Here is a 56,792-nt window from a genome sequence, read left to right as displayed (position 1 = left end):
CGGCGGTCAGGTCTTCGTAGTAATCCTTGCCGATCTGGGCCATCGGCGCGTTGGTGCAGGATCCGAGGCACTCGACCTCTTCCCAGCTGAACTTGCCGTCGGCCGACACCACATGGGGCTTGTCGGCGATCTTTTCGCGGCAGACCGCGATCAGGTCTTCGGCGCCGCAGATCATGCAGGAGGTTGTGCCGCAGATCTGGATATGAGCCACAGAACCAACCGGTTGCAGCTGGAACATGAAATAGAACGAGGCCACCTCGAACACGCGGATATTGGCCATGCCCAGCATGTCCGCCACATATTCGATCGCGGGCCTGGTCAGCCAGCCTTCCTGCTCCTGGGCGCGCCACAGAAGCGGAATGACCGCAGAGGCCTGTCGGCCTTCCGGATACTTGGTGATCTGTGCTTCGGCCCAGGCCTGGTTGGCGGGCGTGAAAGCGAAGCTTTCGGGCTGTTCGTGGTGCAGGCGGCGCAGCATCAGACTGTCTCGACCTCTTCTCTTACCAAAGTCGGGCGCGCCCGGGGCGGGCGGCCAAGGTTTCGTAAGCGCCTGCGCCGAAGCGGAGGGCCCGGCTTGTCCGGGCCTCCCGTTTCGCGCAGTTCGGAGACTGCCTTTGGAGCTTTCGCCCCGCTATGCTGCCCCCACGGCGCATGTTTATTCGCAGGCCTCGTTCACCAGGCGAATGCCTTCGCCGGCTTCGATACCAGTGACCTGACCCTGTTCGATCAGATAGCCCACGATGATTTCCAGTTTCTCTTCGTCAAAGCCGGTGGCGGTTTCGATGGTGTCCCCGTCGGCATCCGTGGCCACCAGGCAGCTGTTGTCAAGCATGGCCTGAATGAAGCTGTCCACGTCATCCTGGGTTACGCCCGAAGGCAGTTCCACGGCCTGCGCCATACCGGCGCCAAACACGAAAAGGGCGATTGCGGTCTTCAGGGTCTTCATATTCATCTGTCGATCTCTCCAAACACGATGTCCATGGTTCCAATGATCGCCGCGACGTCCGCCAGTTGATGGCCGCCGGCGACGTGATCCATGGCCTGGAGATGAAGATACCCGGGCGCACGGATCTTCGCGCGGTAGGGCTTGTTCGAGCCGTCCGCGACCAGATAGACACCGAATTCTCCTTTCGGCGCCTCAACGGCCGCGTAGACCTCGCCCGCGCGCACGTGGAACCCTTCAGAATACAGTTTGAAGTGGTGAATAAGGCTTTCCATGGACATTTTCATGGCATCGCGCTTTGGCGGAGACAGTTTGCCCCGCGCCAGAACGTCGCCCTGCCCCTCGGGGGCACGCAGTTTTTCGATCGCCTGAAGGATGATTTTGGTCGACTCGCGCATCTCGGCCATGCGCACGAGGTAGCGGTCGTAGCAGTCGCCGTTCTTGCCGATGGCGATCTGGAAATCGAACTCGTCATAGCACTCGTAGGGCTGGCTGCGACGCAGGTCCCAGGCCAGGCCCGAGCCGCGCACCATCACGCCCGAGAAGCCCCAGTTCAGGATGTCTTCCTCGGTCACGATGCCGATATCCGCGTTGCGCTGCTTGAAAATCCGGTTTTCCGTCAGCAGGTCGTCGATATCGTCCAGAGCGGCCGGGAACTTGTGCGCCCAGGCCTCGATGTCGTCGATCAGATCGGGCGGCAGGTCCTGATGCACGCCACCGGGACGGAAATAGTTGGCGTGCAGGCGCGCGCCACAGGCCCGTTCGTAGAAGATCATCAGGTCTTCACGCTGTTCGAACCCCCAGAGCGGCGGGGTCAGCGCGCCGACGTCCATCGCCTGGGTGGTGACGTTCAGAAGGTGGTTCAGGATGCGTCCGATTTCCGAATAGAGCACACGGATCAGCTGCCCGCGACGCGGTACTTCGGTGCCGGTCAGCTTTTCGATCGCCAGACACCAGGCATGTTCCTGGTTCATCGGCGCCACATAGTCGAGACGGTCGAAATAGGGGATGTTCTGCAGGTAGGTGCGGCTTTCCATCAGCTTTTCGGTGCCACGGTGCAGCAGGCCGATATGCGGGTCGGCGCGCTCCACGATCTCGCCATCCAGCTCCAGCACCATGCGCAGCACACCGTGTGCCGCCGGGTGCTGAGGCCCGAAGTTGATGTTGAAATTGCGGATCTTCTGTTCGCCGCTCAGCGTGTCGTCGAAGTTGCCGTCCATCATGCATTCACCATCTTCTGGGTCCATTCCGCCGGCAGCTCACCCATGTAGCGTTCGACGAAATTGTATTGCGGTTTCATCACCTGCATGAGCTGCGCGCGACGCTCACGGGGCAGGTCGGCGCGCAGGCCACCATGCACCACGCGCGAGAAATCGGCCTGCGTCGGGGTGATCCCCAGGAAGGCCGAAAGCCGCGCGATCGCGTCGGGCGAGAACAGGCGTTCATAATATTCGATATGCAGCGCGTCCTTCGCAATGACCGAAGTCAAGCGGTTCAGCGTGCGTCGGTAGTTCGAGCGGTCAAGGATGTTCCGGGCGGTGCCGGCCAGCACGCCATCGACCTTGCGGTCGAGTTCCTTCGGGTCATCGGACCCGACCACCATGCGGATATTCGACCACAGCCGTTCGACCGGGTCACGCAGCAGGTAGACGAAACGCACCCGCTCCATCAGCCCGGCCATGGTCGCCAGCGTCTTTTCCTTCAGAAGCCCGTAGGACGGCGTGAAGTCACCGATCACCCGGACCCCGTCCCGGCCGCGGCCAAGGAAGTCCAGGTAGCCGTCATGGTTCGCCGTCCTGCCGTCAAAGACATTCAGCCACTCGGACAGCTCTCCGGCCAGTTTGGCCTGCCAGGGTTTCGGCTTGTGCTCGGTCGCCGTGGCCAGCCGTCCCTGCGCGTCCGAAAGCTGTGCTTCGAACTGCTTGCGCTGCCAGCCGCCGTTGCCGGCCTCCAGCGCGTCGAAATAGTGCAGCTCCTTCACCGCCGGAAGGTGAACCTCCCGATGGCCGTGCAGATGGTCGAAAAGCCAGCTCGTGCCGGCCTTCGTCGCACCCACGCAGAAGAGAAGAGTTTGCTGCCCCATCGTCGCTTCAGCCGTTGGCCCCGTCGGGCTTGTCTGCGGCCTTGTCATCGCCGGGCAGGATATATTCGGCCCCTTCCCAGGGCGACATGAAGTCGAACTGGCGATAATCCTGGGTCAGCGACACCGGTTCATAGACGATGCGTTTTTCGACCTCGTCGTAACGCACCTCGGTATAGCCCGTGGTCGGGAAATCCTTGCGCAGCGGGTGGCCGCGGAATCCGTAGTCGGTCAGGATCCGGCGCAGGTCCGGGTGGCCGGTGAACAGGATGCCGAACATGTCGAACACCTCGCGTTCGAACCAGTTGGCCGAGGGGTGCACGTCGATGATCGAGGGCACCATGTCCTCTTCCTGCGTTGCGACCTTCACACGGATGCGGTGGTTCTGGTACATCGACAGGAAGTGATAGACCACGTCGAACCGCGCCTCGCGCTCCGGGTAGTCGACCGCCGTGATGTCGACAAGGGTCGAGAAACGGCAGCTCTTGTCGGTCTTCAGGAACTCGATGAAACCGGGCAGCGCGGCCAGCGGCGCGGTCACGGTCAGCTCGTCAAAGGCAACCTCCCACGAAAGCACGCAGTCGGGGCGTTTCGCTTCGATCAGCGCGCCAAGTTCTTGTAGGGCTTCGCTCATGGTCGCTTACCTCACGATCGTGCCGGTGCGGCGGATTTTGCGTTGCAGCTGCAGGATGCCGTAGCACAGCGCCTCGGCGGAAGGCGGGCAGCCAGGCACGTAGATGTCCACGGGCACGACACGGTCGCAACCGCGCACGACGCTGTAGGAATAGTGGTAGTAACCGCCGCCATTGGCGCAGCTTCCCATCGAGATCACGTAGCGCGGCTCGGGCATCTGGTCATAGACCTTGCGCAGGGCCGGGGCCATCTTGTTGGTCAGCGTGCCCGCGACGATCATCACGTCCGACTGGCGCGGAGAGGCGCGCGGCGCGATGCCGTAGCGTTCCAGATCATAGCGCGGCATCGAGGCATGCATCATCTCGACCGCGCAACAGGCCAGGCCGAAGGTCATCCAGTGCAGCGACCCGGTGCGCGCCCAGTTGATCAGGTCGTCCGAGGTGGTCAGCAGGAAGCCCTTGTCGGCCAACTGGTCGTTCAGCACCCGCGTGGCGTGTTCGCGATCACCGCCGGCGGTGTTGGCTCCGGTTTGGAGTCCTTCTGCCATCACTCCCATTCCAGGGCCCCTTTCTTCCATTCATAAGCGAACCCGATGGTCAGGACCGCAAGGAACACCATCATCGACCAGAAGCCGATCACGCCCACGTCCTTGAAGGCCACGGCCCAGGGGAACAGGAAGGCGATTTCCAGGTCGAAGATGATGAACAGGATCGACACAAGGTAGAAGCGGACGTCGAACTTCATGCGCGCATCATCGAAAGCGTTGAAACCGCATTCATAGGCGCTGAGCTTTTCGGGGTCCGGGTTGCGCACGGCCAGAAGGGCGGCGGCGATGATGAAGACGAGGCCAATCAGGATGGCCAGTCCCATGAAAACGATGATGGGGAGGTATTCCCGAAGAAGTTCTTCCACGTGTGGCTCCTTTGATGCGGGTGGGCCGCATGTCGCTAGCTCTGGCCGGTTTACTCCCGCAGGCCCGTAGGGTCAACCGAATGGAGCAAGCATTCCAATATTAAAATAACTATGCGACACAATGACTTGTTTGGCGTCGTATACCATTGTTTACAATTGCGTTTATGGCGGCCCGCAGGGCTGCAACCCGCCCGTCGCAAGCATCTATTTTTCGCAGAAAAATCGTCCCTGACCACGGATTTCCTCAACGCCCCTTGAAATCCGCAGGAGACTCACCAAGGCGCGGCTTCACACCGGCGCAGGTCACAGCCTGCCACAGGTCATGGCCGCCCGGCGAGGGCCACCCTGTCCAGCCCCCCGGTGTCGTGACACGGCCTGCCGGCCATTTTGTCTGTCCCGTTTCACCCGGCAAAACGCAAAGACCCCGCCGAAGCGGGGCCTCAAATCGCCTCGTCCGAAGCCGGGCGCTCAGCCCACCCAGCCGGGTTTGCGCTTGTCGAAGAAGGCGCCGATTCCCTCCTGCGCCTCGTCGCTTTCCCAGCGTTCGACAAGGCCGCGAATGGTCTGGTCGATCACCTCTTCGCTGATCGGCATGCCCAACCAGCGGGTGAATCGCTTGGCCTCGGCCACCGCGCCCGGGGCGCAGGTCAGATAGGGTTTGACCTCGGCCTCCACCGCGTCGTCCAGCGCCTCGGCGGGCACGGCTTTCGCCAGCAGCCCCAGGGTCACGGCCTCTTCGGCACCGAAGATGCGCGCGGACATGAAGACGCGCCGCGCCATTGCCTCGCCCAGGCGGGCCAGTACATAGGGGCCTATGGTGGCCGGGATCAGGCCCAACCGGGTCTCGGTCAGGCCGAACTTGGCGCTGTCCACGCCGATCGCCACATCACAGACCGAGGCCATGCCGACGCCGCCGCCAAAGGCCTGACCCTGCACCCGGCCGATCAAAGGTTTCGGCATTTCATTCAGTGCATTCAGCATCATGGCCAGTTTCTTGGCCTCGACGAACCGGGTGTCCGCATCCGCCGCCATCTGGTCCTGCATCCAGCGCAGGTCGCCCCCTGCACAGAAGCTCTTGCCCGCCCCGGTCAGGATAACCACCCGCACCGCCGGGTCCGCGCCCAGCTTTTCGGCGGCCTCGGTCAGCTCGGCGATCATCTGCGCCGACAGGGCGTTGTGCTTGTCCTCGCGGTCCAGCGTGAGCGTGGCGACGCCCCGGTCATCAATCCTGATCTCTATCGTTTCATACATGGTCTTGTCCTTCCTGCCGCATCCGGCGTGCCATCGCGGCGGCCTGTTCCAGAACGGCACGATCCAGCCCGGTGTCATAGCCCAGCGCGGTGACGCGGTCGTGCACCGCCTCGGTCGCGACATTGCCCGCAGCGCCCGGCGCATAAGGGCAGCCTCCCAGGCCGCCGACGGCAGCGTCAAAGACGCGAAGGCCCTTTTCCAGCGAGACCTCGATATTCGCCAGCGCCCTGCCGCTGGTGTCATGGTAATGCCCCGCGAACATCCCGGGCTCCGCCACGCCCAGCACCGCGTCCAGCATGGCGCCGATGCTGTCAGGTGTGGCCTGTCCGATCGTGTCGCCCAGGCTGACCTCATAGCAGCCCATCGCGATCAGCTTTTCGGCCACCCAGGCAACCTGTTCCGGCGGGGTGGCCCCGTCATAGGGGCAATCGGTCACGCAGGAGACATAGCCGCGGATCGGCAGGCCCGCCGCCTTGGCGGCCTCGGCCACCGGGGCGAAGCGTTCGAGGCTTTCGGCAATCGTCGCGTTGATATTGGCCTTGGAGAACCCTTCGGACGCCGAGCCGAAGATGGCGATCTCGTCGGCCTTGGCGGCCACCGCGCCTTCGAACCCGCGCAGATTCGGCGTCAGGGCCGCGTAGGAGATGCCGTCGCGCCGGGTGATCCCGGCCAGTACGTCAGCCGAGTCCGCCATCTGCGGCACCCACTTGGGGCTTACGAAGCTCGCGATCTCGATCCGTTTGAAGCCCGCAGCGGACAGGGTGTCGACCAGGGCGACCTTCTCTGCCGTCGGGATCTGGCGTTTTTCATTCTGCAACCCGTCACGCGGGCCGACTTCGAAGATTTCGACATATTCCGCCATCTTATTCCTCCGGTACGGGGTAGAAGTCCTGTGCATAGAACCGCTGTTCACCCTCGCGCGCCACCGTGCGCTGGTGCGAGGGCATCGCCTGGATGCGCGCCACATAGCGCAGGATGTTCGGGAACTCGTCCAGCTTCACATAGTAAGGTGCGGCAAACAGGTTGAACCCCATCATGATATCGGCCGCCGTGAACCCACGGTCCAGCAGCCAGTCGCGCCCCTCCAGCCGTGCCTCCAGACCGGCCAGCGTCGCGCGCAACCGCGCCACGTTCAGCTTGATCACGATCGGGCTGGGTTTTGCGGGCGGACGCAGGAAGACCATCTGCAGGTTCAACTGCTCGATCAGGCTGGCCATGGTTTCCGAATAGTGGATCCATTGCAGGTAATCGGTGCGTTCGGCTCCGCCCACCGCCACGCCCAGTTCGGGCGCATAGGTTTCCACCAGGTATTCGACGATGGCCGGGCTTTCGCTCATCGCCATGTCGCCGATTTCAATCGCCGGGATGCGTGCGGCGGGCGAGACCCTGGGCAGCCCACCTTCACGCATCTCGGGCGTGCCGATCTGGTATTCAATGACCTCGAGCGGGCCAATCTTCTGTTCCAGACCGGCCTCCTCGATCAGCCAGAGCACCCGGACCGAGCGCCCGTATTGCACATGGTGCAGCTTGAACTCACTCATCTTCGTCCTCCAGACGGATCAGGGGGGCGCCGGCCTCGACCTGATCGCCATCCGAACAGAGCACCTCGGCCACAACGCCATCGCGCGCCGCTTCCAGCGAGTGCTCCATCTTCATCGCTTCCAGGATCGCCAGCCGGTCGCCCTGCTTGACCTCCTGTCCGGCCCCGGCAAAGACCGCCTTGACCAAGCCCGGCATCGGCGCCTTGATCACGCCCGCCCCGGCCCCGACCCCTGCGTCGCGGTCCAGCGGGTCGGCCACGTGGAACTCCAGCCCCGAGCCGGTGAACACAGTCACCACGTTTCCGGCCCGGGCAACCCGCGGACCGCGGTCGCCGCCCAGCTTCCACTGGCCGTCAATCGCAATCGCCTCAATCTGGTTGTCGCCGACCGTGATCACGTGGTGATCGGCCCCGTACGAAGTGACCACCACGTCGAACTGTTCCTCGCCATGGGTCAGGGTGACGAAATGGTTCAGCCCGCCCCACAGGGTAAATCCCGACCCCTTCGGCTTCAGCAGGTTCAAGGCGGAGAGGGCGGCCGCGCCGATGTCGCTGATCGTCGCACCATCCTCGGCGATCAGGGCATCGAGGTCGCGTTCGATCAGCCCGGTGTCCACATCGCCCGCCGAAAAGCCCTCGTGCCGGGCCAGGGCGCCGAGGAAGCCCAGGTTGGTGACAGACCCGGCGACCTCGCAATGTTCCAGTGCCGCCGTCAGCCGTTGCAGCGCTGCGGCCCGCGTCGCGCCATGCACGGTCAGCTTGGCGATCATCGGGTCATAGAAGGGGCTGATCGTGTCCCCTGCCCGCACGCCGCTGTCGGCGCGAGCACCCTCGGGAAACCGCAGGTGGGTCAGGGTGCCGGTGGCGGGCAGGAAACCCTTCGGCACGTCTTCGGCATAGAGCCGGGCTTCGAAGGCATGGCCGTTGATCGACAGGTCCTCCTGCCGCGCCGGCAGCCCTTCGCCCGAGGCAACGCGCAGCTGCCATTCAACCAAGTCGACCCCGGTGATCTCTTCCGTGACCGGGTGTTCCACCTGCAGACGGGTGTTCATCTCCATGAACCAGAACCCGTCGGGGCGCAGGCCGTTCGCGCCATCCACGATGAATTCGACCGTGCCCGCGCCCTTGTAGCCGATCGCCTCGGCGGCGCGCACACCGGCGCTGCCCATGGCCTCGCGCACCTCGCGGGTCATGCCCGGCGCGGGGGCTTCCTCGATCACCTTCTGGTGACGACGTTGCAGCGAACAGTCGCGTTCGAACAGGTGCACCGCATGGGTGCCGTCGCCAAAGACCTGCACCTCGATGTGGCGGGGGCTGAGGATATATTTCTCGATCAGGACGTCCGGGTTGCCGAAAGCAGTCTGTGCCTCGCCCTGCGCGCTGGCCAGAGCGTCGGCGAAGTCGGCGGGATCATCGACGCGGCGCATCCCCTTGCCGCCGCCGCCCGCGACCGCCTTGATCAGCACCGGATAGCCCATCTTGTCGGCCTCGGCGGCCAGGAAGGCAGGGTCCTGGTTGTCACCGTGATAGCCGGGCACAACGGGCACGCCCGCCTCGACCATCAGCTTCTTGGCGGCGTCCTTCAGGCCCATGGCGCGGATCGCGCTGGCCGAGGGGCCGATGAAGGTCAGGCCCGCAGCCTCGACCGCGTCCACGAAATCGGGGTTTTCCGACAGGAAGCCGTATCCCGGGTGAATGCCCTGCGCCCCGGTGGCAAGGGCAGCGGCGATGATCGCATCGCCCCGCAGGTAGCTTTCGGCAGGTTGCGGCGGGCCGATGTGTATGGCCTCATCCGCCATCATCACGTGTTTCGCCCGCGCATCGGCGTCCGAATAGACCGCCACGGTCGCCACGCCCAACTTGCGGGCGGTTTCCATGACCCGGCAGGCAATCTCGCCCCGGTTTGCAATCAGGATCTTGTTGAACATTCAGTCCTCCTCCCCTCGGGGGGTTGTCATGTCGTCAGGCCAGGTGGCCCCGCCCAGCACGGCGCGATGCGCGGCCGCCGAGGCTTGAGAAAAACAGCACAGGATGATGCGGGCGGGCGTGGGGTTTTCCTTCGCCCAGCCCAGCACGGTGCAGGTGGCGATGCGCGCGGCCTCGTCCACCGGGTAGCCGTAGACGCCGGTCGAGATGGCCGGGAAGGCGATGCTGTCAGCCCCCGCCTCGACGGCCAGACGCAGGCTGTTCACATAGCAGCCCGCCAGAAGCGCCGCCTCGTTCGCGTTGCCGCCCTTCCAGACCGGCCCTACGGTGTGGATCACATGCTTGGCCGGCAGGTTATAGCCACCGGAGACCTTGGCCTGTCCGGTATCGCAGCCGCCCAGCGTGCGGCATTCGGCCAGAAGCTCTGGCCCCGCCGCGCGGTGTATCGCCCCATCCACGCCGCCCCCGCCCAGCAGCGAGCTGTTGGCAGCGTTGACGATCACGTCCACGTTCAGCGTGGTGATGTCGCCGGTGATGATCTCTATCCGGGGCATTGAGCATGCCTTTCGAAGAAGCTCCGCGGGGCGGCGCCCGACCCTGGGTGGGCGCTTGTAAACAGGTGAGCGTTGCAATCCGCGCGCAAAACACGAACCGGCAGTTCGGAGTGAAACGTCGCATTGCGCCCTCCCGTGGGGCGGGTCGGGCGCCGCCCCGCTGCGCGGTGCGTGGCAGGCGTCTTCGCTGACGCTTGGTGAGTGTTGCGTAGGTACACGCCGCCTATGACCACTTGCCTCTGCATCACATGCGGAACACGCCGAACTTCGTCGGCTCGATCGGCGCATTCAGCGCGGCGGACAGGGACAGGAACAGCACGTCGCGGGTCTTGCGCGGGTCGATAACACCGTCGTCCCACAGCCGCGCGGAGGCGTAGAGCGGGTGCGACTGTTCCTCGAACATGTCGATGGTGGGCTGTTTGAAGGCGGCCTCTTCCTCGGCCGACCATTCGCCGCCCGACCGTTCGATCGCGTCGCGTTTCACCGTCGCCAGCACGCCGGCCGCCTGTTCGCCGCCCATCACGGAGATGCGTGAATTCGGCCAGGACCACATGAACCGCGGCTGATAGGCGCGCCCCGCCATGCCGTAGTTGCCCGCGCCGTAGGATCCGCCCACGACCATGGTCACTTTGGGCACGTTGGTGGTGGCCACCGCTGTCACCATCTTGGCGCCGTGACGGGCGATGCCTTCGTTCTCGTATTTGCGGCCAACCATGAAACCGGTGATGTTCTGCAGGAAAATCAGCGGTATATTGCGCTGGCTGCACAGTTCCACGAAATGCGCACCCTTCTGGGCGGCCTCCGAGAAGATCACGCCGTTGTTGGCGATGATGCCGACCGGACAGCCTTTCAGATGGGCGAAACCGGTCACTATGGTTTCGCCAAAGCGCGGTTTGAACTCGTCGAAGCGCGAGCCATCCACCACGCGCATGATCACCTCGCGGATGTCATAGGGCGTGCGCAGGTCGGCGGGCACGACGCCCAGCAGCTCCTCGGGATCATAAAGCGGCTCTTCGGGCTCCTGCCATTTGACCGTAGAGGGCTTCTCGCGGTTCAGGCTTTCAACCGCCCGGCGCGCCAGCGCCAGCGCGTGGCCGTCATCCTCGGCCAGGTAGTCGGCCACACCGGACAGGCGCGTATGCACGTCGCCGCCGCCCAGGTCTTCGGCGGACACGACCTCGCCGGTCGCGGCCTTTACCAGAGGGGGGCCGGCCAGGAAGATCGTGCCCTGTTCCTTCACGATGATGGTCACGTCCGACATGGCGGGCACATAGGCACCCCCGGCGGTGCACGATCCCATCACCACGGCAATCTGCGGGATGCCCTTCGCCGACATGCGCGCCTGATTGTAGAAGATGCGCCCGAAATGGTCGCGGTCGGGGAAGACCTCGTCCTGGTTCGGCAGGTTCGCCCCGCCACTGTCGACCAGATAGATGCAGGGAAGGTTGTTTTCCTCGGCAATCTCTTGTGCGCGCAGGTGTTTCTTGACCGTCATCGGGTAATAGGTGCCACCCTTCACGGTGGCATCGTTGCAGACAACCATGACCTCTTGGCCATGCACCTGCCCGATGCCCGCGATCACACCCGCGCAGGGGGCGGCATCGTCATACATGCCATGGGCGGCGGTGGCGCCGACCTCAAGGAACGGGCTGCCCGGGTCCAGCAGGTTCGCGACCCGGTCACGTGGCAGCATCTTGCCGCGCGAGAGGTGACGTTCACGGGACCGTTCGCCCCCGCCAGCGGCCGCCTTGGCCGCCGCCGCGCGAATGGTGTCCAGTGCGTCCAGATGCCCCGCGCGATTCGCCTTCCAGGCGTCCGATCCGGGCATGGCTTGGGATTGCAGTTTCATTTCATCGCCCCCATCAGTTCCCGGCCGATCAGCATGCGGCGGATTTCGGACGTGCCCGCGCCGATCTCCATCAGCTTGGCGTCGCGGAAGATGCGGCTCACGGGGGTTTCGTTCATGAAGCCCATGCCGCCCATCGCCTGCACCGCCTGGTGGGCGCATTTCATTGCTTCCTCGGACGCGTACAGAACACAGGCCGCCGCATCCTGGCGGGTCACTTCGCCCCGGTCACAGGCCTTGGCAACCTCGTAGACATAGGCCCGCGCCGAGTTCATCGCGGTGTACATGTCCGCCACCTTGGCCTGCATCAACTGGAAATCCCCGATCGGTTTGCCGAACTGCTTGCGCTGCGCGAGATAGGGCATGATCTCGTCCAGGCAGGCGGCCATGATGCCGGTGCCGATGCCCGACAGAACCACCCGTTCATAGTCGAGGCCCGACATCAGCACGGCAACCCCCCTGCCTTCCTGGCCCAGCACGTTTTCGAAGGGAACTTCGACGTCTTCGAAGATCAGCTCGGCAGTGTTCGACCCGCGCATGCCCAGCTTGTCGAAATGCGGCGAGGTCGAGAAGCCGACCATTTCCTTTTCGATGATGAAGGTGGTGATCCCCTTGGGACCGGCCTCCGGGTCGGTCTTGGCATAGACCACCAGCACGTCGGCGTCCGGGCCGTTGGTGATCCAGAACTTGGTGCCGTTCAGCACGTAGTAGCCGTTGCGCTTTTCCGCCTTCAGCTTCATCGACACGACGTCGGAGCCCGCGCCAGCTTCGGACATCGCCAGCGCGCCGATCTTTTCGCCCGAACACAGGCCCGGCAGGTATTTCGCCGCCTGTTCCGGGGTCGCGTTGCGGCGGATCTGGTTCACGCAGAGGTTCGAATGCGCGCCGTAGGACAGCGAGACCGAGGCCGAGGCGCGGGCGATCTCTTCAACAGCCACCACATGGGCCAGATAGGACATGTCCGAGCCGCCATATTCCTCGGGCGTGGTGACGCCCAAGAGGCCCAGGTCGCCGAATTCCTTCCACAGCTCGTTGGGAAATTCGTTCTTTTCATCCACCTCGGCGGCGATGGGTTTGATGCGGTCCTGGGCGAAGCGGTGCACCATCTCACGCAGGGCGTTGACGTCTTCACCAAGGTCGAAATTCATCGTGTGATTGAACATGGGCCTCTCCTCCGGGCGGTATTGCAGTCAGCCGAGGTGTTTCCGGCATTATTGAACGTTTGTTCATTTATTAGGATGCACGCACGATTCGGGTCAATACGCACGCAGCGTCACGAACCCGGCGCGCCCGGGGAGAAAAGCGGATTTTCAGCAGAAACTGTGCTAAACTGAGCCCGTTCATTTGACGGTACGAGTTCCCGGAACCCCATCGAGCGGTCGAGGCACCCACGAGGGAGTTTTTCACATGATGATCGCACGCTGGCAGTTTACCGCGAAGTTCGGCTACAAGCAGAAGGCCATCGACCTGATCAAGAAATGGAACGAAGAAATCGGTTCACAGACCGATATCGACGTCACAAGGGAACGCATCATTACCGGATCGGTCGGTGTCAGCGAAGGCCTGGTCGAAACCGAATTCGAAATCGAAGGCCTGGATGAGCTGCAAAAATTCTTCGACAAGATCGCCACGGTCAAAATGCACGATGACTGGGGGCGCGACATGGGCGAAGTGATCGTTTCAGGTTCAACCCGGTGGGAGGTTTTCCGGGTCGTCTGACCGGGGGCCGCAGAACGGCGTCACCCCGAAGCCTGGTTGTGGACCGACCGGACCTCGGCCCGGATGATCCGTGCAATCAGTGCGCAATCCTCAAGCGAGAAGGTCAGCGGCAAGCGCAGGTCAAGGATGCCTTTCAACACCCGGTCGGTCGCGGGCATCCGCTCGCTCGGCGCATAGCGCCAGCTGTCATAGCGCGAGGTGAACCCGGCAGGCTCGGCCCCGCCGAACCATTTCAGTTCGACGCCACGATCCGCACAGCGCTGCACGACCTGGTTCACCGCCTCCTCCGACCAGTCGAGCAGCAGGAACTGAAAGGAGGACATGACATAGTCCTCTGCTTCGGGCCGTTCGATCACCGTCAGACCGGGTGTGCCCGCAAGCCCCTCTTCGACCACGCGGTAGCGCGCATTCCAGGCGGCGCATTGGTCCCGGAGCCTCGCCAGCTGCGGGCGCAGCACCGCCGCGCGCAGATTGTCCATCCGGCCCGAGATATTCGGGGTCACATATTTCACCCGCTCGAACACCTCCGGCCCCGGCGCGGCCAGGTGGCGTTCATAAAGCATGTAGCTGCCCGAGAGCATTACCGCGCGGGCCATCAGCTCCGCGTCATCCGAGATCAGCAAGCCCCCCTCGCCGGAATTCGCGTGTTTGTAGGTCTGGGTCGAATAGGCGGCCATGACACCATGGCGCCCGGACGGCACCCCGTTCCAGCGCGCGCCCATCGTGTGGGCGCAATCCTCGATAACCTTGACCCCGGCCCCGTCGCAGAGCGCCATCAGCGCGCCCATGTCGCAGATATGTCCACGCATATGCGACAGCAGCAGTACGTCAGCCTGATCCAGCTTCGCGGCCAGATCGTCCAGATCAATCACCAGCGCCTCGGTCACGCCGACGAAAACCGGCTGCGCCCCGACCGAGGCAATCGCCCCCGGCACCGGTGCCAGGGTGAAGGCATTGGTCAGCACCCTGTCGCCCGGCCTAACCCCGACCGCGCGCAGGGCGGTGGCAATGGCATAGCCGCCCGAGGCCACCGCGAGCGCATATGTCGAGCCCATCAGCGCGGCGAACTCCTGCTCCAGCAGCGCGGCCTCGGACAGCTCGTCGCCCAGCGTATTGTACCGGTGCAGCCGCCCGCTCCGCATGACGCGGAGGGCCGCTTCGATTCCCTCGTCGGGGATCGGCTCCTGCTGGGTGAAAGACCCTGTGAATCGCTCGTTCATGGGGCGGAGATTGGGCGGGCCGGGCGGGAAGGTCAAAGAAAAAGCCGGGATCGTGTCGCAAACAGGCAATCCGCGCTTACGCTGACAGCCGAGGCTGGAGCCATGGATACACTGGATTTCATTCACGACCTGCAATGGTCGGACCTGCCCGCCGAAGTGCAAAAACAGGCGGAGCTGAACCTTCTGGACCTGACTGGCATCGGCATCGCCGCCGCGCCCCTGCGCGCCAGCCGGATCGCCTGCGGCTACGTGAGTGTTCAGAACGCCGGCCCCCACCCGATGCTGTTCGACGCCCGCACCGCCTCCGCCCCCGGCGTGGCCCATGCGGCAGCCGTGACCATCGACGCGCTGGACGGCCATGACGGGTTCAACCCGGCCAAGGGCCATGCGGGCGCCTGTGCCCTGCCCGCCGCCTTCGCCATGGCCCATGAGGCGGGCAACATGGACGGCACCGCGTTCCTGACCGCGATCGTGCTGGGCTATGAGCTGGGCTGCCGCCTGGCCCTCGCGCTGCATGGCTCGGTTCCGGAGTATCACACCTCGGGCGCCTGGGGCGCGGTGGCGGCGGCCGGAATCGGCGCGCGCTATCTTGGCCTCGGACGCGAGGCCAGCCGCCACGCCCTGGGCATCGCCGAATATCACGGCCCGCGCAGCCAGATGATGCGCTGCATCGACCACCCGACCATGGTCAAGGATGGGTCGGGCTGGGGGGCAATGTCGGGCGTATCCGCCGCGCTGCTGGCGCAGGCCGGGTTCACCGGTGCGCCCGCGTTGACGGTCGAAGAGGTCCACGCCCCCTGGCACGATCTGGGCCAGCGCTGGCTGACGCTGGAACAGTATTACAAGCCCTGGCCGGTCTGCCGCTGGGCCCATGGCCCGATCGGCGGCGTGCTGGAGCTGCGCGCGCGCCACGGCGTGAGTGCCGATCAGGTCGATCACATCGGGGTGGAAACCTTTGCGCAATCCGTGCGCCTGGCCACCGCCGAACCCCGGCTGACCGACGAGGCGCAATATTCCACCTCCTTTCCCAGCGCGGTGGCCCTTGTCCGGGGCGACGTGACCCCCGCAGACCTTGTGGAAGAGGCGCTTGACCACCCGGAGGTGCTGCGCCTGTCACGCTCCATGGTGATGGAGGAACACGACCGCGCCAACGCGGCCTTTCCCGACACGCGCCTGTCGCGCACCCGCCTGGTGCTGAAGGACGGCACCGTGTTGCAGGGTGACTGGATGGAACCGAAATGGGACGCCTCCGCCCCACCCTCCGAGAAAGAATTGCGAAGCAAGTTCAGGAGGTTGGCCGGCGATCTTGCCAAGCCGGTCGAGGCCGCGGTTTCGGCCCTGCCGACCGAAGGGCTTGCGCCGCTGACCCGCCTCCTCAATCAACCAATAAGCCGGGAGACCACCAGGTCCAGCTCGTCATAGTGATCCAGAAGGGCCTCGGGCGCCAGCGCCTCGACCCCGCGCCCGTCCGGACCGAAAGTTACCAGGACGGACGGCACGCCCACGGCCCGCGAGGTGTTGCGGTCGGTTTCCGTGTCGCCGATCAGCACCGAGCGCGCCACCGTGCCACCGGCGCGTTCGACCGCCGCCACATAGGGCGCCGGATCCGGCTTGCGCGTGGGCAGCGTGTCCGCCCCCACCAGGCTGGCGAACATGTCGCGCACGCCCAGCCGGGTCATCAGAATCTCGGCCAGGGCTTCGGGCTTGTTGGTGCAGATACCGATCGCATAGCCCGCGACCCGCAGGCGCTCGACCGCATCGGCACAGCCCGGGTAGAGCATCGTGTGCCGGTCGATATCCGCCTCATAGGCCGCCAGCAGGTTGGGAAACTCGCGATCCACCGCCGCCTCGCCGCCGCCCCCCAGCCGGGCGAACCCCAACCGCAGCATGGCCCGCCCGCCGCGAAAGGCGGTGGCGGCATCTGCCACCGGGTCCAGAAGATCGCCATGCCCCAGCCCGCGAAAACAGGCGTTGGCCGCCGCGATCAGATCCCCGGAGGTATCGGCCAGCGTGCCGTCCAGATCGAAGATCACCGTTCGCTTGGTCATGCGCTGTTTCCCTCTCGGCAAAGCCCCGCCGCCCATGTTACAGATCGAAAGGGAATTTGATCCCCTGCCCCTTGCGGGTGGGTACACTAGAGTTAAAACGACCCGGAACGAAATTGAAGAGCCGATTATGTCGATAGCCCTTATCATTCTTGCCGCAGGCAAGGGTACCCGCATGGAAAGCGACCTTCCCAAGGTCATGCACGAACTGGGCGGCGCACCGCTCTTTGCACACGCCTGGAACCACGGTCGCGCGCTGGAGCCCGCGCGCACGGTGATCGTCGCCGGTCACGGCGCCGCGCTGGTTGAAACGGCCGCGCGCAAAATTGACCCGGAGATCACCGTGGTGGTGCAGGAAGACCAGCTTGGCACCGGTCACGCCGTCGCCCAGGCCCGCGCGGCCCTGGAGGGGTTCGACGGGGATGCCGTGGTGCTGTATGGCGACACGCCCTTTACCGGGGAAAAGACGCTGGCGCGGTTGGTAGAGGCGCGCAAGTCGGCGGATGTGGTCGTGCTGGGGTTCGAAGCCGCCGACCCGGGCCGCTATGGTCGGTTGGTGATGGAAGGAGACCGCCTGTCGCGCATCGTCGAATTCAAGGACGCAACGGATGAAGAACGCGCCATAAGTCTTTGCAACAGCGGCGTTATTTGTGCGGAGGCCGCCACGTTGCTCGAGCTGGTCGCGGAGGTGGGCAATGACAATGCCTCGGGCGAATACTATCTGACCGACATCATCGAGGTGGCGAGTATGCGCGGCCTCACCGCCACCGCCGTCACCTGTGACGAGGCCGAAACCCTGGGCATCAACACCCGCGGGGAACTGGCCGAGGCTGAACGGATTTTCCAGGCCCGCGCCCGCCGCGAGGCGATGGCGAACGGTGCGCTGCTGCAAGCGCCCGACACGGTGCATTTCTCGGCCGATACGGTGATCGGACGCGACGCGATTATCGAACCCAACGTGGTCTTTGCCCCCGGCGTGACGGTGGAAAGCGGCGCGCGGATCCGGGCCTTTTCGCATCTGGAGGACTGCCATGTCTCCAGGGACGCCGTGGTCGGCCCCTATGCCCGCCTGCGCCCGGGAACGGAGCTCGCGAACGGTGCCAAGATCGGCAATTTCGTCGAGATCAAGAACGCGCAGATCGGCGAAGGGGCGAAGGTCAACCACCTCTCCTACGTGGGCGACGCGACCGTGGGCGAAGCGGCCAACCTTGGCGCGGGCACCGTGACCTGCAACTATGACGGGGTGATGAAGCACCGCACGACGATTGGCGCACGGGCTTTCATCGGCTCGGACACGATGCTGGTGGCGCCCGTTACCGTGGGCGACGAGGCAATGACGACCACCGGCTCGGTGATCACCAGGGACGTGCCTGCTGGCGCCATGGCGATTGCCCGGGCCGAACAGGTGAACAAGCCGGGACTGGCGGTGAAATTCTTTGCGCGCCTGCGTGCGATCAAGGCGAAGAAAGGCAAGTAAATGTGCGGAATTGTTGGAGTTCTGGGTAATCATGAAGTTGCCCCCATCCTGGTCGAAAGCCTGAAACGTCTGGAATATCGTGGCTATGACAGTGCCGGGATTGCCACCATCAATGGCGATGGTCGCCTTGAGCGCCGCCGCGCCGTGGGCAAGCTGGTGAACCTGTCGGATCTTCTGGTGCATGACCCTCTGCAGGGCAAGGCAGGCATTGGGCACACCCGCTGGGCCACCCATGGCGCGCCGACCACGGACAATGCCCACCCGCACCGTGCGGGCCGTGTGTCCGTGGTGCACAACGGGATCATCGAGAACTTCCGCGAACTGCGGGAAGAGCTGGCCGCCGATGGCATCGAATTTGCCACCGAAACCGACACCGAAACCGTCGCGCTGCTGGCCAGCCACCATCTGGACCGGGGGCTGAGCCCGGCTGAAGCCGTTGCAGAGACACTGAAGCGGCTCGACGGGGCCTTTGCGCTCTGCTTCCTGTTCGATGGCGAAAACGACCTGATGATCGCTGCCCGCAAGGGCTCGCCACTGGCCATCGGGCACGGCGATGGGCAGATGTTCGTGGGCTCGGATGCCATCGCGCTGGCCCCGATGACCGACCGGATCACCTATCTGGAGGAAGGCGACTGGGCCGTGATCACCCGTCAGGGCGCCGAGATCTTCGACAAGCAGGGCCGCCTGGCCAACCGTCCGGTGAAACGGGTCAAGATGGATTTTGCCCGGATCGAGAAGGACGGGCACAAGCATTTCATGGCCAAGGAAATCGCGCAGCAGCCCACCGTGGCGGGCGAGGTGCTGAACGCCTATGTTCGTGATGGCGAGATCGCGATGGACCTGGGGTTCGACTTCGCGGACATCGACCGCCTGTCGATCGTCGCCTGCGGCACCGCCTTCTATGCCGGGCTGACCGCGAAATACTGGTTCGAACGCTATGCCCGCCTGCCCGTCGACATCGACGTGGCCAGCGAGTTCCGTTACCGCGAGGCCCCGTTTGCCCCGCGCACCGTGGGTGTTTTCGTCAGCCAGTCTGGTGAAACCGCCGACACATTGGCCGCTCTGCGCTACGCGACAGGCAAGGCCGACCGCACCGTGGCACTGATCAATGTGCCCGAAAGCTCGATCGCACGCGAAAGCGACGTGGCGGTGGAAATCCACGCGGGCATCGAGGTCTCGGTCGCCTCGACAAAGGCCTTTACCGGCCAGCTGACCACCTTCGCCATCATGGCGCTGAAGGCGGCGCATGAGCGGGGCCACATGGACGACACGGAACTCGCCACCCGCCTGGCGGAGCTGCGCCAGCTGCCGGGGCTCATGTCCCACGCCCTGACCATCGACGGGGCGGTCGCCAAGGTCGCACGAAAGCTGGCGCTGGCCCGCGACGTCTTGTTCCTGGGTCGCGGCCAGATGTTTCCCCTGGCCCTGGAAGGCGCGCTGAAACTCAAGGAAATCAGCTACATCCATGCCGAAGGTTATGCATCGGGCGAGCTGAAACACGGCCCCATCGCGCTGGTCGACAAGGAAACCCCCACCGTGGTCATGGCACCGCGCGACGGGCTGTTCGACAAGACCGTGTCCAACATGCAGGAGGTCATGGCGCGCGGCGGACGGGTGCTGCTGGTGTCGGACGCCAAGAAGGGCGACCGCGCTGCCGAAGGGGCGTGGGAGACGCTGACCCTGCCCCACGCGCCGGAGCTCGTTCAGCCGATCGTCTACGCCGTACCCGCGCAGCTCATCGCCTATCACACCGCCATCGCCAAGGGCACCGACGTGGACCAGCCGCGCAACCTGGCGAAGTCGGTGACGGTGGAATAACTGCCCTTGTCGGGGGCGTACCGGAGAACAAGACGTGACAACCGCAATGACCTTGGAAGACGCTCTGGCCGCCCTGCGCGCCGAGATTGTACCCGGCCGTGCCGAAGGCCAGGCCGAATATCACAAGCAGAGCCGCGAGGTTCTGGGCGTCCCGAACCCGGCAATCAACGATCTGACCAAGGCCTGGCGCAGCGCCCTGACGGTGGAGGAACGCGTGGCGCTCGCCGATCAGCTCTGGCGCAGCGATATCTTCGAAGCCCGGCTGGCCGCCGCCAAGCTGCTGACCCAGGCCCGCATCCACCCTGACGTTGGGGTTTGGGCACTGATCGCCTCCTGGGTGCCCCAGTTCGACAGCTGGGCCATCGCCGACCATGTCAGCATGGCCGGGCAGAAACGGCTGGTCGCCGACCCCACCCGCATCGACGAGGTCGAGGCCTGGACCAAAAGCGACCACATGTGGACCCGCCGCGCGGCCCTGGTGATCACCCTGCCCTGGACCAAGCAGAATTTCCCCAAACCCGAGGAAGAAGCGGTGCGCGACCGGGTGCTGGGCTGGGCCGAGGCTTACGTCGAGGACGGCGACTGGTTCATCCAGAAGGCCATCGCCTGGTGGGTGCGCGACCTGTCGAAACACGACCCGGACCGCGCGCGTACCTTCCTGAAGGCCCATGGCAAGAGGCTGAAACCCTTTGCCCGCAAGGAAGCCGAGAAATACATCTTTCCACCCAGGAAGAAAGCGCCGGAGGCCTGACCACGCGGCGTCCGGCTTCATAGCAAAACCTGCATATTCACAAGGCGGTGGCACGTCGTCGCAGCCCTTGCGGTGTCCCGCGCGCAGGCGTAAATTCGCGCCATGGAAAACGCGCCTCTCATCGACCCGTTCAACCGGGCCGTCACTTATCTGCGGCTGTCCGTTACGGATCGCTGCGATTTCCGCTGCACCTATTGCATGTCCGAAAACATGACTTTCCTGCCCAAGCGCGACCTGCTCTCGCTTGAGGAGCTGGACCGTCTCTGCACCACTTTCATCGGACTGGGCGTGGAAAAACTGCGCATCACCGGTGGTGAACCCCTGGTCCGCAAGGGCATCATGACCTTTTTCAACGCCATGTCGCGTCATCTGGACTCGGGCGCCCTGCGTGAGCTGACCCTGACCACCAATGGCTCCCAGCTGCATCGATTCTCTGATGACCTCTACGCCGCCGGGGTGCGCCGGGTGAACGTCTCGCTCGATACGCTGGACGAAGAGAAATTCGCCAGGATCACCCGCTGGGGCCGCCTGCCCCAGGTGCTGCGCGGCATCGACGCCGCGCAGAAGGCCGGGCTCAGGGTCAAGATCAACGCCGTGGCGCTGAAGGGCTTCAACGAGGAAGAGCTCGACCGGATCATCGACTGGTGTGCCACCCGCGACATGGACCTGACCTTCATCGAGGTCATGCCGATGGGCGACATGGGCGAGGAAAACCGGCTGGACCAGTTCTGGTCGCTGAACGACCTGCGTACGCGTCTTGGGGAACGGTTCACGCTCACTGACCTGGCCGAGCGCACCGGCGGCCCGGCCCGCTACGTTCGGCTCGAAGAAAGCGGGCAGAAGGTCGGTTTCATCACCCCGATGACCCATAACTTCTGTGAAAGCTGCAACCGCGTTCGCCTGAGCTGCACCGGCCAGCTCTATACCTGTCTGGGTCACGATGGCATGTCCGACCTGCGCGCGCCCCTTCGCGAGAACGACAGCGACGACCACCTGGCCGACGCCATCCGCACCGCCATCGGCATCAAGCCCAAGGGCCATGATTTCGACTATTCGCGGCAGGTAATACAGGGCCAGACCATCCGTCACATGAACCACACCGGCGGCTGATACCTTGGCCGAACAGGAGAACTCCGAACTCGACATCTTCCTGGTCGTGCCCCCGGGGCTGGAACAGCTTCTGGCCGAAGAGGCGCGCGAAAAGGGGTTTGCCCTGCCCGAGGTCTCACGCGGCGGCGTCACCGTGCGTGGGCCTTGGTCCGAGGTCTGGCGCGCCAATCTGACCCTGCGCGGCGCCACCCGCGTGCTGGTACGCGTGGGCAGCTTCCGCGCCATGCACCCGGCGCAGCTGGACAAGCGGTCGCGCAAGTTTCCCTGGGGCCAAATCCTGCGCCCGGACGTCCCGGTAAAGGTCGAAGCCACCTGCAAACGCTCGCGCATCTACCACGCCGGCGCCGCCGTGCAGCGGGTGGAAAAGGCGATTTCGGAAACCCTGGGCGCCCCGATCGTCAAGGAGGCCGACAAGGCCCGCGTGCAGTTGAAGGTTCGGATCGAGGACGACCTCTGCACCTTTTCCGTGGATGCCTCGGGTGAAAGCCTGCACAAACGCGGCCACAAACAGGCGATGGGCAAGGCCCCGATGCGCGAGACCCTCGCCGCCCTGTTCCTGCGCCAATGCGGCTATCGCGGCGACGAGCCCGTGCTGGACCCGATGTGCGGCTCGGGCACGTTCGTGATCGAAGCGGCCGAGATCGCCGCAGGCCTTGAGCCCGGCCGCGCCCGCCGTTTTGCCTTCGAGGATCTGGCCACTTTCGACCCGGACGCCTGGGTGGCCATGACCTCCTCCACCCAGCCCGCCGCCCCGGCCCACCGGTTTTACGGATCGGACCGCAACGCCGGCGCGGTAAAAATGGCCACCGACAATGCCACCCGCGCGGGCGTGTCGGACTGGGTCAGCTTTTCCGAAAAGGCCATATCAGACATCGTGCCGCCCGACGGCCCACCCGGCCTGGTGATCGTCAACCCGCCCTACGGCGCGCGGATCGGCAACCGCAAACTGCTCTTCGGCCTCTATGGTTCGCTCGGCAAGACCCTGATGGAGCGCTTCTCCGGCTGGCGCGTCGGCATCGTCACCTCGGACGGGGGCCTCGCCAAGGCAACCGGCCTGCCCTTCCTGCCCACGACGCCCCCGGTGGCCCATGGCGGGCTGAAGATCACGCTCCACCGCACAGACCCCCTCCCCTGACCGACTTCGTTTTTTATCTTGCCCCAAATATCCTGGGGGGTTTGGGGGGCTAGCCCCCCAATGCGCCTTCTCGCCTCACTCCGCTGGCATGCGGCTCTCCACGATCTCCGCCCACCAGGAACAGCCCGTCGGGATGGCGTTGTCGTCGAAATTGTACTCCGGATGGTGCACCGCCGCCGTGTCCCCATTGCCGACCAGGATATAGGCCCCCGGGCGGCTTTCCAGCATATAGGCAAAGTCCTCGCCGCCCATGATCGGCGGCGCTTGCCGGGTTTGCTTGCCAGTGACCCTGGCGGCCACATCTGCGGCAAAGGCGGTCTGTTCGTCGGAGTTTACCATGACCGGATAGCCACGCTGGAAATCCACCCGCGCAGTGGCGCCGAAGGCCGCCGCCGTGCTTTGCGCAAGCGTTTTCAGGTTCTCTTCGGCCAGGTCGCGCACGCCCGCGTCATGGCTGCGCACCGTGCCCTTCAACAGCACATGCTGCGGGATCACGTTATGCGCTTCGCTTTCCGTGCGGAAGGTGCAGGTCGACACCACCACCGGATGCAGAGGGTCCACGTTGCGGCTGGCAATCGACTGCAGCGCAATGACGATATGGGCGGCGACCAGCGTGGTGTCGATCGTCTCATGCGGCTTGGCGGCATGGCCGCCCTTGCCCTCGACATGGATCTCGAACTGATCGGCGGCGGCGAAGAAGGCGCCGGGGCGGATCGCGAATTCGCCCAGCGGCAGGCCGGGCATATTGTGCATGCCATAGACCTCCTGGATGCCGAAACGCTCCATCATGCCGTCATCGACCATCTCCTTGCCGCCGCCGCCGCCTTCCTCTGCGGGTTGGAAGATGACAACGCAGGTGCCGTCGAAATTTCTGGTTTCGCTCAGGTATTTCGCCGCCCCCAGCAGCATCGCGGTATGCCCGTCATGGCCGCAGGCATGCATCCTGCCCGGCTCGGTCGAGGCATAGTCCACCCCTGTCGCCTCAAAGATGGGCAGCGCATCCATGTCGGCACGCAGCCCGATCACCTTGCCTGACCTGTTCGACCTGCCCCTGATCAGCCCGACCACGCCGGTGCGGCCGATGCCGGTGACGACCTCGTCCACGCCAAAGCTGCGCAGTTTTTCCTCGACCAGGGCCGAGGTCCGGTGGGTTTCGAACAGCAGCTCAGGATGGGCGTGGATGTCACGGCGCCATTCGGTGATCTCCGGCAACAGCTCGGCAAAACGGTTCCTGATCGGCATCTGCTTTCTCCAATTCGTCAAAGATTGGGGCCGAGTTCCAGCTTGGACCCGTCGTGAAAACGGCTCAGCCGGAAGCGGCTCAGGTCATGGCGCGGGTCGAGCCCGCGCGCGATATCTGCGGTGATGCGGCCGAAGGCGGGGCCGATGCCGAAGCCGTGGCCGCACATGCCGGTGCAGGCGATGAGGCCCGGCAGCGCCTCGACCCGATCGACGACCGGCACCACGTCCGGCATGACGTCGATCATGCCGGACCAGGTGCAGACCAGTTCGGTTGGCCCAAGCGAGGGGAATGTCGCGGAAAAATCCCGGGCAATCTGGCGGAGCTTGCGTGGATTCGGCGCCGGGTTCAGGACCCGCATTGCCTCGAACGGGCTGGGGCCGTCCAGCGCCCAGTGGCGCGGCGTGCGCCAGGCATCGGGAAAGCCCTTCGGCGCAAAGGGCAGGTATTTCGTGCCCAGCGGATCAGCCAGGAGCTGCGGCAGGAAACCCGCGAAGGCGCGAAAGGCATCGGGGCCCAGGAACAGCTCGTGAAAGCCTGACGGCGCCAGGGTGTAGCCACCGCTGGCCCGGCGCCGGAACGCCAGGCGACCGTCCACCGCGCCGCCCTGGAACACCTCTGCCATCGGGGCGGTCTGCGCCACGGTCGCCCGGACGGAAAGCTGCGGAATCGACACGCCATGACGACGCAGAAGCAGCGCCGACCAGGCGCCACCGGCCAGCACCACCTGATCGGCCCGAACCCGCCCGGCCTCGGAGATCACCCCAACGACCTGACCGGCCTCGACATCCAGCCCACGCGCCGCGCAGTCTTCGCGGATCACGGCGCCCTCTTTCGCCGCCAGCCGCGCCAGAGCGGGCACGGCGACGAAGGGCTCCGCCCGCATGTCCATCGCGGTCCAGAGCGCCCCGGGCCAGTCGCGCGCCGCCCCCGGCATCAGCCCGGCAAGCTCGTCACGGGTCAGCATCCGCGTATCCAGATCATGGGCCAGCGCATTGGGCATCCAGGCTTCGAACCGCTCCATGTCGCTATCACGATCGGCCAGATAGGCCACACCCGCACGGGTCAGGCCGATGTCCGTATCCACCTGATCCGACAACTCGCGCCATAGTCCGCGCGCCTCCAACATGATCGGGATTTCGGCCGGGTCGCGGCCCTGCACCCGGATCCAGCCCCAGTTGCGGCCGGATTGTTCCCCGGCAATACGGCCCTTTTCCAGCAGGGTCACGCGCTTGCCGGCCCTGGCAAGATAAAGCGCAGTGCTGACCCCGATCACCCCGCCGCCGATCACCACCACATCGCAGGCGTCCGGCAGTTCCGCCGCATGTTCAACCGGTTGCGCGATGGAGATCGGGAACGGCTTCATCGCAACTGGTCCACCAGTTTCTGCATGAAGGCCCAGCCGCGGTTGAACTCCTTCACCGTGATGAACTCGTTGGGCTGATGGGCCTGTTCGATATTGCCGGGCCCGCAGACCACCGCCGAATAACCTTCGTCCTGAAACTGCCCGGCCTCGGTAGCATAGCTGACAACGTGGGAGCCATTATCCCCGGTCAGCTGCCGCGCCAGAAGCTCGGCGGCGCCCTCTTCCTCGGGGCGCAGACCGGGTACGGCGAAGCGATCATTCACGTCGATCCTCGTGTCCGGGTGTACCGCCTGCATGGCCGCCTCGACCCGGCGTATTTCCTCCATGTAGAGCGCGCGCCAGGTCTCGGGATCCTCGGTCGGCACGCAGCGGAAGGCCATGGTAAAAAGGCAATCCCTCGCGGTGATATTGTCGGCGGTCCCCCCTTCGACCGTGCCGATATGCGAGGTGGTCCAGGGCGGATCGAACATGGCGGCAATCGGATCCTTGTCGGCACGGGCCACCTTGTCATTCATGCGGTTGGCCCAGTCGATCAGCCGCGCGGCCTCGTGCACCGCCGAAACCCCGGTGTGCATGATCGAGCTATGCACCTCGAACCCGCGCACATGGGTTTCCAGCCCCAGCCCGCCCTTGTGGCCGGTCACGACCTGCATCTCGCTGGGCTCGCCGATGATGGCGGCCGAGGCACGCGGCAGACGGGTTGCCATCTCGCGGATCATGCGCGGCGCGCCGACGCAGCCGACTTCCTCGTCATAGCTCAGCGCGATCTGCAGGGGCCGCCTGATCCCCGCCTCCAGCGCCAGCGGCACGGCGGCCAGGACCAGCGCGTCGAACCCCTTCATATCACAGGTGCCGCGACCGTAGAGCTTGCCCTCTTTCTCGACCACCGAGAACGGGTCGGTGTCCCAGGCCTGCCCGGTGACGGGCACGACGTCGGTATGTCCCGACAGGACAACTCCGCCTTCAACCTCGGGTCCGACATTGGCATAGAGGTTCGCCTTGGTCCCGTCATCGGAATAGACCCGGTGCGCGCGGACGCCATGGGAGGCCAGATAGTCCTCGACCCAGTCCACAAGCTCCAGGTTGGACACATCCGACACGGTCGGAAAACCGATCAGTTTGTCCAGGATATCACGGGGGCCAGGCATTTGTTTCATATGATGTCTCTCGGCGTCACGGCAGGCGGAAATCGCCAACCAGGGGATAGTGGTCAGAGGGCCAGATGCCGTCGAACTGCTGGTCGATCAACCAGGGGCCACCGACCTGTTCAATCTGGGGGCTGCGCGCGATGCGGTCAATTGCGCCGAACAGGTGCAGGCCGGAATTGAAATGGAAACTGGCGCCGATTGCCTCGCGGATCGACAGGCCCGCACGCCGCAGAATCTGCACCGTGCGCCAGCCGGAAAGGGCGTTGGTGTCCCCCAGTACAAAAACCGGCAATCCTCTTTCCATCAACGGTGCGGCGCGGGTGCCGACGTCGCGGGCGGCCTGACGTTGGCGCCGCTGGTCATTGCTGTGAAAATGCACGTTGAAGACCTGGAACTGCCGCCCGTTGCGGGTAGAGAAGCGCGCCCAGGTGCAATAGTAGGCCCAGCCTTCACGCGCCCGCAACAGCCGGTCGATCGTGCTGCCTGCGCCGTCGCCGGGGTCATCACAGTGAAACCAGCCCTGATCCAGCAGGCGAAACCGGTCACGGCGATAAAAAACCGCCTGCCCGGAGGGGAAGTCCGGCCCGTCCCCGGCCGCGGCCACGCCGTAATTCGGGTTGCGCGCCCGGAGCCAGGCCAGCGCCAGGTTTTCCCCGGCCAGGCCCCGTTCCGGGATCGTGGCGAGTTCCTGAAACCCGACAAGATCCGCATCCAGCGCCTTGAACGCCGCATCGAGCCCGTGTTTGCGCGCCGCCCAATCCGACCGCGACCAGGGACCATTGGCGCGGTCGGCCCGGATGAAATGCACGTTGTATGAGGCGACACGCAGCGTATCGGCGACATGTGGTGGCAACGGCCGGCCGGGTCCATCCGGGTCGCCACGAGGGACGGTGCAGGCCACCAGGAGCAGAGAGGACAGCCCTGCAAGGCACGCGGCAACACCGCGCCGGGGCCCGCGCCCGCCGCTCACCGGAGCCAGTCGCGTTGGTCGGCGCGCCATGTCATGCGCAATTCCCGCTGTCCGAAGTCATCGCGAACTGTCCCGGGGAGACGTCCTTGTATTCGGAGGGGCCGGGCTTGTGGCCCAGCAGGTGAATGGGCGATGGGACCGGCTTGAAATTAAGTTCTTTTTCCGACTTGCACCGGGTCGGGTCAGTGATCGGAACGGGACTCCTCGGGGCTTGGGGACAGGGGGGCTGCGGGGTCTCGGACAGGGCTTGGTACGGACCCATTCCGGCGACGCGCTCCAGGTGCAAAACGCGCACATCGTGGCGGACAGGTTCGACCACCGCCATGTTGTGGGAGATGAACAGGTAGCTCAGGCTCAGCTCGGCCTGCGGCTCCATCATCAGATTAGGCGCCAGCGCCTGCACCGACACGTCCGGCACCGTCTTCGGCTCCTGAAAGGTCTGCCTGTCCCGTAGCCGCGCCCCCTGCGCATCGCGTCCCGGTCGCTGTCGCGAGGATCCCTGCCCCCGCTGCCCGGGCCGTCCCCGGTCTGGAATTCCACGCACAGATTTCGGATCGCGGCAATCGGCTGATCCAGCATGTTCACCTCTCCCCTGTGTTTATGTTTTTGCAGGCGATCCGGGTGCCATTTGCCCGGTACGCTAGCGCCGCAACAGCAAAGTTGTCAAACCTGCCTTAGGCGCATTCAGCCCCGCCCGCCGCTTTTCAGGGCGGGCGAGCAGCGCATCTGCTCGGCGTCACCGCGATGCTGCAGGCGCTACCTCTGCCGATCCTCTTCGCCATCATATTTACAGTCTGGCCTCAGGTCGCGCGCATCCTGAGTGGCGCGGAGGAATACCCTCGAAAACAGGACGGCATCGGCCAGGAACAGCGCCCATCCGGGCGCCGTTTTCGCACGCGCGCGCCTCTGAAAACCCGAGGCTCAGTGCCCCATAGACTTGCGGATCCGTCGCACCATCAGCCAGACCAGCGCCACGACCGGCACCGTGAGCCCGGCGGTCATGATTTCCTTCGATACGCCCGCCAGTTTCGCCGCCGGGTAGAGGAAATAGCTCGCCAGGTTCAGCGCGTAATAACTGATCGCGACCACCGACAGGCCCTCGACCGTCTGTTGCAGGCGCAGGGCCAGGTCGGCGCGCCGGTCCATGCTTTCCAACAGCGCCTGGTTCTGCGCCGAGCGTTCGACATCCACCCGCGTCCGAAGAAGATCGCCCGCGCGCTTGGCGCGTTCCGACATGCTGGCCAACTGCCGTTCGGCGGCCTTGACCGTGCGCATTGCGGGGTCGAAACGGCGGGTCATGAATTCGGCAAAGGTCTGGCGCCCGCCGAACCGTTCCTCGCGCAGGACGTCGATCCGCTGGTTGACGATCGCCTCATAGGCGCCGGTAGCGCCGAAACGGAAACTGGACCGGGCCATCAGATCCTCCAACTCGGCGCTGATCGACAGCAGCGCATCCAGCGTGGTATCCGCCGCCCCCTGCCCGCCCATGGCACCTACCAGACGACAGAGTTCCCCGTCCACTTCGCCCAGGCGCCCCGACAGGCTGCGCGCGCGCGCCAGCCCCAGCATGGACATGGACTTGTAGGTCTCGATCTCGCAGATGCGCTGCACGATCCGCCCGACCCGCCGCTTGCCGATCCCCGGCGCGGTAAAGACCGCAAAGCGCATGTGTCCGGCCTGGTCGATGCGGAAATCTCCGGCCACCAGCGCCTCGCGGTCCAGAACCCAGGACGCCGCCAGGCTTTCCGGCACGAACCATTCGGACAGCCGCGCGCGCAGGTCCACCTCTTCGCGCTGTTCTTCAACCCGGATCAGGGCGGATGTCACCCGAACCCCGGGCGCCTCGGCCAGCCAGTCTTCGGGAAAGGCATCAAATGCGGCCGGATCGAAGGCCCGCGCCGTCACCCCGTCGCCAAACAGCGTATAGGTCACGAATTCCGTGTGGCTTTCCCATTTCAACTGATAGCGCCCGACCTTGCCGGAATAATGCGTGGCACCGGGCTGCGGATGGGGCGCCCCGTGGCGGTCAAGCAGCGCCAGAAGATGCATGCGATCGGCTTCGCGGTCGCGCCCTGCGGCATCGTGCTCCCGTTTCACGGCCACATAGGCGGCAAAACACGGCGCCTTCAGCGAGGGGAACGGCCGCGCATGCAGCTCGTTGGCCAACGCATAGCGCAGGGGATGGTCAGGCATCTGGGGCATCGCGCGCTCCTTGTTTGGTGCAAGGTTAACGACAGGAAGGATCGCATCAACCCCAACAATCGCGACAAATCCCCACGGGAAAGCGGCCGATGTTTCCGAAAGTTGGCCGCGGTGGCAGATGATCCCCTCTTTCAGCTTTCCGGAAATATCCTGGGGGGAGCGCGGAACGCGCGGGGGGCTAGCCCCCCTGCCCGATCCGCGCCAGCACGAGCCGGACAAAATCCTCGCCGCGCTTCTCGAAATCCGGGTACTGGTCGAAGGAGGCTGCCGCCGGGGCCAGCAGCACCGTATCCCCGGCCTGGGCCTCGTTCCCCGCGCGTTCAACCGCGCGCTCCATGGTCTCGCAGATCTCATAGGGCACCTTCCCCAGCTGCAAGGCGAAATCCCGCGCCGAATGGCCGATCAGATAGGCCTTGGCGACATGGCTCAACTTGTCGGCCAGCGGCTCGATCCCGCCGTCCTTGCCCAGCCCGCCCGCGATCCAGCGAATGTTCCGAAACGCGCCTAAAGCAGCAGCAGCGGCATCCACATTGGTCGCCTTGCTGTCATTCACCCAGGCCACGCCCTCCGCCTCGCCCACCAGCTGGGACCGATGCGGCAGCCCCCTGAAGTCGTGAAACGCCGCCTCGATCACCCGTGGCGCCAGACCCAGCGTGCGACAGACCGCATAGGCACAGCAGGCGTTCTGGTGGTTGTGACTGCCCGGCAGCCCCTTCACGGCCCGCAGGTCGATCACGCCCACCTGCCGCCCCTTGCGGTATTCCGACAAAAAGCCCTTGCGGGCAAAGACCTGCCAGCCCGGCCCGGTCAGCTTGCGGTCGACGGAAACACGGATCACCCGGTCATCCGACGCGCCTTCGGTCAGCTGGCCCGCCAGATACACCCCCTCGGGTTCATCCACGCCGATCACCGCCCGGTCCGGCCCACCTTCGGAAAAGAGCCTCCGCTTGGCCGCGAAATAGCCGCCCATGCCGCCGTGACGCTCCAGGTGATCGGCAGAGAGGTTGGTAAAGACCGCCACATCCGGCGTCAACGCACGGGCCAGGTCGGTCTGGTAGCTCGACAGTTCCAGCACCACCACCTCGCCATCCACGGCAGGTTCGATGTCCAGCACGCCCCGGCCAATATTGCCCGCCAGCTGAGTCGCGCGACCCGCATGTTCCAGCACGTGGTGAATAAGCGCCGAGGTGGTCGATTTCCCGTTCGACCCGGTCACGGCCACCACGCGGGGAAGCGTGTCGAACCCGTCCCAATCCCGGGTGGCGAAGCTGCGAAAGAAGAGACCAATGTCATTGTCCACCGGTACGCCCTCAGCCATGGCCCGGGCGATGAGCTTGTTGGGCTCGGGGTAAAGATGTGGAATGCCCGGGCTGACGATCAACGCGGCGACCCCGTCCCATGCGCTGCCCCTGGTCAGATCGAACAGCGTCAGCCCGGCCTCTTCGGCCCGGATCCGGGCCTCCTGCCCCTCATCCCAGCACAGCGCCTCTGCCCCGCCGGCCTCCAACGCCCTGGCGGCGGCCAGACCGGACCGCCCCAGGCCCAACACGGCCACCTTCAAGCCTTCGAAACCTTGCACCGGGATCATGCGCACCTCCTGCTGTTCCCCACGGTGCTAGCCGAAATCACCGCAGGTGGAAAGCCACGGTGCCTGCTTCTTTATCTTGCCGGAAATATCCCGGGGGGCGCCGAAGGCGGGGGGCAGAGCCCCCCCGCGCGTTTTGCCCTGCAAAACGCGCCTTGCCCAACCCTCGACAAGCAGCTTCGCTGCGCCGGCCGAGTGGCGGGAGCCCGCTGTGTCTTATCGCACCTTCAGCGTGGCCAGCCCGATCAGCGCGAGGATCAGCGAGATGATCCAGAAGCGGATGACGATCTGCGGCTCTTTCCAGCCCAGGTGTTCGAAATGGTGGTGGATCGGCGCCATCAGGAAAACGCGTTTGCCGGTTTTCTTGAAATAGAGCACCTGGATGATCACCGACAGGGCTTCGACTACGAACAATCCGCCGACGATGGCCAGGACGATCTCGTGTTTGGTCGCGACCGCAATGGCGCCCAGGGCGCCGCCCAGGGCCAGCGACCCGGTGTCGCCCATGAAAACCGCCGCCGGCGGGGCGTTGTACCACAGGAAGCCCAGCCCACCGCCAATGAGTGCCGAGGTAAAGATGAACAGCTCCCCGGTGCCCGGTACGTAATGCACTTCCAGATATTCGGTAAAGTCGACACGCCCCACCGCATAGGCAATCGCGCCCAGCGTGCCCGCCGCGATCATCACCGGCATGATCGCCAGCCCGTCCAGACCGTCGGTCAGGTTCACCGCATTGGCCGACCCGACGATAACGATCATCACGAAGGGGATGAAGAACAGGCCGAAGTTCAGAAGCGTATCCTTGAACACCGGCATTGCCAGCTGGAACTGCAGCCCCTCGGGATGGGCCATACTGGCCCAGTAGCCGGCAATGCCCGCAATCACCAGCCCCAGGGTAAAGCGCACCCGCCCAGGCACGCCGTTGGTCGAGGATTTCGATACTTTCGCGTAGTCATCCGCGAATCCGATCAGTCCGAAAGCGTAGGTCACGAAGAGCGTGATCAGCACATAGGGGTTGTCCAGCCGGGCCCAGAGCAGCGTCGCCACCAGAAGCGCCGACAGGATCAGCAGCCCTCCCATGGTCGGGGTGCCCTGTTTCTCCATGTGGCTCTGCGGCCCGTCCTCGCGGATCGGCTGCCCCTTGCCCTGACGCTTGCGCAGGATGTTGATCAGGGGCTTGCCGAAGATGAACCCGAAGATAAGCGCGGTGAAAAATGCCCCGCCCGCCCGGAAGGTGATATAGCGAAACAGGTTGAAGGCGTCACCGCCGTCCGAAAGCTCGGCCAGCCAATACAGCATTATTCTTGCCCCTCGTGTTGAAGGCCCCGCGCATGGCCCAGTTTTCGGATGGCGTCAACCGCGTGGCTGACCTTTGAGCCCTTGGAACCCTTGACCAGCACGATATCGCCGGCATCGACCCAGGAATGCACCCGGGCCACGGCTTCGTCCGCCGTTTCGACCCAGTCGCCCTGCCGGTCGGCATCGAGCCGCTCCCACAGCGCCTTCATGCGCGGCCCGACGCAATGCACCCGATCCAGCGCGGTGACATGCGGCAGATCGGCAATCGCGGCATGCAGCGCCGCCTCCTCCGGGCCCAGCTCCAACATGTCCCCCAGAATGGCAATGCGCCGGCCCTTCGACACCCGTCCGACCGCGTCCGTCGGAGTCGCCGCCGCCAGCACCTCCAGTGAGGCCGCCATCGAGGTCGGGTTGGCGTTGAACGCGTCGTCAATCAGCTGCACCGACAGGCCTTCGACCGGATCCAGCACGACTTCCTCGCGCGTGCCGCGCCCGCCCGGCGGGTGCCAGAGCACCAGGTCGCGGGCGGCCAGGGTCACATCCGCCCCCACGGCGCCGACAGCGGCCAGCACCGCCAGCGCGTTCATCGCGAAATGCCGCCCGGGCGGGGCAATACGAAACAGGTGGCTCTCGCCGCACATTTCGGCCTTGCAGATCGTGGCCTCGTCGGTCAGCTCAACATGGGTGAGCCGCGCGTCATTGGCCTCCCCCTCGCCGAAACGCACCAGACGGGCGCTGCCCGCGGCCTCGGTCAGAATCGGCGTGGTTTCCAGGTCGCCGTTCACGATCGCCACGCCCCCGGGCGTCAGCCCGTCGAATACGGCCCCCTTCTCGCGGGCAATTCCCGCAATGTTGTCAAAGGCTTCCAGATGAGCCGCCGCAACGGTTGTTACCATGCCGACATGGGGCCGCGCCATCTGCGCCAGCGGGCCGATCTCGCCGGGATGGTTCATGCCGATTTCAATGATCGCAAACTTTGTGTCGGCGGGCATCCTTGCCAGCGTCAGGGGCACGCCCCAATGGTTGTTGTAACTGGCCTCGGCCGCATGGCAGCGCCCCTGCGCGGCCAGCACCGTGCGCAGCATTTCCTTGGTCGAGGTCTTGCCGACCGAACCTGTCACGGCCACCACACGGGCCCCGGTGCGGGCACGCGCGGCCGTGCCCAGCCGCTCCAGCGCGGGCAACACGTCGTCGACGATCAGCAACGGCGCATCCTCGGCCACACCCTGGGGAATGCGCGAGACCATCGCGGCACCCGCCCCTTTCTCTAGCGCCTGGGCGACGAAATCATGCCCGTCGCGCGCATCCTTCAGGGCAACGAAGAGATCACCGGGCCGGATCGTGCGGGTGTCGATCGACACGCCCTGCACGGCCCAGTCACCACGGGCCTCGCCGCCGGTGGCGGCGGCGGCCTCGGGTGCCGTCCAAAGGGGCGTATCGGGGCTCATGTCAGCCGCCCTTCCAGCGCGGCCACGGCCACGCTTGCCTGTTCGACATCGTCAAACGGCAGTACGTCGTCGCCGATCACCTGCCCGCTCTCATGGCCCTTGCCGGCGATCAGCAGAGCATCCCCCGGCCCCAAGGCATCGACGCCGCGCAGGATCGCCTCGGCCCGGTCGCCCACGTTGTTGGCATTGGGGCAGCCCTGCATCACCATGGACCGGATCGCGGCGGGGTCTTCGGAGCGCGGGTTGTCGTCGGTGACAAAGACCACATCGGCGTTTTCCGCCGCCGCCTTGCCCATCAGCGGGCGTTTCGAGGTGTCGCGATCCCCGCCGGCGCCCAGCACCACGACCAGACGGCCCAACACATGGGGGCGCATCGCCTTTAGCGCGGTTTCCACCGCATCGGGCGTGTGGGCATAGTCGACAAACACCGCCGCGCCATTGTCGCGGGTGGCGGCAAGCTCCATCCGGCCACGTACGGTCTGCAGCTCTTCCAGGCATCCGAAGACGCGTGTCGGTTCCGCCCCGCAGGCAATCGCCAGCCCGGCCGCCGTCAGCACGTTCTGCGCCTGGAAGCCGCCGATCAGGTTCAGCCGTACAAGCTGGGTCTGTCCCAGCCAGGAAAATCGCAGATCCTGCCCGGTGGCGTCATAGCGATGGCCCAGCAGGCGCAGTTCGGCGTCCTCGCCGCCTCCGACACGGATCAGGTTCTGCCCGCGCGCTTCGGCCATCGCCACCAGTTCGACCCCGCGCGGATCGTCGATGTTGATCACCGCCACGCCGTCGTCGGGCAGCACACGGGTAAACAGCCCCGCCTTGGCCTCGAAATATTCCTGGAAGGTGGCATGGTAATCCAGGTGGTCCTGGGAGAAGTTGGTAAAGGCGGCCGCATTCAGGCGCACCCCGTCCAGTCGGCGTTGCGCGAGCCCGTGCGAGGAGGCCTCCATCGCCGCGTGGGTCACGCCGGAGCCCGCCATCTCGGCCAGCACCCGGTGCAGGGTGATCGGTTCGGGCGTCGTGTGGGTCATCGGGGCGGTGAACGCGCCCTCGACCCCGGTGGTGCCGATATTGGCGGCATCAAAGCCCAGCAGGGTCCAGATCTGGCGGGTAAAGCTGGCAACGGAGGTTTTGCCATTGGTGCCGGTGACTGCGACCATCAGATCGGGCTGGGCGCCGTACCAGAGCGCGGCGGCGTAGGACAGCGCCATGCGCGGGTCTTCGGTGATGACCACGGCGGCGTCGGTGCCGGCAAGCTCGTCCCGGGCGATCTCGGCCCCTTCCAGGTCGGTCAGCACGGCCCCGCCCCCCATGCGCAGGGCGAAGGTGATGAACTCGGCCCCGTGCACACGCACGCCGGGAAGGGCCGCAAACAGGTAGCCGGGCTTCACCTCGCGGCTGTCCACCGACAGGCCAGTTACCTGCGCCTCTTGCCCGCCCCGGGCGCTCAGCCCGAGGTCGGCCAGGGATTTCGGGTCTCGTCCTGCCATATGCGCGCCCTCTCGATCAGTTCGAGGTGAGTGTTACCCCGGTCGGGGAGAGAGGTGCAATCTCCGGTTTCAGTCCCATCAGCGGGGCGATGCGGCGAATGATCTCGGCGGCGACCGGCACAGCGGTCCAGCCGGCGGTGCGGCGCGGTTCGGTGCCCGAGGTTTCTTCGGGCTCATCCAGCGTGACGATCAACACATATTTCGGATCATTTGCCGGGAAGACGCTGGCGAAGGTGGCGATCACCTTGCTGTCGTAATACCCCCCCTGCGGGCGCGGCTTGTCGGCGGTGCCGGTCTTGCCCCCCACGGCATAGCCCGGAACCTCGCCGAAACTGGCCGTGCCACGCGTCACGACCTGGCGCAGCATGTCGCGCGCGGCTTCCGAAACTTCGGGCCGCACGACCCGTTCGCCGCGTTCCACCCGACCGGCGCGGATCAGGGTCGGCCGCACGCGGGTGCCACCGTTCAACAGGCTGGAGTAGGCCGCAGCCAGGTGCAGGGGCGACGAGCTGAGCCCGTGCCCATAGGAGATCGTCATGGTCGAAAGCTCCGACCAGTTTTTCGGCAGGAGCGGTTTTGCGCCCGGCGCTTCGGTCAGTTCGACCGGGGTGGCTTCCAGCAGGCCCAGACGGCCCAGGAAGTCGCGCTGGCGTTCCGCACCGATCTGCACAGCGATGCGCGCGGTGCCGATGTTGGAGCTTTTCACGATCACATCCGTCACCGACAGGCGCGGACCGTAGTTTCGGAAATCGCGAATGGTGAACTTGCCCCAGCGCATCGGACCCTTGGTCTCGACCTCGGTCGAGGGATCCACCAACCCCAGTTCATAGGCCTGGGCGGCGGCAAAGATCTTGAACACCGAGCCCAGTTCGTACACCCCCTGCACCGCGCGGTTGAACAGCGGGTCATCGGACTGGTCGCCCCGGGTCAGCGGACGGGGGCGGTTGTTGGGGTCGAAATCGGGCAGGCTCGCCATCGAAATCACCTCGCCCGTGTTCACATCCATCAGCACGGCGGCGGCGCCCTTGGCGTTCATCATGCGCATGCCGCCATCGAGCACGCGTTCTACGGCGGCCTGCACCGTCAGGTCGATCGACAGCGTCAGGGGCGTGTCCCCGTTGGCCGGATCGCGCAGATAGTCGTCGAAACGGCGCTCGATCCCGGCAACGCCGATCACCTCGGCGGCATTCACGCCCTCCTTGCCGAAAGAGGCCCCGCCCAGCACATGCGCCGCCAGCCGGCCATTCGGGTAGAGCCGCATTTCACGCGGGCCGAACAGAAGGCCGGGCTCGCCTATATCATGCACGGCCTGTTTCTGTTCCGGGCTGATTTTCCGCTTGATCCACAGGAACTTGCGCGACCCGGTGAAGTCCTCCAGAAGTTTTTCGGCTTTCAGGTCCGGAAAGATCGAGGCAAGTTCCGTCGCCGCGCGGATCGGGTCCACCATCATCGGCGGCTGGGCGTAAAGCGCATAGGTGGCGAGGTTCGTGGCCAGCACACGGCCATTGCGGTCCACAATGTCCGCGCGCGCCATCGCAATGCGCGCCCCGGGCGCATGGGCACGGGGTTCGGTGGGGTCCGTGCCCGCCAATATGGCCATACGTGCGCCCACCACCAGAAAGGCGCACAGGAACAGACCGGCCAGAACCAGCAGCCGCCCCTCGGCACGCAGACGCGCCTTGTCGCGCATCTCGTCATGGCGGCGGCGCAGGTTCTCGCGCTCGATGACATCCGGGTTCTCGCCCTTCTCGCGGGCGTCGAGGATACGGGCCAGGGGGCGCAGGGGGGTCCGGGTCATTGGGCAATCTCCCCGATCACATCGATGGATTTGGACAGGTCGATGCTGCCCTCGCCGGGAAAGGAGATCTGATCCACGCGGGCGAATTGCTCGGCCGTCAGCGGCAGCAGGCCCAGCCGGTCGAAGTTCATCCCGACCAGGTCACGCAAACGGTCGGGGCGGTTCAGATAGGCCCATTCCGCGCGCAGAACCGCCAGTTCCTCGCGCATCTGGCCGATTTCGCGCTGCAGGCGCTCGACTTCAGTCAGGCTGTCCTGTGTGCGGTAGTTTTCAGAATAGGCCCAGTAGGCCAGGGCCATGACGATCAGCGCAGAGGTAAAATACAATATGGTACGCATCATCTCGTCCCCTTGAGAGCAAGGCCGGGAAGGCCCAGTTTCTGGCGGTCCGTAGCCTCGGCCGGGGCTTCGGTCCGGGTCGCCACGCGCAGGCGTGAGCTGCGCGACCGCGGGTTTTCCTCAAGCTCCTGCTCATCCGGGCCGATCGCCTTCTTCGGCGTCAGGCGGAAGGCGGGCACCTCGTCCTGCCCCTGCGGAGCATGGCGCGAGCCGCCACCCCCGACGCTGGAGCGCGCCTGCAGGAAGCGTTTGACCACGCGATCCTCCATCGAGTGGAACGTGACCACGGCGAGCTTGCCGCCCGGCTTCAGGGCGCGCTCGGCGGCCTCGAGCCCGGCGATCAGCTGCCCGAACTCGTCGTTTACCGCAATGCGGATGGCCTGAAAGCTGCGCGTCGCCGGGTGGCTTTGACCGGGCTTCGACCGGGGCAGGCATGTTTCGATGACCCCCGCCAGTTGCAGCGTGGTTTCAAACGGTTGCTCGGCACGCGCGGCGACGATGGCCCTGGCGATCCGGCGCGAGGCGCGCTCTTCGCCATATTGAAACAGGATATCGGCCAGCTCTGCCTCGGTGGCCTCGTTGACAATATCGGCGGCCGAGGGGCCTGTCTGGCTCATCCGCATGTCCAGGGGGCCATCCTTCATGAAGGAAAAGCCGCGCTCGGCCAGATCGAGCTGCATCGAGCTGACGCCCAGATCCAGCACCACACCGTCCAGCGGTTCGCCCGCCAGCCTGTCGAGATCGGAAAAGGTGCCCTGTTCCAGCCGCAGCCGGTCGCCGTATTCCCTTGCCCAACCCGCCGCCATTTCGAACACCAGCGGGTCGCGGTCGATGCCCACGACCACATCCGCGCCTTCGGCCAGCAGCCCGCGGGTATAGCCGCCCGCGCCGAAGGTGCCATCGGCCCAGATGCCGGACACGGGCTCCACGGCTTTCAGAAGCGGGCGCAGCAAGACGGGGATGTGGGGACGGTCGCCGGTCTCAGCCGCACCCGCCATGTCAGCCCCCTGCTCCGTTCAGCAGGGTCAGCGGGTCGAAATCATCGGGCATTTCGTCCAGCCATTCCTCGGTCCGTTTCAGTTCGACCTCGTCATAGGTCTCGGGCTTCCAGATCTGGAAGGTGTCGCCGGTGGCGATGAAAAAGGCTTCCTTGTCGAGCCCGATCTTCTGGCGCAGCTTCGCGGGCAGCACCAGGCGGCCGGTCTCGTCCACGGTGGTGGGGAAGGATTGACCGTTGAACAGGCGCTCCAGCATGCGGCGTTCGATCGAGCCACGCGGCAGGGCGGCGATCTGTTCGTCCACCTCGTCGATCGCCTCGATCGTGTAGCATTCCAGGTAGCTGCGGCGATGGTCGCCATAGACGATCACCAGGTTGGGGTTGTCCCCCTCGCGGTGATCGGGATCCCCGGCCTCGAGCACACGGCGAAACAGGGCGGGGATCGAGACCCTGCCCTTCGTGTCCACCTTGTGGTGGCTTTCACCTCTGAAACGTCGTGCCACTTTCGCGGCTCCTTCGCTCTGTCCTCATTCCGGCCCATTCGGAGCCCTGAAACGAAAACGACGGATTGAGCTGCTGCCACATGCCCAATCCGCCGCCCTCGTCCCGTTTCCGGGTGTCCAGCTGCGCGCGCCACCTGGGGGGATGTCTGCTCGCGTACGCGCCGGATCTCTTGGTTCGATGAAGGCGGGTGCCTGTATGAAACCTGACTTGGGAGTGTCATTTTTTGGGGTCTTGGGGTGCCCCTTTTTCGTTCCCGTCCTCATCGTGTATTCAAGAAGTACTCTGGGATTTCATGGGAGGCAATACCTTTTTATGGGAAAATCTTACCCACATCCGCCAAACCCACGCTGCAAACGCAAGATTTTACTGGAACTTTTGTGAACGAATGGAAATATCTAGGGGGTATGTCGAAATCATACACCAGATATGGACAGCCAAACTCCGTGCAACAAATTCCCACTTTTTCCCGGAGTTTCGCAATCCGCACGTGTTTCCCATGACTTTCCCACTGGATTTCACGAGGTTTTGCACTGATCCTCGCGATCCCAACCGCCGATTCGGGTAGGACACACCTTTGCGCCCATGGATTCCCATGGCCCGTCCCATATTTTCCCGTGGAACTGAAAAACCCCGGCGCAAGGACCGGGGCTTCCGAGCTCATATAGAGTAGAGGTCAGGCGACGCCCTGGGCCACCAGCCCGGCAGCCAGCCTGGCATAGGCCTCCGCCTCGGCCCCCTCGCCTGCGGCGATCGGCGTGCCCTCGTCCCCGGCCAGACGCACATCCAGCGACAGGGGAATCTCGCCCAGGAAGGGCAGGCCCAGCGCGTCGGCCTCGGCGCGCACGCCGCCATGGCCGAACAGATGGGCTTCGTGCCCGCAGCTGGGGCAGACATAGGTGGACATGTTCTCGATCAGACCCAGCACCGGCACACCCACCTTGCCGAACATGTCGATCGCCTTCTTGGCGTCCAGCAGCGCCACGTCCTGCGGGGTCGAGACCACCAGCGCGCCGGTCAGGCTGGTTTTCTGGCTCAGGGTCAGTTGCACATCGCCGGTGCCCGGCGGCAGATCGACGATCAGCACGTCAAGCGGCGCCCAGTCGACCTGGAACAGCAGCTGCTGCAGCGCGCCGATCAGCATCGGGCCGCGCCAGACCACGGACTGGTCCGGGTCGATCAACAGGCCGATCGAGATCATCTTGACCCCGTGCGCCTCGACCGGGACCATCGCCTTGCCGTCCGGCGTGGTGCGCGGCTTGGTGTCGTTGCCCATCATGCGCGGCTGCGACGGGCCCAGGATGTCGGCGTCAAGAATGCCGACCTTGCGGCCCTGTTTGGCCAGCGCAACGGCCAGGTTCGAGCTGAGCGTCGATTTCCCCACCCCGCCCTTGCCCGAGGCCACGGCGAGGATGTTGCTCACGCCCTGCACCGCTTCGGGGCCGGCCTGGGGCTTTGCATGGCCGCCCACCTTCAGCTGCGGCGGCTGTTTCGCCGGCGCCGCACCATGAGCGGTCAGGATCACCGTCACCTTCTCGACCCCGTCCATCGCGGCCACAGCGGCTTCGGCGGCATGACGCTGCGGTTCCATGCGGGCGGCCAGGTCGGGGCTGGGCGCTTCGATCACGAAACTCACCACGCCGCCCTCGACTTTCAGCGCTCGAATCATGTCGCGCGAGGCCAGGTCGCCCCCATCGGGCAACGACACCGTCGCCAGGACATCCATGATCGAGTCTTTTGTGCGGGTCATGATTTTCTCCGTGCCATATCAAGCTGCCTGTTCGTGCGCCATTACTTGCCGCCTTTTGCATCAAGAACAAGCCCACGCGACCAAATGCCCGAGGCAAGATGCCACAGCATGCGGCACCCTGCCCGAATATGCGGCGTTTCACGTGCGAAAAGCGACAGGTTAACCCGCTGAAATCACATGACCTTGGGTCAAATGAAGGCATGCATTTTCTGCATAGCAGCATTTCTCTTTTCCGGGATTGTGCATCTGCAGCATAGCCCCCATTTTCTTCTCAACAGCGCAACACGCTAGCGCTACCAGACCCTCTGCGCCCAGTGCGCACCCGACAAGAGAACGAGAGAGCCCATGGCTTACGCAACCGAATACAACACTTCCGAAACCCGTGTCGCCGACCGGCTGACCGCCCTTTGGAAGCAGCTGCAAGCGGCCCGCGCCCAGCGCAGGCTGTTCACCGGAACCGTACGCGAACGGAACCAACTGTCCGGCCGCGAACTGGCCGACCTGGGCATCACCCGTAGCGAGATCCGGCATATCGCCTGGCACGCCGCCTACGGCAAGTAAGGAACACGGATCGGGCGTTTCTACCTCCTCCCAGACACGCCCGTGATTGTCGGCGGGACCTCTCCTCCTCCCTGGTCCCGCCGCACAGAATTCCAAGATCGGATGCCCCCTCCTCCTCCCTGGGGCGTCTGAGACTGGCGGCGGGATCTACCTCCTCCCAGATCCCGCCGTACCGGATACCGAAGGCCCTCTCCTCCTCCCTGGGTCGTTCGGATTGGCGGCGGGGCCGCTCCGCCACCCTGGCCCCGCCGCTCAACAGATACCGACGCCCCTCCTCCTCCCTGGGGTGATCGGATTGGCGGCGGGCCTCTCCTCCTCCCTGGCCCGCCGCTCAACAGATACCGCAAGGCCCTCTCCTCCTCCCTGGGGCGAAGCGGGACGCCGGAGCGCCCTCTCCTCCTCCCTGGGCGCCACGGCACATGAAGAACGGCGGCGCCCACCTCCTCCCGGGCGTCGCCGTTTTTTTTCGTTTTCGGATGTGGGGTTACAGCAACGAGAGCTGCCGCGCCGGGCGCAGGTCGCGCCCGTGGATCAGGGACAGTAGCTCCAATGCCTCCCGGTGGCGCAGCATCGGGCGCACCGACAGCTGGTCGGGACGCCCGGCGCCGGACAGGTCGGGATAGTTGGCCGCGATCTGCCCGGCCTCCCCCAGCACATTGCGCGCCACCTCGCCCAGCCAGAGCGTTTCCACCGCGGCGCCTTCGGCGCGGATCAGCGCGTGGGAGGATGTCGCCAGATTCATCCAGGTGACTTGAGGGCAGGGTTCGCAACGGATCGTATCGCCGTTGATCAGGGACTTCGCCGGGACAAGTACTTCGGAACTGTCATACAGCAGATCGGCCAGCGGATGGACCAGCAGCACCCGGTGCTGACCGGACAGGCGCAGCGGGCGGTGGTTTCCGATCGCTCCCGGCGCAAAGCGTATCGGTGCCGCCGGGCCAATCCCGGCCACCTGACGGCGCCCGATCCATGTCACCGGCTCGGAGGGGCCATCCAGGGTGACAACCCTGTCACCCCGCCGAAGATCCGCGATCTGCACCGCCCCGCGCGGGGTTTCGATCAACGTCCGGGCGGCAAGGCAGACATGACCATAGGTCGTGCCAAGCTGATCCGCCGTGTAGAAGCGCGGCGTCCCCCGGTCCTCCGCCTGGTCATACCAGCCCTGAAGGTCATAGTCCGGCGCCCAGCAGACCTGCACCGTGTTGCCATCCTGATCCTCGCCCTCGAACACAACGACATTCACGCCACCGCTGTAGGTGTCCGAGCGCAAAACCCCGGCATCCTCCAAGGTCACGGTTTTTCCCGAAGGGTCGGTATATTCCAGGTCGTAGGTTTCGCCGGGAGTGAACTGATAGGGGCTCGGATCGCCTGCGTTCGGCGTCACGTTCAGGCCGGTCGTGTCCGATGGCGGCCCGTCGAAGGCGCTGGACCCGCCGGAGGTATTCACATTCCCGCCAGTCGCAACGCTGAACTGGCTGTCTGCAGCTTCGATTGCCATGCGCGCATCCCCACACTTGCTGAAAGGGAGGATGGCGAAAAACAGCTAAGGACAGGTTTACGCACCTGCGAATTCATGTGGATCTCGAAAGGGGCGCTCCCATGGCACGGCGTCAGAAGGGCACGTCGCCCGCCTTGGCCGCGGGCACGATGAATTTCGCGACGACTTTCTTGGCCCCGGCCTTGTCGAACTCGATGTCCAGCTTGTCGCCTTCGATCTCCATCACCGTGCCATAACCGAACTTGGTGTGAAACACCCGGTCGCCAGCGGTAAAAGCGCTGACCGCCTCCAGGTCGATCACCACGTTGCGCCCCTCGTTCGGCGGAGATTTGCGACGCAGGCCGCCTTTCCGGGACATGCGTTTCCAACCCGGCGAATTGTAGGCATCCGCGCGGTGGGCGCGTTCTTCCAGTTGCGAAGGACCGCCGCCCCCGCCTGACATGTTCCTGTAGAGACCCGAGGAGGACGGAACCACCACGACGTGTTCCTCCGGCAGTTCGTCGATGAAACGCGAGGGCAGCTGGCTCTGCCATTGGCCATAAACCAGGCGGTTCTGAGCGAAAGAAATGGTGCAGACCTCCTCGGCGCGGGTAATGCCGACATAGGCCAGCCGGCGTTCCTCTTCGAGCCCCTTCAGGCCGGTTTCATCCATCGAGCGTTGTGACGGGAACAGCCCGTCCTCCCAGCCCGGCAGGAAGACGGCGGGGTATTCCAGACCCTTGGCGGCGTGGAGCGTCATGATCGTGACCTTCTCCTCGGCCTCCTCGGAGTCATTGTCCATAATCAGACTGACGTGCTCCAGGAACCCTTGCAGATTCTCAAAGCTTTCCAGGGCCTTGACCAGCTCCTTGAGGTTCTCCAGCCGTCCGGGCGCCTCAGGCGTCTTGTCGTTCTGCCACATGGCGGTGTAGCCGCTTTCGTCCAGAATGACCTCGGCCAGTTCGATATGGGTCTTGGGCAGGTCGGCCGGCAGGTCGCCGAGGTTCAGCATCGGCGTGCCGTCGTCCTCCACCACGGCATCATCGTCGGTCGCAGGCTGCGCGTGCAGGTGCACGATGGCGGCCCAACGATCCAGCTGCGCCACCAGTTGGCCAAGCGATTTGCCGCCCTTGCCCTTGATCAGCCCGTCCGAGGCGCAGATTCGCGCGCCTTCGACCAGCGAGACACCGTTCTGGCGCGCGGTCATCTGGATCGTCTGCACCGCCTTGTCGCCGAGCCCCCGGCGGGGCGTGTTGACGATACGCTCGAAGGCCAGGTCGTCGTCCTGGCTGACCGCAAGGCGGAAATAGGCCATGGCATCGCGGATCTCCATCCGCTCATAGAAACGCGGACCGCCGATCACGCGATAGGGCAGGCCGATGGTCAGGAACCGGTCCTCAAACGCGCGCATCTGGTGGCTGGCGCGGACGAGGATCGCCATATCGTCCAATGATTTCGGCGCCATGCCGCGCGTACCGCGCTGCAGGGCCTCGATCTCTTCCCCAACCCAGCGCGCTTCCTCTTCGCCGTCCCAATGGCCGATCAGGCGGACCTTTTCGCCGTCGGTCTTGTCGGTCCAGAGTTCCTTGCCCAGCCGGTTCTCGTTGCCGCGAATGACTCCCGAGGCCGCGCCCAGAATATGCGGGGTCGAGCGGTAGTTCTGCTCAAGCCGCACCACCTTGGCGCCGGGAAAATCCTTTTCGAACTTGAGGATATTGCCCACTTCGGCGCCGCGCCAGCCATAGATCGACTGGTCGTCATCGCCCACGCAGCAGATGTTCCTGTGCCCGCCCGCCAGCAGGCGCAGCCACATATACTGGGCCACGTTTGTGTCCTGGTATTCGTCCACAAGGATGTAGCGGAACCGCTGTTGATAACCTCGAAGAATATCTTCATTGTTCTGAAAAACCGACACCATATGCATAATGAGATCGCCAAAATCCGTAGCGTTAAGGTTTTTCAGCCGCTCCTGATATTGGGCATAGAGTTCGATGCCCCGTTCATTGAAGGCGGCAGCTTCGGAGGCTGGAACCTTGTCTGGTGTTAAAGCAAGGTTTTTCCATGTATCAATAATGCCCGCCAACAGGCGCGGGGGCCATCGTTTTTCGTCAATGTTTTCCGCAACAATAAGCTGTTTCAGCAACCGAATTTGGTCATCAGTGTCGAGAATGGTAAAGTTTGATTTGAGGCCGACAAGCTCAGCATGTCGACGTAGAAGTTTGGCGGAAAGCGCGTGGAAAGTGCCCATCCACCTGATGGGTTCTTTCTGGTTGTAAGGAGTTTTTTCCAGCCGGTCCTTCATCTCACGCGCGGCTTTGTTTGTGAAAGTAACCGCCAATATTTGGCTCGACCAAGCCTTTTTGGTCTCAATGAGATGCGCAATCCTAGCCATTAGCGCCTTGGTCTTGCCGGTCCCCGCACCGGCCAGCATCAGGACCGGCCCGTCCAGCGCCTCGACCGCCTCGCGTTGCGCCGGGTTCAGCTCGTCCAGATAGGGAAAATCCGCACGCGCAGACACCATGCCCATCGCACGTTGCGACAGGGGCACGCGGGAATCGCCGGCATCGATCAGGTCGTCATCATCGGGGCTGCTCATGGTCCACCCTTAGCAACCCGGTGGCCGGGTGAAAAGAGGTGTTCGGGGAATGTTCCGCACCCCGCCCGCACAATCGCGTTTTTTCCCGCCCCCTACGGGGGCGCGGCCAAAGCCCCCCTATTATAAGGAGTGCGGCCATTGACAAGCCGCCCCCTCCCGACACATCTAGCCCGTCAGAACGCCCGGCCCTTGAACCGGGTCAGATGTGAGTCGAGAGGATAAGAATGCCCGTCGTTGTCGTCGAAAGCCCGGCCAAGGCCAAAACCATCAACAAGTACCTGGGCAAGGACTATACGGTGCTGGCCTCTTATGGGCACGTGCGCGACCTGCCTGCGAAGGACGGATCCGTCGACACCGACAACGGGTTCGACATGACCTGGGAGGTCGGCTACGACTCGCGCAAACACGTCAAGGCCATCGCCGACGCGCTGAAGGACGACAACAACCTGATCCTCGCCACCGACCCCGACCGCGAGGGGGAAGCGATTTCCTGGCACCTGGAGGAAGCGCTGCGCAAGCGGCGCGCGGTGAAGAAGGACACGCCGGTCAGCCGCGTGGTCTTCAACGCGATCACCAAATCCGCCGTCACCGAAGCGATGCAAAACCCGCGCGGCGTGGATCAGGATCTGGTTGACGCCTATCTGGCACGCCGTGCGCTGGACTATCTGGTCGGCTTCAACCTGAGCCCGGTTCTGTGGCGCAAACTGCCCGGCGCGCGCTCGGCCGGTCGTGTGCAGTCGGTCTGCCTGCGCCTGATCGTCGAACGTGAACAGGAGATCGAAGCCTTCAACGCCCGCGAATACTGGTCGGTGAAGGCAGCTCTGACCTCGCCGCGCGGCCAGGAATACGAGGCGCGACTGACCCATCTGGCCGGCAAGAAGCTGGAACGCTACGACCTTGAGAACTCCACCGCCGCCGAAATGGCAGTGCAGGCGATCAGGTCGCGCGACCTGACCGTCAGATCGGTCGAGGCGAAACCGGCAGCACGCAACCCCTCGCCGCCCTTCATGACCTCGACCCTGCAACAGGAAGCCAGCCGCAAGTTCGGCTTCGGCGCGCGTCAGACGATGTCGACCGCCCAGCGCCTCTATGAGGCCGGCTACATCACCTATATGCGGACCGACGGGATCGACATGGCCCCCGAAGCCGTGACCGCCGCGCGCGATGCGATCAAGGATCGTTATGGCGCGGAATTCGTGCCTGACAGCCCGCGCATCTACAAGAACAAGGCGAAGAACGCGCAGGAAGCGCACGAATGTATCCGCCCCACGGACATGACCGTCGCGGCAACCGATCTGGCCCGGCTGGAGCCCGATCAACGCAAGCTCTACGACCTGATCTGGAAACGCACCCTGGCAAGCCAGATGGCCTCGGCGCGGCTGGAACGCACTTCTGTGGATATCGCCTCGGATGACGGTGAAGTCGTGCTGCGCGCCACCGGCCAGGTGGTGCTGTTCGAAGGCTTCCTGAAGGTCTACGAGGAAGGCCGCGACGACTCCGTGGTTGATGACGACGACAAACGCCTGCCCCAGCTGACGGAGGGCGAGGCGGCCGAGAAACGCGTGGTCAGCCCCGAACAGCATTTCACCCAGCCGCCGCCGCGTTACACCGAGGCGACCCTGGTCAAGCGAATGGAAGAGCTGGGCATCGGCCGTCCCTCGACCTATGCCAGCGTGATTACCACGATCCAGGACCGCGAATATGTCCGCAAGGACAAGAACCGCCTGTTCCCCGAGGACAAGGGGCGTATCGTCACCATCTTCCTGATGAACTTTTTCCGCAAATACGTTGGGTACGAGTTCACCGCCAACCTGGAAGAGGAGCTGGACGAGATCTCGGCCGGCGACATGGGCTACAAGGATGTGCTCAGCCGGTTCTGGCGGGATTTCTCGGCGGCGATCGGCGAGACCTCCGAGCTGCGGATTTCCGAAGTGCTGTCAAAGCTCGACGAAGCGCTGGCCCCACAGCTCTACCCGCCGCGCGAGGACGGGTCGGACCCGCGCATCTGCCCGAAATGCGGCACCGGCCAACTGCACCTGAAGACCTCGCGCACCGGCGGCTTCGTCGGCTGCGGCAATTACCCGGAATGCAACTACACCCGTCCAATCGCCGGGGAAGGCGCGGAAGGCGACGAACGCGTGCTGGGCGAGGATGCGGGCGACGAGATCTGGCTGAAATCCGGCCGTTTCGGCCCCTATGTGCAGCGCGGCGAACCCACGCCCGAGAACAAGAAACCGCCGCGCGCCTCCCTGCCCAAGGGTTGGGACAAGGATGACATGACGCTGGAAAAGGCGCTGACCCTGCTGTCGCTGCCGCGTATCGTGGGCATGCACCCGGAAGGCGGCGAGGTGAAATCGAACTTCGGCCGCTTCGGTCCCTATATCATGCACCAGGCGGAAGGCGAGGCGAAACCGGTCTATGTGAACCTCAAGGACCAGACGGATGTGTTCGAGATCGGCATGAACCGCGCGGTCGAAATGCTGGCCGAGAAACGCGCCAACCCGGGACGGGGCCGATCCGCGGCGGCCAAACCGCTGAAGGAACTGGGTGATCACCCGGACAGCGGCGGGCCGGTCAATGTCATGGAAGGGCGTTACGGACCCTACGTGAAATGGGAAAAGGTCAATGCGACCATCCCGAAGGACGTGAAGCCCGAGGACGTGACCATGGAGATGGCCGTGGGCTGGATCGCCGAGAAGGCCGCCAAGAAGAAGCCCGCGCGAAAGAAGGCGGCGCCGAAGAAGAAAGCGGTGGCCAAGAAGGCTTAACCGGCTTTTAAGATCGGCGTGACAGGGTGGAGGCATGGCCGATGCCCCGCCCCTCCCCTCACGTGACCTGCGCCCCTGGCTCTGGGCGGCGACGATCACGGTGGGTTTTGCCGCGCTGATGACCTTCTACGTGGTCTGGTCTCATGAAACCCCGCTGGGACGGCGGGTCATGCTGTCCGCCCCGGGCAACACGGTGCCGACGCCGCATTTCCTGATGCTCACCCTTCCGATACTGGCCCACCTGACGCTGGCCTGGCGATGGCACCCGGCGCGGCGGCTGAACCTGGCGCTCGCACTCATGGGGCTGATCACCTGGCACCAGGCAACCTACCCCGCCGGGATCGGCCTGCCCGCGATGCTGAACCTGATCCCTGACTGGCGCGAGCTGACCCTGGCCGCGGCACCTCCGCGCCCGGTGTTCGTCGCCCCTCTGCCGATCACGCAGGCTACCCTGGTGCCGGATAGGTAGAAATACCCTCCCAACCGTCAGAGGGGCCCATTTCATTGACTCGCGTCCTGCCAGCCGCCAGAAATGGCGCGGAACTGACGTGAGGACACTTTCATGAACAAGGTATACGGCTCCGCCGCCGAGGCCCTCGACGGGCTTTTGCAGGACGGCATGCTGATCGCCGCCGGGGGCTTTGGCCTCTGCGGCATCCCCGAGCTTCTGCTGGGCGCCATTCGCGACGCGGGCACAAAGGATCTGACTTTTGCCTCGAACAACGCGGGCGTGGATGATTTCGGCATCGGCATCCTCTTGCAGACGCGGCAGGTAAAGAAGATGATCTCGTCCTACGTGGGCGAAAACGCCGAATTCATGCGCCAGTATCTGTCCGGTGAACTGGAGCTGGAATTCAACCCGCAGGGCACCCTGGCCGAGCGCATGCGCGCCGCAGGTCACGGCATCCCCGGTTTCTACACCAAGACCGGCGTGGGCACCGTGATTGCCGAGGGCAAGGAAGTAAAAAGCTGGGGTGGCGAGGACTACATCCTCGAGGAAGGCATCTTCGCGGACCTGTCGATCGTGAAAGCCTGGAAAGCCGACGAAACCGGCAACCTGATCTTCCGCAAGACCGCGCGCAACTTCAACCCGCCGGCCGCCATGTGCGGCAAGACCTGCGTGGTCGAGGTCGAAGAGATCGTGCCGACCGGCTCGCTGGATCCCGACGCGATCCACCTGCCCGGCATCTACGTGCATCGCATCATCCAGGGCGAGCACGAGAAGCGCATCGAACAACGCACCATCCGGGAGGGCTGAGACCATGGCATGGGATCGCAACCAAATGGCCGCCCGCGCGGCAAAAGAGCTGGAAGACGGCATGTATGTGAACCTTGGGATCGGCATTCCGACCCTGGTGTCCAACCACATCCCCGAGGGCGTCAGCGTCACGCTGCAATCGGAAAACGGCATGCTGGGCATGGGCCCCTTCCCGACCGAGGACGAGATTGACGCCGACCTGATCAACGCCGGCAAGCAGACCATTACCGAACTGCCCCAGACCGCCTATTTCGACAGTTCGATGAGCTTCGGCATGATCCGCGGCGGCAAGATCGCCATGGCGATCCTGGGCGCGATGGAAGTGGCCGAGAACGGCGACCTGGCGAACTGGATGATCCCCGGCAAGCTGGTCAAGGGCATGGGCGGCGCGATGGACCTGGTCGCTGGCGTGGGCCGCGTGATCGTGGTCATGGACCATTGCAACAAGCACGGTGAAACCAAGGTGCTGAAGGAATGCACCCTGCCGCTGACCGGCAAGGGCGTGGTCGACATGATCATCACCGACCTCTGCGTGTTCCAGGTGGAACACAACGGGTTGCACATCGTGGAACTCGCCCCCGGCGTGACCCGCGAAGAGGTGATTGCCAAGACCGAAGCGGCCATCGTCTGAGGCCCCCTGACGCACATTCGCAAAGGGCTCCCATCCGGGGGCCCTTTTTTGTTTTCGCGCGACTTCCGGGATCGCGGCGAAGCAGACAGGGCAAGTGACACCCAATCGCGCGCGCCGTTTTCAGGCGCTCGGGGGAAGGGAGATCACCTGTTGATCACCGGACAACAACTGAGAGTGTGCTCACAGGCTCTTGCGCTCGGGTTTACCAGCTTTCCTTTAAGACTCATGCCCAGAGGCACGCCCGACAGCGGCCGTGACCTTTCGACAACTTTGACCGATTTGGAAAGGATCGACCAATGAAACGCTTTGCACTTACTTCAGCCCTCATCCTGGCATTCGCGGCCCCGGCATTCGCCAATGAGCAATTGGCAAGAAGCCTGGGCGTCGAGCCCGGCATGTATTCGACCTCCGAACTCATCCTGCTGGCCAAGGCACGGGAAGACAACGACAGAACCTTTGAACGGCATGTCCTTGGCGGTGGCGCCGCAGTTGTGTCGACGCAGAGCTTCGACATGATGCCTGGGAACGATCAGTTGGCCCGGAGCCTGGGTGTCGAGCCGGGCATGTACTCGACCCATGAACTCATCCTTCTGGCCAAGGCGCGGGAAGACAACGACAAGACCCTCGAACGGCATATCCTCGGCGGCGGCGCTGAAATCGTGTCGACCCAGAGTGTCCGTGTCGACGGGCGGGTGGGCGTCAACGAAACCGCGCGGCGCATCTTCGAGCAACTGGCAGCGGAGGAGGAAGAAGGTCAGGACTGATCGTCACACACCTCGGAAAACGGGCGAGCCCTCACCGGGGCTCGCCTTTTTTGTTTCACGGGCTCAACCCATTACGGAAGGCCGCATCTTGGGTTTGCACCTGAACGAAAGCCTCTGTCGGGCCTTTGTCCGGTGCGCCTTTACCGGCCACCTGGCTTCAGTTTCCAGCTGCATGTTCCCGAGTTTCACCCCCGCTCGACGCCAGGAGATTGTCCCTGGTCCAAAAGCGTTCCCATTCCCGAACCAATTTCATAATCTTGCCCCAATCCGTCGCTAGACCGGCAACAATCGAAAAGAGAGGGGCGCGCCGATGCGTTGGAACACCGTGGAATGCACCGGCTGGGGCCGCGTACACAGGGCAACCAGCCAGGTGGCCCGCCCGGAACGGCTCTCGACACTGTCGGCAACGCTTGCCGACACGCCCGCCCCCGGGGTCGGCAACCGCCGCTCGTATGGCGATGCCTGCCTGAACGGAGATGGCCACGCCGTGGACATGACCCGGATGGACCGCATCCTGAGTTTCGACAGACAGACCGGCGTCCTCGAGGCCGAGGCAGGGCTGACCATCGGCGCGCTGGCCCACGTGACCGCGCCGCAGGGCTGGCTGCCCGCGGTGATGCCGGGCACCGGCCGGGCCACGCTGGGCGGCTGCGCGGCAATGGATGTGCACGGCAAGAACCACCATGTGGCGGGCAGTTTCGGCCAGCATGTGCTGTCCGTGACGCTGATGCAGGGCGACAGGCGCGTTGTGGCCACGCCGAACCGCAACAAATCCCTGTTTCGTGCCACCATGGGCGGTCTTGGTCAGACCGGCGTGATTGCGCAGCTGAAACTGCAGCTGAAACCCTGCCCCGGCACCGTGCTCGAGGTCAGGGAACGCCGTATCGAATGTTTCGAGGATTTCATCCGCGCGCTGGACGGCAGTCAGGCCGACTACGTGGTCGGCTGGATCGACGCCGCCGCCACCGGCGCCCACCTGGGCCGCGGTGTTCTGGAAGAGGCGCAGTTGACCCGCGGCGACACGCCCCCCAGATCGCACAGCCGCAAAGTGCCGATGGACGCGCCCGGCTTTGCCCTTTCGCCCCCCGTGGTGCGGCTGTTCAACGCCGCCTATTACGGGCGCATTCCGCCCGGCGAGGGGCGCGCACGCACCCGCCGGATCGACGATTTCTTCTTCCCGCTGGACAAGATCCACGACTGGAACCGGCTTTATGGCAAGCGCGGTTTTCACCAGTTCCAATGTGTCGTGCCGCTGGATCAGGTGGCGGCATTGCGCGAGATACTGGTCGAGATCGCCGAGGCCCACCTGGCCTCGCCCCTTGCCGTGCTGAAACGGCTGGGTCCGGGGCGTGCCGGGCATATGTCCTTCCCGATGGAGGGCTATACGCTCGCTGTCGATTTCCCCGCCCGCGACGGGATTGAGGCGCTGATCGACCAGCTTGAACAGCTTTGCCGCCAGGCGGGTGGGCGGCTTTACCTGGCCAAGGATGCGCTGGCCCATGGCGAGGCGATCAAGGCGATGTATTCCGAACATGGCGATTGGGTGGCCGAGACCGCCAAGGCCGACCCCGACGGCGCCTATGAGACCGACATGACCCGCCGCCTGACCCTGAGGAGCGCGAGATGAGCGACAGCCACACCTGGATCATCCTGGGCGCCACCAGTTCTATGGCCCGCGCCTTTGCCCGGCGGGTCAGCGCCGAAGGCGCGACCGTGCTGCTTGCGGGGCGGGACATGGAGGACATGCGCAAGACCGCCGCCGATCTGGTGGCACGCGGCGGCCGGGCCGAGGCCCTGCCCTTCGACGCGCGCACCCCGTCCGGGTTCGACGCCCTTGTCGAACGCGGCCGCACGGAGCCCGGTGTGCTGAACGCGGCCGTTTTCGTGGGCTCCATGCCGGAGCAATCTGCAATCGACGCGGATCCCGGCCTGATCGACGGCACCGTGCGCGACAATTTCACCGGCCCTGCCCACCTGTTGCACATGCTGGCCCCGGAGATCGAAGCGCGCGGCGCGGGCACGATCGTCGGCGTGGGCTCGGTCGCCGGAGATCGCGGGCGGGTCGGCAACTATGTCTATGGCGCGGCCAAGGCGGGGTTTGCGACTTACCTTTCGGGGCTGCGAAACCGCCTTAACCGCGCGGGCGGCCATGTGATCACGGTGAAACCCGGCTTTGTCGATACGGCGATGACCTGGGGCATCGAAGGCATGTTCCTGGTCGCCTCGCCCGACGCGGTGGCGCGGGACATTCTCAGGGCGGCCGCCAAGGGGCGCAACGTAATCTACACCCCCTTCTTCTGGCGCTGGATCATGCTGATCATCCGCCTGATCCCGGAACCGGTGTTCAAGAAACTGTCGATCTGAACAGGCGCGCGCCTCAGAACACGCCTTCCCACAGGCCCGAGGCAAAGAATAGCGAGGCCAGGCAGATCAACAACAGCCCGATGCCGCGTTTGTCGCGCATGGCAAAAAGGATCGGGTCGTAATCCTGCCGCCCTTCGTAGCCCAGCCGCACCATGCGGATCAGCCACAGGAGCATCGGCAGCGCCGCCAGCCAGAGAAACACACGGTCGGGATAAAGCCCGATCGCCTGGGGGGAGAACCCGTAGGCCAGAAAGGACAGCACCGCCCCTGCCACGCCTGCGAGCGCCAGGTTCAGAAGTTTCGACCGGTCCCCGCGCGCATAGCCGCGACCGGGCAGGCGCTCGTCGGTCTCGGCCCTCGTCACTTCGGTCAGGCGTTTCACCGCGCCAAGAGCTACAAATGCGGGGAAGATGACCCCGATCAGAAAGCCCGAAACGCTCAGGCCCGTCACGGCCGCGCCAGCCACCACGCGCAGAGTGTACAGCCCCGCCAGGATTACGATATCGATCCAGCGAAACCGCTTGAGACGCAGCGAATAGGCCAGCGACAGCAGCATGTAGAATCCGGTGATCGACAGCATCCCGGGGCCCAGCAACGCCGAGCCCGCCAAGGCCACCGTCCCCGCGCCAGCCCCTGCCGCCATGCCCACGATCAGGGGCACCGATCCGCCCGCAAAGGGGCGGCGGCACTTGCTCTCGTGCAGCCGGTCGGCTTCCAGGTCCAGCAGATCATTGGCCACGTAGATGGACGAGGCGGCGGCCGAGAAACAGATCATGCCCAGGATCACCATGCCCAGCGTGGCCCAGGTAAAGTCATGCGCGGCCACCATCGGCAGCAGAAGCAGGATGTTCTTGACCCATTGATGGGGGCGAAGGGCGCGGGCCAGATCGCTCCAGCGCCAGGCACCATCGTAGCTTTGCACCGGTTTGCCCGCGGCAGCCAGCGCCCGGGCGGAGCCCGCGTCGCCGACAACGATGGCGGTATCGGCGCGCTCCCAGACCGCGCGGTCGGCGGCTTCGTTGCCCGCATAGTCGAACCCTCCCTCGCCATAGGCGGCGACCAGGGCTTCGGCCTTGGCCACGCCTTTGAGGTTCACGCCGGCTTCGGAGCCGAACACCCGCCCCTCCAGCCCGTGATCGGCGGCCAACTGTTCCACCAACCCCCGGTCCGAGGCCGAAGCAAAGACAACCTCGCGCCCTTCCCCCCGGGCCACCCGGGCCAGTTCGGCAATTTCGGGTTTCACTGGCATCAGATCCGTGCGCGGCTGACCGATCCGGGCCAGTTCGGCCTTCAGCCGGGGCCGGTTTCCCAGATTGCGCAGCGATGCGGCAAGCGTGGCCAGCGGGCGCTTTCCCATGCCCGCCCAGAAGCTTTCGACCAACATGTCGGTGCGCAGAAAGGTGCCGTCGACATCCAGAACCAGCGGTTTTCCGTCAGCCATTCGAGGCCTCCCGCACCGCGAAGACGCAACCGTCGGTAATCAGTTCCGGCCGGGTCAGGCAGAGGCCGCGCGCCACCTGCCAGGCGGCCAGCACCCTGGGCACATAGGCGCGCGTTTCGGGATAGGGGGGAACGCCGGCATATTTCCGGACAGCGTTCTCGCCGGCGTTGTAGCCCGCCAGCGCCAGGATCACGTCGCGATCGAAATGTCCCAGCAGCCAGGACAGGTATTTCACCCCACCCGCGATGTTCTGCGCCGGGTCGGTGGCATCCTCGACCCCGAAACGCGCGGCGGTTGCGGGGATGAGCTGCATCAGCCCCTGCGCGCCCTTGTCGCTTTGTGCGCCGGAATGGCCCGAGCTTTCCACCGCGATCACCGCCACGACCAGGGCCGGGCTGACATCGGTGCCCACCGTGGCGCGCAGGATCGCGGCGCCGTGAGCGGCGGCAATGTCCTGCAGGTGTTGCAGGCGCGGCTGCGGCAGTGCCTCGCGCCCATCAAGAGCGGCCAGCGCGCGCGCCATGTTCTGGGCCCCGCCCTGGGTGCTTTCGGTCTGTACAGTGGACCAGAACCAATCCCACCCGGAGGCGGGCAAGGCCGGACCCTCCGCCCGGGGCACGGCCGGCGCTTCGGGCGCGGGCGCGACCGGATCCACCTGAACGGTGATACGCGGCCCGCGCTGCCCCGGCTCGGGGATCCCCACCCGCTTGAAGGTGAAGTCCGGCCAGGGCTCCGGCCCCTCTGCCAAGGCTGGAGCCACGCCGAAAGTGGAAAATATCATACACATATGAAGAAAACGACGCATGCGCGCCTCACTCGTCTGCCCCGGGCCTATCATTTTGGAAAAACATCGCAGACTCGAGATAAAAGGGCCAGTTTTTCCTGCTTTTTCCGCGCCGGAATTGGTCGGGAAATCCGGCAAAAAGTAATACTAATTAAATTTTGTTAACTTTTATTTTGTTTGTTTTCAGCTACTTACTATGAATTTGCCGCGCAATGACTTCTTACGCAAAAACGTACGAAAGCCGCCCAAATCCTGCCCCAATCAATGGGCTTTATGTACCCAAACCAAGCAGCGAACGGACCGGATCTCAGGCGGTTCAAGAAGAGCTCGGTCAAACTGACACAGACTGAACACCCATCGGAGGGACACACCATGAAACTGTTCAACAAATTTTTCAAAGACGAATCCGGCGCCGTGACCGTTGACTGGGTCGTGCTGACCGCTGCCATCGTCGGCCTCGGCATCGCCGTGCTGACCTCGGTTTCGGGCGGTACCACCACCCTGGCCGACACCATCTCGACCGAGCTGGGCACGACCACCATCCTGGACCAGAGCGGCTCGTAAACCGGCTGATCCAGCTGAAAACACCAAATACGCTAAACTCTTGACGGAGACACCACCATGAAACTGTTCAACAAATTCTTCAAAGACGAATCCGGCGCCGTGACGGTTGACTGGGTCGTGCTGACTGCTGCCATCGTCGGCCTCGGCATCGCCGTGCTGACTTCGGTTTCGGGCGGTACCACCACCCTGGCCGACACCATCTCGACCGAGCTGGGCACGACCACCATCCTGGACCACAGCGGCTCGTAAGCCGGCGCTGGCCAGTAAGTAAAACAAGGGGCGCACCGGACATCGGCGCGCCCCTTGCCATTCTCCGCCGCCCTGTTGCGGCGATCAGACAAATTCTTCCAGTTTTCCTTCTTTGTCCCCAATTCTGCCGCAATCTGGCACCACGCTGGTCGGGACGACGAGTGTATCGATCGGCCCGGCCGGTCACGTAAGCGAAAGGACAGGACATGCGATTGATTTTCGGATTGGTTCTGGTTTTAGGCGTCGCCC

General features: G+C 64.7%; 52 protein-coding genes (1 of these 52 running past the window's edge). 17 read left to right on the top strand and 35 right to left on the bottom strand.

Going from position 1 to position 56,792, the window contains the following annotated elements; all coding sequences use genetic code 11:
- The 14 genes from nuoE to Q1V43_RS11950 form a co-directional block, all read right to left on the bottom strand.
- Positions 1-478, bottom strand: the start of a protein-coding gene (gene nuoE, locus Q1V43_RS12015) for an NADH-quinone oxidoreductase subunit NuoE (protein WP_300518198.1). It extends 611 nt beyond the left edge of the window; only the first 478 of its 1,089 coding nucleotides appear in the window; the start codon lies at positions 476-478; its stop codon lies off the left edge, out of view.
- 177 nt (positions 479-655) lie between these two features.
- Positions 656-952 carry a hypothetical protein gene (locus Q1V43_RS12010; RefSeq protein ID WP_300518196.1) on the bottom strand — a complete coding sequence of 99 codons (297 nt, stop codon included), beginning with the start codon at positions 950-952 and terminating at the stop codon, positions 656-658.
- Positions 949-2,166 (bottom strand): NADH-quinone oxidoreductase subunit D, encoded by a 1,218-nt coding sequence (locus Q1V43_RS12005; protein ID WP_300518228.1) that lies wholly within the window; start codon positions 2,164-2,166, stop codon positions 949-951. Before Q1V43_RS12005 ends, Q1V43_RS12010 begins: the two co-directional genes overlap by 4 nt.
- On the bottom strand, positions 2,163-3,026 hold the full coding sequence (locus tag Q1V43_RS12000; RefSeq protein WP_300518194.1) for a sulfotransferase: 864 nt from the start codon (positions 3,024-3,026) through the stop codon (positions 2,163-2,165). The genes Q1V43_RS12005 and Q1V43_RS12000 overlap by 4 nt, the downstream gene beginning before the upstream one ends.
- A gap of 7 nt (positions 3,027-3,033) precedes the next feature.
- Entirely contained in the window at positions 3,034-3,657 is a 624-nt protein-coding gene (locus Q1V43_RS11995) for an NADH-quinone oxidoreductase subunit C (RefSeq protein ID WP_300518191.1), read from the bottom strand.
- 6 nt (positions 3,658-3,663) lie between these two features.
- Positions 3,664-4,203, bottom strand: coding sequence for an NADH-quinone oxidoreductase subunit B (locus tag Q1V43_RS11990; RefSeq protein ID WP_300518188.1), 540 nt, complete (start codon positions 4,201-4,203; stop codon positions 3,664-3,666).
- Complete coding sequence (locus Q1V43_RS11985) at positions 4,203-4,568, bottom strand: NADH-quinone oxidoreductase subunit A (RefSeq protein WP_300518185.1); 366 nt, start codon at positions 4,566-4,568, stop codon at positions 4,203-4,205. Before Q1V43_RS11985 ends, Q1V43_RS11990 begins: the two co-directional genes overlap by 1 nt.
- Positions 4,569-5,036: 468 nt before the next feature.
- Entirely contained in the window at positions 5,037-5,819 is a 783-nt protein-coding gene (locus Q1V43_RS11980; RefSeq protein WP_300518182.1) for a crotonase/enoyl-CoA hydratase family protein, read from the bottom strand.
- Complete coding sequence (locus Q1V43_RS11975) at positions 5,812-6,681, bottom strand: hydroxymethylglutaryl-CoA lyase (RefSeq protein WP_300518179.1); 870 nt, start codon at positions 6,679-6,681, stop codon at positions 5,812-5,814. Before Q1V43_RS11975 ends, Q1V43_RS11980 begins: the two co-directional genes overlap by 8 nt.
- A 1-nt stretch (position 6,682) precedes the next feature.
- The gene (locus Q1V43_RS11970) at positions 6,683-7,360 is read right to left on the bottom strand and encodes a glutathione S-transferase family protein (protein ID WP_300518176.1); all 678 of its coding nucleotides are present in this window, start codon (positions 7,358-7,360) and stop codon (positions 6,683-6,685) included.
- Entirely contained in the window at positions 7,353-9,287 is a 1,935-nt protein-coding gene (locus Q1V43_RS11965) for an acetyl/propionyl/methylcrotonyl-CoA carboxylase subunit alpha (protein WP_300518173.1), read from the bottom strand. Before Q1V43_RS11965 ends, Q1V43_RS11970 begins: the two co-directional genes overlap by 8 nt.
- On the bottom strand, positions 9,288-9,839 hold the full coding sequence (locus tag Q1V43_RS11960) for an O-acetyl-ADP-ribose deacetylase (RefSeq protein ID WP_300518170.1): 552 nt from the start codon (positions 9,837-9,839) through the stop codon (positions 9,288-9,290).
- Between the two features lie 244 nt (positions 9,840-10,083).
- On the bottom strand, positions 10,084-11,688 hold the full coding sequence (locus Q1V43_RS11955) for a carboxyl transferase domain-containing protein (RefSeq protein ID WP_300518167.1): 1,605 nt from the start codon (positions 11,686-11,688) through the stop codon (positions 10,084-10,086).
- Entirely contained in the window at positions 11,685-12,848 is a 1,164-nt protein-coding gene (locus tag Q1V43_RS11950; RefSeq protein WP_300518164.1) for an isovaleryl-CoA dehydrogenase, read from the bottom strand. The genes Q1V43_RS11955 and Q1V43_RS11950 overlap by 4 nt, the downstream gene beginning before the upstream one ends.
- A gap of 244 nt (positions 12,849-13,092) precedes the next feature.
- Between Q1V43_RS11950 and Q1V43_RS11945 the strand changes: the two genes are divergently transcribed.
- Positions 13,093-13,404, top strand: coding sequence for a hypothetical protein (locus tag Q1V43_RS11945; RefSeq protein ID WP_300518161.1), 312 nt, complete (start codon positions 13,093-13,095; stop codon positions 13,402-13,404).
- A gap of 20 nt (positions 13,405-13,424) precedes the next feature.
- Here Q1V43_RS11945 and Q1V43_RS11940 read toward each other — a convergent pair whose 3' ends face one another.
- Complete coding sequence (locus tag Q1V43_RS11940; protein WP_300518158.1) at positions 13,425-14,624, bottom strand: aminotransferase class I/II-fold pyridoxal phosphate-dependent enzyme; 1,200 nt, start codon at positions 14,622-14,624, stop codon at positions 13,425-13,427.
- 102 nt (positions 14,625-14,726) lie between these two features.
- On the opposite strand from Q1V43_RS11940, the gene Q1V43_RS11935 reads away from it, so the two are divergent.
- Positions 14,727-16,046: an MmgE/PrpD family protein gene (locus tag Q1V43_RS11935; protein ID WP_300518155.1), complete on the top strand. Its 1,320-nt coding sequence runs from the start codon at positions 14,727-14,729 to the stop codon at positions 16,044-16,046.
- Here the strand turns inward: Q1V43_RS11935 and Q1V43_RS11930 are convergent.
- Positions 16,004-16,672, bottom strand: coding sequence for an HAD-IA family hydrolase (locus Q1V43_RS11930; RefSeq protein WP_300518152.1), 669 nt, complete (start codon positions 16,670-16,672; stop codon positions 16,004-16,006). The genes Q1V43_RS11935 and Q1V43_RS11930 overlap by 43 nt on opposite strands.
- 127 nt (positions 16,673-16,799) lie before the next feature.
- Here Q1V43_RS11930 and glmU point away from each other — a divergent pair, with 127 nt between their 5' ends.
- The 5 genes from glmU (at position 16,800) to Q1V43_RS11905 (ending at position 22,960) form a co-directional block, all read left to right on the top strand.
- A complete protein-coding gene (gene glmU, locus Q1V43_RS11925) occupies positions 16,800-18,146 on the top strand; it encodes a bifunctional UDP-N-acetylglucosamine diphosphorylase/glucosamine-1-phosphate N-acetyltransferase GlmU (protein WP_300518150.1) in 1,347 nt (448 codons plus the stop codon).
- Entirely contained in the window at positions 18,147-19,964 is a 1,818-nt protein-coding gene (gene glmS, locus Q1V43_RS11920; protein WP_300518148.1) for a glutamine--fructose-6-phosphate transaminase (isomerizing), read from the top strand.
- 46 nt (positions 19,965-20,010) lie between these two features.
- Entirely contained in the window at positions 20,011-20,715 is a 705-nt protein-coding gene (locus Q1V43_RS11915) for a DNA alkylation repair protein (RefSeq protein ID WP_300518226.1), read from the top strand.
- Positions 20,716-20,817: 102 nt separating this feature from the next.
- A complete protein-coding gene (gene moaA, locus Q1V43_RS11910) occupies positions 20,818-21,825 on the top strand; it encodes a GTP 3',8-cyclase MoaA (protein ID WP_300518146.1) in 1,008 nt (335 codons plus the stop codon).
- Positions 21,826-21,829: 4 nt separating this feature from the next.
- The gene (locus Q1V43_RS11905) at positions 21,830-22,960 is read left to right on the top strand and encodes a class I SAM-dependent RNA methyltransferase (RefSeq protein WP_300518144.1); all 1,131 of its coding nucleotides are present in this window, start codon (positions 21,830-21,832) and stop codon (positions 22,958-22,960) included.
- 75 nt (positions 22,961-23,035) lie between these two features.
- Here Q1V43_RS11905 and Q1V43_RS11900 read toward each other — a convergent pair whose 3' ends face one another.
- The 15 genes from Q1V43_RS11900 to Q1V43_RS11830 form a co-directional block, all read right to left on the bottom strand.
- Positions 23,036-24,202: a M20 aminoacylase family protein gene (locus Q1V43_RS11900; RefSeq protein ID WP_300518141.1), complete on the bottom strand. Its 1,167-nt coding sequence runs from the start codon at positions 24,200-24,202 to the stop codon at positions 23,036-23,038.
- A 17-nt stretch (positions 24,203-24,219) separates the two neighbouring features.
- Positions 24,220-25,566: an FAD-dependent oxidoreductase gene (locus tag Q1V43_RS11895; RefSeq protein WP_300518138.1), complete on the bottom strand. Its 1,347-nt coding sequence runs from the start codon at positions 25,564-25,566 to the stop codon at positions 24,220-24,222.
- A complete protein-coding gene (gene argE / locus Q1V43_RS11890; protein WP_300518223.1) occupies positions 25,563-26,714 on the bottom strand; it encodes an acetylornithine deacetylase in 1,152 nt (383 codons plus the stop codon). The genes Q1V43_RS11895 and argE overlap by 4 nt, the downstream gene beginning before the upstream one ends.
- Positions 26,715-26,739: 25 nt before the next feature.
- Positions 26,740-27,567, bottom strand: coding sequence for an endonuclease/exonuclease/phosphatase family protein (locus tag Q1V43_RS11885; RefSeq protein ID WP_300518135.1), 828 nt, complete (start codon positions 27,565-27,567; stop codon positions 26,740-26,742).
- 148 nt (positions 27,568-27,715) lie between these two features.
- Positions 27,716-28,102 carry a hypothetical protein gene (locus Q1V43_RS11880; protein WP_300518132.1) on the bottom strand — a complete coding sequence of 129 codons (387 nt, stop codon included), beginning with the start codon at positions 28,100-28,102 and terminating at the stop codon, positions 27,716-27,718.
- Positions 28,103-28,605: 503 nt separating this feature from the next.
- Complete coding sequence (locus tag Q1V43_RS11875; RefSeq protein WP_300518130.1) at positions 28,606-29,886, bottom strand: DUF3422 domain-containing protein; 1,281 nt, start codon at positions 29,884-29,886, stop codon at positions 28,606-28,608.
- Positions 29,887-30,064: 178 nt separating this feature from the next.
- On the bottom strand, positions 30,065-31,474 hold the full coding sequence (murD, locus tag Q1V43_RS11870) for a UDP-N-acetylmuramoyl-L-alanine--D-glutamate ligase (protein WP_300518128.1): 1,410 nt from the start codon (positions 31,472-31,474) through the stop codon (positions 30,065-30,067).
- A 213-nt stretch (positions 31,475-31,687) separates the two neighbouring features.
- Positions 31,688-32,770, bottom strand: coding sequence for a phospho-N-acetylmuramoyl-pentapeptide-transferase (gene mraY / locus Q1V43_RS11865; protein WP_300518125.1), 1,083 nt, complete (start codon positions 32,768-32,770; stop codon positions 31,688-31,690).
- Positions 32,770-34,218, bottom strand: coding sequence for a UDP-N-acetylmuramoyl-tripeptide--D-alanyl-D-alanine ligase (gene murF / locus Q1V43_RS11860; RefSeq protein ID WP_300518122.1), 1,449 nt, complete (start codon positions 34,216-34,218; stop codon positions 32,770-32,772). The genes mraY and murF overlap by 1 nt, the downstream gene beginning before the upstream one ends.
- Positions 34,215-35,702 carry a UDP-N-acetylmuramoyl-L-alanyl-D-glutamate--2,6-diaminopimelate ligase gene (locus tag Q1V43_RS11855; protein WP_300518118.1) on the bottom strand — a complete coding sequence of 496 codons (1,488 nt, stop codon included), beginning with the start codon at positions 35,700-35,702 and terminating at the stop codon, positions 34,215-34,217. The genes murF and Q1V43_RS11855 overlap by 4 nt, the downstream gene beginning before the upstream one ends.
- 16 nt (positions 35,703-35,718) lie before the next feature.
- Complete coding sequence (locus Q1V43_RS11850; protein ID WP_300518116.1) at positions 35,719-37,500, bottom strand: penicillin-binding protein 2; 1,782 nt, start codon at positions 37,498-37,500, stop codon at positions 35,719-35,721.
- The gene (locus tag Q1V43_RS11845) at positions 37,497-37,838 is read right to left on the bottom strand and encodes a cell division protein FtsL (protein WP_300518114.1); all 342 of its coding nucleotides are present in this window, start codon (positions 37,836-37,838) and stop codon (positions 37,497-37,499) included. The genes Q1V43_RS11850 and Q1V43_RS11845 overlap by 4 nt, the downstream gene beginning before the upstream one ends.
- Positions 37,838-38,836 (bottom strand): 16S rRNA (cytosine(1402)-N(4))-methyltransferase RsmH, encoded by a 999-nt coding sequence (rsmH, locus tag Q1V43_RS11840; RefSeq protein WP_300518112.1) that lies wholly within the window; start codon positions 38,834-38,836, stop codon positions 37,838-37,840. Before rsmH ends, Q1V43_RS11845 begins: the two co-directional genes overlap by 1 nt.
- Before the next feature lies 1 nt (position 38,837).
- Positions 38,838-39,338: a division/cell wall cluster transcriptional repressor MraZ gene (gene mraZ / locus Q1V43_RS11835; RefSeq protein ID WP_300518109.1), complete on the bottom strand. Its 501-nt coding sequence runs from the start codon at positions 39,336-39,338 to the stop codon at positions 38,838-38,840.
- Between the two features lie 674 nt (positions 39,339-40,012).
- Positions 40,013-41,086, bottom strand: coding sequence for an Mrp/NBP35 family ATP-binding protein (locus Q1V43_RS11830; protein WP_300518106.1), 1,074 nt, complete (start codon positions 41,084-41,086; stop codon positions 40,013-40,015).
- A gap of 345 nt (positions 41,087-41,431) precedes the next feature.
- Between Q1V43_RS11830 and Q1V43_RS11825 the strand changes: the two genes are divergently transcribed.
- Positions 41,432-41,647 carry a DUF1127 domain-containing protein gene (locus tag Q1V43_RS11825; RefSeq protein ID WP_300518104.1) on the top strand — a complete coding sequence of 72 codons (216 nt, stop codon included), beginning with the start codon at positions 41,432-41,434 and terminating at the stop codon, positions 41,645-41,647.
- A 484-nt stretch (positions 41,648-42,131) separates the two neighbouring features.
- Here the strand turns inward: Q1V43_RS11825 and Q1V43_RS11820 are convergent, their stop codons facing one another.
- Together Q1V43_RS11820 and Q1V43_RS11815 are read right to left on the bottom strand one after the other, a co-directional pair.
- On the bottom strand, positions 42,132-43,145 hold the full coding sequence (locus tag Q1V43_RS11820; RefSeq protein WP_300518102.1) for a Hint domain-containing protein: 1,014 nt from the start codon (positions 43,143-43,145) through the stop codon (positions 42,132-42,134).
- A 112-nt stretch (positions 43,146-43,257) separates the two neighbouring features.
- On the bottom strand, positions 43,258-45,720 hold the full coding sequence (locus Q1V43_RS11815; RefSeq protein ID WP_300518100.1) for a UvrD-helicase domain-containing protein: 2,463 nt from the start codon (positions 45,718-45,720) through the stop codon (positions 43,258-43,260).
- A 224-nt stretch (positions 45,721-45,944) separates the two neighbouring features.
- On the opposite strand from Q1V43_RS11815, the gene topA reads away from it, so the two are divergent.
- The 7 genes from topA to Q1V43_RS11780 all read left to right on the top strand — a co-directional run bounded on the left by topA (position 45,945) and on the right by Q1V43_RS11780 (position 53,505).
- Positions 45,945-48,488 (top strand): type I DNA topoisomerase, encoded by a 2,544-nt coding sequence (gene topA, locus Q1V43_RS11810; RefSeq protein ID WP_300518098.1) that lies wholly within the window; start codon positions 45,945-45,947, stop codon positions 48,486-48,488.
- Positions 48,489-48,522: 34 nt separating this feature from the next.
- Positions 48,523-48,957, top strand: coding sequence for a hypothetical protein (locus Q1V43_RS11805; RefSeq protein WP_300518096.1), 435 nt, complete (start codon positions 48,523-48,525; stop codon positions 48,955-48,957).
- A 93-nt stretch (positions 48,958-49,050) separates the two neighbouring features.
- Positions 49,051-49,746 (top strand): CoA transferase subunit A, encoded by a 696-nt coding sequence (locus Q1V43_RS11800; RefSeq protein ID WP_300518094.1) that lies wholly within the window; start codon positions 49,051-49,053, stop codon positions 49,744-49,746.
- A gap of 4 nt (positions 49,747-49,750) precedes the next feature.
- A complete protein-coding gene (locus tag Q1V43_RS11795; protein WP_300518091.1) occupies positions 49,751-50,377 on the top strand; it encodes a CoA transferase subunit B in 627 nt (208 codons plus the stop codon).
- A 296-nt stretch (positions 50,378-50,673) separates the two neighbouring features.
- Entirely contained in the window at positions 50,674-51,141 is a 468-nt protein-coding gene (locus Q1V43_RS11790; RefSeq protein ID WP_300518088.1) for a hypothetical protein, read from the top strand.
- Positions 51,142-51,451: 310 nt separating this feature from the next.
- The gene (locus Q1V43_RS11785) at positions 51,452-52,768 is read left to right on the top strand and encodes an FAD-binding oxidoreductase (RefSeq protein WP_300518085.1); all 1,317 of its coding nucleotides are present in this window, start codon (positions 51,452-51,454) and stop codon (positions 52,766-52,768) included.
- Positions 52,765-53,505, top strand: coding sequence for an SDR family oxidoreductase (locus Q1V43_RS11780; RefSeq protein ID WP_300518083.1), 741 nt, complete (start codon positions 52,765-52,767; stop codon positions 53,503-53,505). Before Q1V43_RS11785 ends, Q1V43_RS11780 begins: the two co-directional genes overlap by 4 nt.
- A 13-nt stretch (positions 53,506-53,518) precedes the next feature.
- Here Q1V43_RS11780 and Q1V43_RS11775 read toward each other — a convergent pair whose 3' ends face one another.
- Positions 53,519-54,946: a UbiA family prenyltransferase gene (locus Q1V43_RS11775; RefSeq protein ID WP_300518081.1), complete on the bottom strand. Its 1,428-nt coding sequence runs from the start codon at positions 54,944-54,946 to the stop codon at positions 53,519-53,521.
- Positions 54,939-55,727, bottom strand: coding sequence for a lytic transglycosylase domain-containing protein (locus Q1V43_RS11770; protein WP_300518079.1), 789 nt, complete (start codon positions 55,725-55,727; stop codon positions 54,939-54,941). Before Q1V43_RS11770 ends, Q1V43_RS11775 begins: the two co-directional genes overlap by 8 nt.
- Positions 55,728-56,102: 375 nt before the next feature.
- Between Q1V43_RS11770 and Q1V43_RS11765 the strand changes: the two genes are divergently transcribed.
- Entirely contained in the window at positions 56,103-56,294 is a 192-nt protein-coding gene (locus Q1V43_RS11765; protein ID WP_300518076.1) for a hypothetical protein, read from the top strand.
- A gap of 57 nt (positions 56,295-56,351) precedes the next feature.
- Complete coding sequence (locus Q1V43_RS11760) at positions 56,352-56,543, top strand: hypothetical protein (RefSeq protein ID WP_300518073.1); 192 nt, start codon at positions 56,352-56,354, stop codon at positions 56,541-56,543.
- Positions 56,544-56,792 lie beyond the last annotated feature (249 nt).

Source organism: Aliiroseovarius sp., assembly GCF_030148435.1.
Classification (GTDB): domain Bacteria; phylum Pseudomonadota; class Alphaproteobacteria; order Rhodobacterales; family Rhodobacteraceae; genus JASBTN01.
The sequence above is the reverse complement of the archived record's forward strand: the minus strand, read 5'-3'. Positions and strand labels throughout refer to the sequence as shown.

Excerpts from the sequence above, each read along its gene's own strand:
- Q1V43_RS12010 (WP_300518196.1), bottom strand. The coding sequence starts at position 952 with ATGAATATGAAGACCCTGAAGACCGCAATCGCCCTTTTCGTGTTTGGC.
- Q1V43_RS12005 (WP_300518228.1), bottom strand. The coding sequence starts at position 2,166 with ATGATGGACGGCAACTTCGACGACACGCTGAGCGGCGAACAGAAGATC.
- Q1V43_RS12000 (WP_300518194.1), bottom strand. The coding sequence starts at position 3,026 with ATGGGGCAGCAAACTCTTCTCTTCTGCGTGGGTGCGACGAAGGCCGGC.
- Q1V43_RS11995 (WP_300518191.1), bottom strand. The coding sequence starts at position 3,657 with ATGAGCGAAGCCCTACAAGAACTTGGCGCGCTGATCGAAGCGAAACGC.
- Q1V43_RS11990 (WP_300518188.1), bottom strand. The coding sequence starts at position 4,203 with ATGGCAGAAGGACTCCAAACCGGAGCCAACACCGCCGGCGGTGATCGC.
- Q1V43_RS11980 (WP_300518182.1), bottom strand. The coding sequence starts at position 5,819 with ATGTATGAAACGATAGAGATCAGGATTGATGACCGGGGCGTCGCCACG.
- Q1V43_RS11975 (WP_300518179.1), bottom strand. The coding sequence starts at position 6,681 with ATGGCGGAATATGTCGAAATCTTCGAAGTCGGCCCGCGTGACGGGTTG.
- Q1V43_RS11970 (WP_300518176.1), bottom strand. The coding sequence starts at position 7,360 with ATGAGTGAGTTCAAGCTGCACCATGTGCAATACGGGCGCTCGGTCCGG.
- Q1V43_RS11965 (WP_300518173.1), bottom strand. The coding sequence starts at position 9,287 with ATGTTCAACAAGATCCTGATTGCAAACCGGGGCGAGATTGCCTGCCGG.
- Q1V43_RS11960 (WP_300518170.1), bottom strand. The coding sequence starts at position 9,839 with ATGCCCCGGATAGAGATCATCACCGGCGACATCACCACGCTGAACGTG.
- Q1V43_RS11955 (WP_300518167.1), bottom strand. The coding sequence starts at position 11,688 with ATGAAACTGCAATCCCAAGCCATGCCCGGATCGGACGCCTGGAAGGCG.
- Q1V43_RS11950 (WP_300518164.1), bottom strand. The coding sequence starts at position 12,848 with ATGTTCAATCACACGATGAATTTCGACCTTGGTGAAGACGTCAACGCC.
- Q1V43_RS11945 (WP_300518161.1), top strand. The coding sequence starts at position 13,093 with ATGATGATCGCACGCTGGCAGTTTACCGCGAAGTTCGGCTACAAGCAG.
- Q1V43_RS11940 (WP_300518158.1), bottom strand. The coding sequence starts at position 14,624 with ATGAACGAGCGATTCACAGGGTCTTTCACCCAGCAGGAGCCGATCCCC.
- Q1V43_RS11935 (WP_300518155.1), top strand. The coding sequence starts at position 14,727 with ATGGATACACTGGATTTCATTCACGACCTGCAATGGTCGGACCTGCCC.
- Q1V43_RS11930 (WP_300518152.1), bottom strand. The coding sequence starts at position 16,672 with ATGACCAAGCGAACGGTGATCTTCGATCTGGACGGCACGCTGGCCGAT.
- glmU (WP_300518150.1), top strand. The coding sequence starts at position 16,800 with ATGTCGATAGCCCTTATCATTCTTGCCGCAGGCAAGGGTACCCGCATG.
- glmS (WP_300518148.1), top strand. The coding sequence starts at position 18,147 with ATGTGCGGAATTGTTGGAGTTCTGGGTAATCATGAAGTTGCCCCCATC.
- Q1V43_RS11915 (WP_300518226.1), top strand. The coding sequence starts at position 20,011 with ATGACCTTGGAAGACGCTCTGGCCGCCCTGCGCGCCGAGATTGTACCC.
- moaA (WP_300518146.1), top strand. The coding sequence starts at position 20,818 with ATGGAAAACGCGCCTCTCATCGACCCGTTCAACCGGGCCGTCACTTAT.
- Q1V43_RS11900 (WP_300518141.1), bottom strand. The coding sequence starts at position 24,202 with ATGCCGATCAGGAACCGTTTTGCCGAGCTGTTGCCGGAGATCACCGAA.
- Q1V43_RS11895 (WP_300518138.1), bottom strand. The coding sequence starts at position 25,566 with ATGAAGCCGTTCCCGATCTCCATCGCGCAACCGGTTGAACATGCGGCG.
- argE (WP_300518223.1), bottom strand. The coding sequence starts at position 26,714 with ATGCCTGGCCCCCGTGATATCCTGGACAAACTGATCGGTTTTCCGACC.
- Q1V43_RS11875 (WP_300518130.1), bottom strand. The coding sequence starts at position 29,886 with ATGCCCCAGATGCCTGACCATCCCCTGCGCTATGCGTTGGCCAACGAG.
- murD (WP_300518128.1), bottom strand. The coding sequence starts at position 31,474 with ATGATCCCGGTGCAAGGTTTCGAAGGCTTGAAGGTGGCCGTGTTGGGC.
- mraY (WP_300518125.1), bottom strand. The coding sequence starts at position 32,770 with ATGCTGTATTGGCTGGCCGAGCTTTCGGACGGCGGTGACGCCTTCAAC.
- murF (WP_300518122.1), bottom strand. The coding sequence starts at position 34,218 with ATGAGCCCCGATACGCCCCTTTGGACGGCACCCGAGGCCGCCGCCGCC.
- Q1V43_RS11855 (WP_300518118.1), bottom strand. The coding sequence starts at position 35,702 with ATGGCAGGACGAGACCCGAAATCCCTGGCCGACCTCGGGCTGAGCGCC.
- Q1V43_RS11850 (WP_300518116.1), bottom strand. The coding sequence starts at position 37,500 with ATGACCCGGACCCCCCTGCGCCCCCTGGCCCGTATCCTCGACGCCCGC.
- Q1V43_RS11845 (WP_300518114.1), bottom strand. The coding sequence starts at position 37,838 with ATGCGTACCATATTGTATTTTACCTCTGCGCTGATCGTCATGGCCCTG.
- rsmH (WP_300518112.1), bottom strand. The coding sequence starts at position 38,836 with ATGGCGGGTGCGGCTGAGACCGGCGACCGTCCCCACATCCCCGTCTTG.
- Q1V43_RS11830 (WP_300518106.1), bottom strand. The coding sequence starts at position 41,086 with ATGACCCGCACAAAAGACTCGATCATGGATGTCCTGGCGACGGTGTCG.
- Q1V43_RS11825 (WP_300518104.1), top strand. The coding sequence starts at position 41,432 with ATGGCTTACGCAACCGAATACAACACTTCCGAAACCCGTGTCGCCGAC.
- Q1V43_RS11820 (WP_300518102.1), bottom strand. The coding sequence starts at position 43,145 with ATGGCAATCGAAGCTGCAGACAGCCAGTTCAGCGTTGCGACTGGCGGG.
- Q1V43_RS11815 (WP_300518100.1), bottom strand. The coding sequence starts at position 45,720 with ATGAGCAGCCCCGATGATGACGACCTGATCGATGCCGGCGATTCCCGC.
- topA (WP_300518098.1), top strand. The coding sequence starts at position 45,945 with ATGCCCGTCGTTGTCGTCGAAAGCCCGGCCAAGGCCAAAACCATCAAC.
- Q1V43_RS11805 (WP_300518096.1), top strand. The coding sequence starts at position 48,523 with ATGGCCGATGCCCCGCCCCTCCCCTCACGTGACCTGCGCCCCTGGCTC.
- Q1V43_RS11800 (WP_300518094.1), top strand. The coding sequence starts at position 49,051 with ATGAACAAGGTATACGGCTCCGCCGCCGAGGCCCTCGACGGGCTTTTG.
- Q1V43_RS11795 (WP_300518091.1), top strand. The coding sequence starts at position 49,751 with ATGGCATGGGATCGCAACCAAATGGCCGCCCGCGCGGCAAAAGAGCTG.
- Q1V43_RS11790 (WP_300518088.1), top strand. The coding sequence starts at position 50,674 with ATGAAACGCTTTGCACTTACTTCAGCCCTCATCCTGGCATTCGCGGCC.
- Q1V43_RS11785 (WP_300518085.1), top strand. The coding sequence starts at position 51,452 with ATGCGTTGGAACACCGTGGAATGCACCGGCTGGGGCCGCGTACACAGG.
- Q1V43_RS11780 (WP_300518083.1), top strand. The coding sequence starts at position 52,765 with ATGAGCGACAGCCACACCTGGATCATCCTGGGCGCCACCAGTTCTATG.
- Q1V43_RS11775 (WP_300518081.1), bottom strand. The coding sequence starts at position 54,946 with ATGGCTGACGGAAAACCGCTGGTTCTGGATGTCGACGGCACCTTTCTG.
- Q1V43_RS11770 (WP_300518079.1), bottom strand. The coding sequence starts at position 55,727 with ATGATATTTTCCACTTTCGGCGTGGCTCCAGCCTTGGCAGAGGGGCCG.
- Q1V43_RS11765 (WP_300518076.1), top strand. The coding sequence starts at position 56,103 with ATGAAACTGTTCAACAAATTTTTCAAAGACGAATCCGGCGCCGTGACC.
- Q1V43_RS11760 (WP_300518073.1), top strand. The coding sequence starts at position 56,352 with ATGAAACTGTTCAACAAATTCTTCAAAGACGAATCCGGCGCCGTGACG.